Origin of the sequence: Methylomonas albis, assembly GCF_014850955.1 — a bacterium.
Classification (GTDB): domain Bacteria; phylum Pseudomonadota; class Gammaproteobacteria; order Methylococcales; family Methylomonadaceae; genus Methylomonas; species Methylomonas albis.
The window spans coordinates 2,647,784-2,704,065 of the sequence record NZ_JACXSS010000001.1 but is presented as its reverse complement, the minus strand read 5'-3'; the positions used below and the strand labels follow the sequence as shown (position 1 = coordinate 2,704,065).

Below are 56,282 nucleotides of genomic sequence, written 5' to 3'. Positions count from 1 at the left end.
TGGATGCTGCAGGCATTCCCGCCGAAAAGCCACAATCCATGGATGAAATGTGGAAGATCATCCAGGCTCAGCAACAGCAAATCGATAGCATGACCAAAAAGCTGGAGGCTGTGGCGCAAAAGCCAGCAACGGGAGAAGTTAGCAATTTGGAACGTAAAACCAATGTGCTGACGGAAGAAGTGGAAAAGCTTCGGACTGAATTGGTGGTGCCGGAGAAGGTCGAATACAAAAGCGCTTATGGTTTAGGTCCGGCGGCTTCGAAAGTTTATCAAGCAAGCAAGGGTTTATCTTTAGGCGGTTATGGCGAAGCCAATTACCAGGCTAGGGTAAACGACCAAGGTGGGCGAGATGAAGATGGTAATGTAAAAAATCCAAATAATGCCGATTTAGAGCGCTTGGTTATTTATGCCGGTTATAAATTTACCGACAGTATCCTTTTTAACAGTGAGATTGAGTTTGAGCACGGCACTACCGGTGAAGGCGGTGAGGAGAGAGGCGAAGTTTCTGTAGAATTTGCGTCTTTGGATTTTTTCATCAACAGAATGGCAAATGTGCGTGCTGGTATGGTGCTGATGCCAATGGGCTTCATTAACCAAATTCATGAGCCGCCATTCTACTTCGGTAACAATCGTCCAGAAGTTGAAAAACGTATTATTCCCAGCACTTGGCACGAAAATGGATTGGGTTTGTTTGGTGAATTGTTGCCAGGTTTAACGTATACGACCTATGTCGTGAATGGTATGAATGCCCGTGGTTTTGCGTCCAGCGGGATTGCTGAAGGCCGGCAAGGTGGCAGCCAAGCAATGGCCGAAGATTTGGCTTATGTAGGGCGAATGGACTATGCGCCGGCTTTTGTGCCTGGTTTGAGCGTAGGTGGCTCCGCTTATTTGGGTAAATCCGGTCAGAATCAGTTTTTCGGCGGTCAGAAAGCCGATGTGATGACGGAGTTGTACGAAGCCCATCTGCAATGGAAATATCGCGGCGTGGAATTTCGTACGCTGGGGTCTTTCGGGCATATTGGTAATGCGGCTTTGCTAAGCGCAAGCAATTTGGCAGCAGATAATGGTAACGGCGTCATTGGTTCCGAAAACTACGGTTGGTATAGCGAGCTTGGTTACGACATCCTGCCGCACTTCCTGCAAGATACCACCCAATATTTAGCGCCGTTTTTCCGCTACGAACGATTGGATACTCTTGCTAAAGTGCCGGTGGGACAACTTGACGACTTGACCAAAGATATCGAAATTTTCCAGATCGGTATGAACTACAAACCGATACCTAATGTGGTGATCAAGGCCGACTACCGCAATTTCAATCAGAAAGCCGGTACGTCACCCGATGATTTCAATCTCGGTGTAGGCTTTATTTTTTAACAACACTTTGTTATTGCCTGTTGGCCCCGTCGGCTTGATCGATGGGGCAATTCCCGGTTTTACAGGAAGAGCCAAACCCAGTTATCGAACGCTTCGGCTTGGCAAATCGATGGCCTCTCTCTATCATACGGCCGTCTCATATACTTATTGGGTTATTCCAAAGCATGCTTTTTTCAAAATATTTCCGGTTCTTTCTGATTTCGCTGGTTTTTTGCTTAACCACTCTGAATGCTTACGCCACGGTGTTTTACAGCAAAGAAGAAGCGATGAAGCTGGCGTTCGGTGACGACGCTACCGTAGAAATGCAATCGCTGTTTCCCACGCCTGAAGAAGTGGTGCAGATCGAACAACTAGCCAAGGTCAAGCTGGAATCCAATCTGTTCAGTTTCTATGTCGGCAAGAAGCAAGGTACTGTAATTGCTTATGCCGCCATCGAATCTCGTACCGTTAGAACCAAGCCGGAAACCTTGCTGGTCGTGTTAACGCCGGAAGGCAAATTGCGTAACGTTTATACCTTGGCGTTTCACGAGCCGCCTGAATATCTGCCGCCGGAGCGCTGGATGGACTTGCTGGCCAATCATTCCATCGAGGAGTTGAGTCTAAGCAAGGACATTCAAGGTGTGGCCGGCGCGACGCTCAGTACCCGTGCCGCGATCAATAGTGCCCGCAAAGTGTTGGCGATTTATCAAGTTCTTATCCAAAACAAGTCACACTGATGCGTTTTTTTGTTACCGGCGAACAGAATCGCCAGCTGTTGATCAATTCTTTGATTTTGATGTTCCTGGCCTATGTGGCCTTATTGTGGATCAGCAATGGCTTGATGTATTTCCATAAAATGAATCTTACCCCGGAGTCCGTGGTTTCTTATTATTTGGGGAGCGAGCAAGAGTTTAACGAGCCGAAAAGCTATCAAAGTCTGCTGGAAGTCAGTCATTTTCATTTGTTCGCAATGGGCATGCTGGTATTGACGCTGACGCATCTAATGTTGATGACCTCATTGCCGACCCTGATGAAAGTCTGGATCAGCGCCATAGTTTACGCAGCAGCGATAGCCGATGAAGCGGGCGGTTGGTTGGTGCGCTATGTCGATCCATCTTTCGCCTATTTCAAAATAGCTGCGTTTTTGTTACTGGAAACTTCCTTGTTCTTGCTGATCGTGATAGTCAGTTTGTCGCTGATTGAATCGCGTCGGCAATTGCGTTAACGCATTTAACAAATGATGCACTCTCCGTGTTCTGCGGTGTCACACTCCTGCGATATTTAGCGGGGAAGCGCGATAGCCCGATTTCTATGTCTGATCGCGCATGTTAGCCCTCGAATTCTTGAATTAAACTCAGAGCAAAGCCATGAACAAACATTTACAACAAGTTAGAGATTTTCATCGGAAATTCGGTATTAATCAGCCAGATGACGGCGAATCTGGGCATTTATCCAATATGGATATTGTCATGCGTCAGGCCTTACTATTGGATTGCGGTAGCGAGACTTTTAGAGCGATTGCCAGTGGCGACTTAACCAAAATTTTAGCCGGTTTAGTGGATTTATCCTTTAATGCGCTGGCGGCTATTGCCAGTCGCGGTGACGACGTTATCGCGGTATCCGCCAATTGGCGGCAGGATGGTTCGGTGTTATCGGTTATGCGCGTGCTATCCGAAAAAATCAACCAATGCACCTCCGGCGAGACCGTACATTATTCAGGGTTGTATGCTATTTGCGCGCATTTATCGCAACGTTTTGTAAATGCCGATTTCGACGAAGCGTTCCAAATTGTCCATCAGCACTTGATGAGTGGTCGGGGCGATACCGAACGTTTGGATTTAAGCCCGGCACTATTCGAATAAAGGCGAGCTCCAATATGGTAGAACAAAGCTACACGCTCGGTTTTGTCGGTATAGGCCTGATGGGCCAGCCGCTAACCCTGCGGCTTCTGGCGGCCGGTTTTCAAGTCAATGTCTGGAATCGTACGGCCGCCAAGCTAGATCTAGTTAACAGTGCGGGGGCTAAAGCCTGTGGCAGTGTTTGTGAGCTGGTAAAAGCCTCCGATGTGGTGATTTTGTGCTTGGCCGATACCGAGGCCGTGGAAGCGGTGGTGAAGGAACAGGTCATCGCTAACGGCAGCTCTGATAAATTGCTCATAGATTTGTCCAGCATCCATCCGGAAGTGACCCGGCGCATGGCATCTCAATTGCAAGCTGCTTGCGGCATGCGCTGGGTAGACGCGCCGGTATCCGGCGGTACGGCCGGCGCAGAGCAGGGTAGTCTGGCGATCATGGCTGGCGGCGCAGTACAAGATATTGAAATTGCCAGGGAAGTGTTGCAGCCGTTGTATAGCCGCTTGACCCACATGGGCACGGTCGGCAGCGGTCAGGCTACCAAAATCTGCAATCAGATGATCGTCAGTTGCAATGTGCTGGTAATCGCAGAAATGATGGCGCTGGCCAAGTCGGTCGGCGTCGATGTGGCAAAAATTCCCGAAGCGCTGGCGGGCGGCTTTGCCGATTCTAAACCCTTGCAAATCGTCGGCCCGGAAATGGCCGCAAAGCGCTTCGAGCCTGTGAAATGGCGCGTGAAAACCTTATTGAAAGATTTAAATATGGCCGTTGACTTGGCTGGCACACAAGGCAGCGCAGTGCCGATGTCCGGTTTGGCCGCGCAACTGATGCAATTACATGGTAGTGGCGGCTTTCTGGAACAAGATCCCGCGACGCTAATCAAGCTTTACACCCAAGACTAATGCTGCGTTTTACCGCCAATCTGAGCTTATTGTTTACCGAACTGCCGTTGCCTGAGCGATTCCAGGTTGCTAAACAGCATGGTTTCGATGCGCTGGAAATCCAGTTTCCTTACTCGCTGCCAGCCGAACAAATCGCCGATCTATTGGATCAGCAGGATTTACAGTTGGTGTTGTTCAATGTCGATGCCGAGACTTTGCTGCAGGGCGGCGAGGGTTTGGCGGCGGCTCCGGAAAAACGCGATCAATTTAAAGCGGCTGTAGAGCAGACGCTGTCTTATGCCGCACGTTTGAAGCCAAGCGTTATTAACGTGCTGCCTGGTTGCTGCCTTAACTCACAACGCTTGAGTGAATATCAAGCAACCTTGTTGGAAAATCTGGCGTACGCCGCAGCGGCTTTTGCCGAATTGGGTATCAAAACCGTATTCGAAGCGGTCAATAGCCACGACATGCCAGGCTTTATCGTCGACAACGGCGACAAAATGCTGAATGTGCTAAAGCAAATCGACCATCCGAATTTATTCATGCAATACGACATTTATCACATGAGCCGGATGGGCGAAGATTGTGCCGGATTTTTGAGCCAACATCTGGACAAAATAGGTCATATTCAGTTTGCCGATTGTCCTGGGCGCTGCCAGCCGGGTAGCGGTGTTGTGGATTTCGCTAGCCTGTTCGATATTATCGCTTCGTCTAACTATCAAGGTTGGGTTGGGGCCGAGTATCGGCCGACAGCCGACACCGCAGCCAGTCTGGATTGGTTGAAAACCTACGCTGTAAAGTATCGGGCGGTATAATCGCCTGGCCTCAAATCAACTGTTGATTGCCATGTCCAAACATAATTTTACTATTCATCACGCCAGTTTGATCGTTTCAGATACCGAGCAGTCGCTGCTTTTTTACCGCGATGTGTTGGGAATGGAGCAGACCGAGCGGCCGAATCTGCCGTTTCCCGGCGCTTGGTTGCAAATCGGTGCGCAACAGATTCATTTGCTGGAATTGGATAATCCCGATCCCACCACCGGTAGGCCAACGCATGGTGGTCGCGATAGGCATGTGGCGATGCATATCGATTCGATCGATGTCTTGCTCGAGGATCTGGAGCGAACCGGTACGGCTTACACTGTGAGTATTTCCGGACGCAAGGCGCTGTTTTGCCGTGACCGTGACGGTAACGCGCTGGAGTTCATCGAACGGCCCTGATTACTCATGTTCGGACGACTTTTCTATAGCGGACTATTAATAGGCAGCTTGGCAATGCTGCTATTTCTGTTGGGTTTTGTCTGTTTGCAGTTTGGCATGGCCTTGTTGATGGGTTTGTTTTATTTGATAGCGAGCAAAGTGATGTTACTGGCTTTGGCGTTGTTGGCTTTGCTTGGAATACTGAGCTTATTCAAGGCGATTTGCCACGAACTGTGTGTATATTTCAATCAAGAGTCCTCTGCGTTGCGGCATCTATGGTTTTTGCAAGTTAGGCGGCAAGACGTGGAGCGGCGTCAGGCTGCTGAATGGCGGCAGTTGAGCTATTTGCATAGATTCAAGCGGCAACGCCTGCTTGCTGCCGATAACCGAAAACAGCTCGGAGCGTTATCCGATTCGGTTAGCCAAGAATTGCAGGTGGCGCGGGCGCAACTGCCGGCTACCCGATATAAAAATCTGCGCAAAGCCTTGCGCCAGTATCGTAAACAAGCCAATGCCGCGGCAATGTTGACTTTGCGTCAACAGCTCCATGTTACCGATTAGTCGCTGGCTGGGCGAAGCGCTGGCGTTTTTACGGCGCAGTCGCGACGATAATTTGCAATGGCATTTGTCCAGGCATGAAGATGTCGCCGATTTGCGGCAAGTCAAGGCGCTGGCAGAACAGGCCTTGGTGGCGCAACTGAAAAAACAGTCGCAGCAACTAGCTCACGAGCTGGCTGTCAACAAGGCCCGCAACAGCAACGAGCTGGCGATGGTGAAAACCCAGTGCAAGCAGGATTTAAAAGACTATCAGCAATATCTGCAGTCGCTGGATAAGCTGAAGGATTCGTTGCGTAGCAGTTACGCGCATTTACCCGAAGCCGTGGCTTTTACGATTCATCATCACGCTAAACAATTATTGAACCGGATGTGGGATGCGCAAGAGCCGCAGGAAAAACTGAAAATCGAAATGCAGCTGTTGCAGTTGATGACAGCGGTGCACGAGGACAGTCAGGCTTCATTGCTATGTGAGGGCAGCGACGGTTTGCCGCAGCGGGCTTTGGCGTTTATCGATGCGGATTTGGCGGGTTAGATAGGCTGGAAATACCCTTCGATGTCTTTAACCATTTTTTTGTTCAGCGCAAACATCACCACATGGTCGCCTTCCGCGAATACTGTGTCGTGATGCACCGGAATGACCTCTTTCTCGCGAATCAGCGCACCCAAGATTACGCCGTCCGGTAAATTCACTTGATCCACGCGTAAGCCGACCACGGAGCCGGCGTTCTTGCTGCGGTGAGCGATGGCTTCGATCGCTTCGGCGCTGCCGCCGCACACAGAGCTAACGCCGACCACGTCGCCTTTTCTGACGTGTTTTAGAATGCCGCCCAAGGTTTCCAGTTTCGGCTGAATCGCCAGGTCGATCTCGGTGCCATCCAATAGCTTGAGGTAGGAATTATTGTTGATCAGGCAGATAGCCTTTTTGGCGCCGAGTTTTTTCGCCAGTCCGGCGGAAATCAAGTTAATGCCGTCGTTATTGGTGATCGCGCAGAACAAATCGATGTCTTCGATCATTTCTTCTTGTAGCAGCGATTCGTCCGTGCAGTCGCCATGCAGAATTAAGGTGTGGCGTAAGTCGTTGGAGATTTCTCGGGCACGTTCGATGTCTTGTTCGATGACTTTGACTTGGTAGTTTTTTTCCAATGCAATCGCCAGACGCTTGCCGACATGGCCGCCGCCGGCCAGCATAATGGTTTTGATCGGCGATTCCAGTTTATGTAAATCCACCAGGGTTTTACGCACTTTGTCGCGCGGGCAGACGAAGAATACTTCGTCGCCGGTGGCAATCACCGCTTCGCCGTTCACCGCAATGGCTTTGCCGTCGCGGAAAATCGCCGCGACCCGGATCATGCTGTCGGCAAGCTTTTCTTTCACAGCGTGAATGCGTTTGCCGGTCAGAAAACCGGTCGGCACTACCCGAATCGAAAACAGCCTGACCAAGCCGTCGGCAAACTCGGAAACATGCAGTGCGCCCGGATATTTGATTAGATTATGGATGGATTCGGTCACCACCTGTTCCGGGCTGATGACGATGTCAATGCCACCCGGTTCAAACAGTTCGGGATGGTTCAAAAAGTCGATGGCGCGGACGCGGGCGATGGTTTTGGGCTTGCTATAAAGGGTGTTGATCACCTGGCAGGCCAACATATTGGTCTCGTCGCGGTCGGTAACAGCAATCACCATGTCAGCGTCTTGAATCCCGGCTTGCTCGAGAACACTGGGATGGGCGGCGTTGCCTTCGACCGTGGCTATGTCCAGGCGGCCTTTTAATGCGGTGAGCAAATGCGCGTTTTTGTCGATAACGACAATATCGTTTTCTTCACTGGCCAATGCGCCGGCAACCGAAGAGCCGGTAACGCCGGCACCGAGAATGACTATTTTCATAAGTTCTTAAAGCCAGAAGAATGATGTCTAATGCTTGTTGCCGCAATGGCCGAAGCCGGCGAATTATACGCTGATCGATTGGCTTGTCCACGTCTGTGCTGCCCCTGATTTGCCGCGATGGAAATAGCGAATTTTTGGCACTAGACTGCAGCTGTATGCAAAAAAATCGCGTTTCACATCGCTGATAGCCCCGTTTAAATACCCGATATAGGCAAACCGACTGGCTAGTCGTCCGACTTTATCAGGCTTGTTTTCTGGTCACAGCCGCCCCATACCGTTTATAATCGCAAACTTTGGTTCACTCTCACTCTGGAAATATCATGCTGGGTAAGCTGGTTAAATTGGTAGTTGGCAGCCGTAACGACAGGCTGGTCAAGAAGAAACGCAAGCTAGTCAAGAAAGTAAATGTCCTGGCCACCGAATACGAAAAATTATCCGACGCGGCCTTGCAAGGGAAAACACAGGAATTTCGCGACCGACTTGCCCAAGGCGAAAAGCTAGACAATTTACTCCCAGAAGCCTTTGCTACCGTGCGGGAAGCATCGACCCGTGTGTTTGGCATGCGTCATTTCGACGTGCAGTTGATCGGCGGTATGGTGTTGCATAACGGCAAGATTGCCGAGATGAAAACCGGTGAGGGTAAAACCCTGATGGCAACCCTGGCCGCCTATTTAAATGCCTTGCCGGGCAAAGGCGTGCATGTGGTGACTGTGAACGACTACTTGGCGCGCCGCGACGCGGAATGGATGGGTAAACTCTACGGTTTCCTGGGCTTGACCACCGGTGTAATCGTCAGTGATTTGAACCATGAGGAACGGCAAGTCGCCTATGCCGCAGACATCACTTACGGCACCAACAATGAATTTGGTTTCGACTATCTGCGCGACAACATGGCCTTCAGTTTGGAACAAAAAGTTCAGCGCGAACTGAATTTTGCCATCGTCGACGAGGTTGACTCGATTTTGATCGACGAAGCCAGAACGCCGTTGATCATCTCCGGTCAGGCGGAGGGCAGTACCGATGTTTACCTGAAAACCAATCAAATCATCCCGTATCTGACTAAACAGGAAAAGTCCGACGATCCGGAAAAACAGGAGCAAATGCCTGGCGATTATGCTGTAGACGAAAAATCTCGGCAGATCCATTTGACCGAGGCCGGTTACGAGCATGTCGAGAAACTATTGGCGGAGCACGGCTTGATAGCTGATGGTTCGACATTATACGAGGCTGCCAATATCCGCTTGATGCACTATCTGAATGCGTCGTTGCGGGCTCATGTGCTATTCCAAAAAGATGTGGATTACGTGGTTAAGGACGGTCAGGTCATTATCGTCGACGAATTCACCGGTCGGATGATGAGTGGACGGCGTTGGTCTGAGGGTTTGCATCAAGCGATGGAAGCGAAAGAAAGCGTGTCTATCCAGAATGAAAACCAAACGTTGGCCTCCATCACCTTCCAGAATTATTTCCGTCTGTACACCAAGTTGTCCGGTATGACCGGCACCGCCGACACCGAAGCGTTCGAGTTGAATAAAATCTACGGTCTGGAAGTGGTGGTGATTCCTACCCATAGACCGATGATTCGCAAAGACAAAGGCGATTTGGTTTATCTGTCGGCGCGGGAAAAATACAATGCAGTGATCGAAGACATTAAAGATTGCGTAGAGCGTGGCCAGCCAGTGTTGGTCGGTACTACTTCGATCGAGAACTCCGAGCTGATCTCAGCCATGTTGCAAAAGCAAAACATCCGCCATGAAGTGTTGAATGCCAAGCAGCACGAGCGCGAAGCGCACATCATCGAAAATGCCGGTATGCCAGGCGCTGTCACTATCGCCACCAATATGGCCGGTCGCGGTACCGACATCGTGTTGGGAGGCAATATGAATGCCGAACTGGCTGCCTTGGGTCCGGATGCCAGTGAAGCCGATAAAGAAAAAGCGCGCGGTGCTTGGATGGATAGACATCAGACAGTATTAGCCAGCGGTGGTCTGCATGTGATCGGTTCGGAACGTCATGAGTCGCGGCGGATCGACAACCAGCTGCGTGGCCGTTCCGGCCGGCAGGGTGATCCCGGTTCCACCCGTTTTTATCTGTCTCTCGAAGACGACTTGATGCGGATTTTTGCGTCCGAGCGGGTAGCCGGTTTGATGCAAAAACTGGGTATGGAAGAAGGCGAAGCCATCGAGCATCCTTGGGTGACGCGTTCCATCGAAAGCGCGCAACGCAAAGTAGAGAATCGCAACTTCGATATTCGAAAAGAAATTCTGGCTTACGACGATGTGGCCAACGATCAGCGCAAGGTTATTTACGCGCAACGTAATGAGTTGATGGCGGCCGAGGATATTAACGACATCGTCAACGCGATTCGTGCCGACGTCCTGAACGATGTAATCACCGAATACATTCCGCCGAAAACCATGGAAGAACAGTGGAATGTGCGCGGCTTGGAAAGTCATTTGCAGCAAGAGTTTAATCTGCAGATGCCGTTGGTGGACATGCTGGACAATGACCGCACGTTGAACGAACCGAAATTGCGCCAGTTAATTATTGAAAAAGCCGAGCAGGAAAGTCACGCCCGCGAAGAAGCTGTAGGCGTTCAAGTATTGCGCCATTTTGAAAAATCGGTAATGTTGCAAGTGCTGGATAATAGCTGGAAAGAACATTTGGCGGCGATGGATCAGTTGCGCCAAGGCATCCATTTCAGAGGCTATGCGCAGAAAGATCCCAAGCAGGAATACAAGCGCGAGTCCTTCCAAATGTTTACCAGCCTGTTGACTCATATCAAGGAGGAAGTGGTAGGAATACTCGCCAAAGTGCAAGTGGCGCGCGAAGAAGATGTGCAAGCGATTGATGAACAACGCCAGGCGCCGCTGGAAATGCATTACGAACATGCGGAAGCCCATTCGATTTTTGAAGACGAGCCGATGGTACAAACAGCCCAGCCCGATTCAGAATCGGAGAGTGCGGAGCAACCTTTTGTCAGGCTCGGCAACAAAGTGGGCCGTAATGATCCTTGCCCTTGCGGTTCCGGCAAAAAGTACAAGCAATGCCACGGCAAATTAAACTGATGTTAAACCGCGACACCTTACACGGGGTGTCGCGGGTGCCCGACAAACCTATTTGAGGTCCTTTCTGCATGGCTTACAGTCTTGCAATATCAGCGGCCCAGAGTACTTAATTTTCATTGTCTTCAAGGGTAACCACTATGCCGCATAGAGTCTTTCATAAAAGTAACCCCGCCGCCGATATTACCAGGCTCCCCAAGTTGGGCATGGATAAAAAGCATTTCATTGCCGATTTCAAACATTATTACAGTCATCGGCTCGGACGCGACCAAAATTGCCGTTCCCCTCATTACGCTTACGAGGCCTTATCTTTGGCGATCAGCGACCGCTTGGTCGAGCGCTGGAAGAAAACCTATAACGTCTATCGTGACTCCGATTGTAAAAAAGCCTTCTATCTGTCAATGGAGTTTTTGATGGGGCGCTCGCTGAGCAATGCGATGTTGAATTTGGGTGTGGACGACATCATTACGCAAGCCTTGTATGATCTGGGGCTGGAAGCCGAGGAACTGATAGAAAGCGAACCCGATGCCGGCTTGGGTAACGGTGGTTTGGGGCGTTTAGCGGCTTGCTTCATTGACAGTTGTGCGACCTTGCAATTACCGGTCACCGGCTACGGTTTGCGTTACGAATACGGTATGTTTTCTCAACAAATCGTCAACGGCGAGCAAATTGAAAGACCGGATCATTGGTTGCGGATGGGCAATGTATGGGAAATCGAACGGCCGGAATACATGCATCGCATCAAATTCGGCGGCCACACGCAAATGCATATCGATGAAAAAGGCAACAAGCGCAGTAGTTGGCTGGATACGCACGATGTAATTGCAATGCCTTACGATACGCCGGTACCAGGTTATAAAAACGGCACGGTGAACACCTTGCGTTTGTGGAAAGCCATCGCCACCGAGGAATTTAATTTAGAGGAATTCAATGCCGGCGATTACGCCGAAGCGGTAGCCGAGAAAAACACCGCAGAGAACATCACGATGGTGCTGTATCCCAACGATGCCAACGAAAACGGCAAAGCCTTGCGCCTGCAACAGCAATATTTGTTAGCCTCGGCCAGCTTGCAGGACGTGATCGCTAATTGGGTAGGTCGCCATGGCAACAATTTCAGTAAATTCGCAGAGAAAAACTGCTTCCAGCTCAATGATACTCACCCCAGCATCGCAGTCGCCGAACTGATGCGTTTGTTGATGGATATTCACGGTTTGTCTTGGAAAGAAGCCTGGAATATCACCCGCAATACCATGGCTTATACGAATCACACCTTGTTGCCGGAAGCGCTGGAAAAATGGTCGGTTAATCTGATGCAGAATTTGTTGCCGCGCTTGATGGAAATCATTTTTGAGATCAACGCGCACTTCATGGCTGAAGTCTCGGCGCATTGGCCCGGCGATAACCCACGCATGGCGCGGATGTCCATTATCGAAGAAGGCCATCAAAAGCAGGTGCGGATGGCCTTTTTGGCACTCGTTGGCAGCTTCTCGGTTAACGGCGTTGCCGAGCTACATTCCAAATTACTGCAGGAAGGGCTGTTTAGAGACTTTTACGAACTCTGGCCGCAGAAGTTTAACAACAAAACTAATGGTGTTACCCCTCGGCGCTGGCTGGCCGGCTGTAATCCGGAATTGGCGGAATTCATTACCGCAACCATCGGTAATAGCTGGCTTACCGATCTCTCGCAATTGTCTAAATTAGCACCGTACGCGGAGGACACCACGTTCAGACAAAAATGGTACGACTTAAATCGTGCCAGCAAACAGCGCCTGGTCGATTACAAAAAAGAAGAGCACGACATCGAGATCAATGTCGATGCTTTGTTTGATGTGCAAGTCAAACGTATCCACGAATACAAGCGGCAGATTCTGAATGTGCTGCATGTGATCCATCTTTACGATCGTATCAAGCGCGGCGATACCCAAAACTGGGTGGATCGCTGCGTCCTGATCGGCGGCAAGGCTGCGCCAGGTTATGTGATGGCGAAAAAAATCATCAAGCTGATCAACAATGTCGGTAACGTCATCAATGGCGATCCCGACGTTGGCGAAAAACTTAGATTGGTATTTATGCCCAATTATTGCGTGTCGGCGATGGAGAAAATCTGTCCTGGTGCGGATTTGTCGGAGCAAATCTCGACCGCTGGTAAGGAAGCGTCCGGCACCGGCAACATGAAATTCATGATGAACGGGGCGCTGACTATCGGTACTTTGGACGGCGCCAATATCGAAATTCGCGAAGAGGTTGGTGCCGAGAATTTCTTCTTGTTCGGTTTAACCGAAACCGAAGTCGAGGCCCTCCGGCCGCATTACGACCCTAGCTGGTTTATCAATCAGGACGGCGATTTGCAAGGCGTCATGCGTTTGTTGGAATGCGGGCATTTCAATCAATTCGAGCCGGGCATTTTCGATGACATCATTGCTTCGATTAAAAGTCCGCATGATCCCTGGATGACTATTGCCGATTTTCGCAGTTATCTGGATGCGCAAAAACGTGTCGAGGAAACTTGGCGTGACCAGGATCGCTGGACCAAAATGAGCATTCTCAACACAGCGGCCAGCGGCAAGTTTTCCACTGATAGGACCATTAGCGAATACAATCGCGAAATCTGGAAACTGTCGCCGGTGGACGTGGAAAAATACTAAAACGATGATCGATATTGTCTTGTTCGAGCCGGAAATACCGGCCAATACCGGCAATATAATCCGTTTATGTGCGAACACCGGTGCGCATCTGCATTTAATCCAGCCTTTGGGCTTTGATTTGGACGACAAACGTTTGCGTCGCGCCGGGCTGGATTATCATGAATGGGTGAGCATTCGCCAGTACGGTTCGTTGCACGATTACGTCGAAAAAGCCCAGCCCCCACGTTTATTTGCGTTAACTACCAAAGGCAACACCGGTTATAGCGAGGTGCGCTATCAAACCGGAGATGCCTTGTTATTCGGCCCGGAAACGCGGGGCTTGCCAGCTGCATTTCTGAGTCAGCATCCGGCTGAACGGCAGCTTTATTTGCCGATGCGTAAGGAAAGTCGCAGCCTCAATCTCTCCAATACCGTCGCGATAGTGCTTTATGAAGCCTGGAAACAATTGGGTTTTCAGGATGCGTTACGCTGATCGGGTTTGGTTGAAAGACGGTTTTTAGCGCCCGCAGCAACGTTTAAATTTCTTGCCGCTGCCGCAGGAACAAGGCGCATTCTTGCCAGTGTCAGTCATCGCTGCGACTTTACCGGCTGCCTTGATCACGCCATCCAGATAGAGCCAACGCGAATGGGTTTTAACGAAACGACTGATTTCGTGCATGAAATAGTCTTCGCCGTCTTGTTGGTAGAATGCCTTAAACTCGACAATGCCTTTGTTGTCATGCGCAGTGCCTTTTTTTGTGCCGACTATGGTCAATTTTTGCCATTGCGCGGTTTCCTTGGAAAAGTCGATAGCTGCCGGCCGTTTGCCGGTGTCCCAAGTGTTTAATAAATAGTCCACGTCGCGCCGGGCATAAGCGCTAAAGCGCGAGCGCATCAAGGCTTCCGCCGTTGACGGGTAGTGTTTGCCGCCGTGATAACGGCCACAGCATTCCGGATAATGCAGGCCGGAGCCGCATAAACATGTTTCGGTGGTGTTTGTGGTTGTCGTCATAGCGGGTGATTTTACCGAAATAGCTAACCTTAAAGCTAATCTTCGCCGGTATCATGGGGACACCGTCCCTTTGTAGCGTTTCGAAACTGGTGGTTAGGTTTACGTTTCATCAATCCCAATATTTTTGGCTTTTAACGATAGCCGCGTTTTCAGGAGGCCGTATTGAAAGTCGCATTAAACACACAAATTTTTCTTGGCACTCTAGTTGGTATAGCGCTGGGATTAGGCTTTGCCAAGCTTGGACCGGAAGCTGCTGTTACCAAACAAGGTCTCTACTTTTGCGGTCTATTGAGTACTTTATTCATAGACTTGTTGAAAATGGTGTTGGTGCCCTTGGTGTTTACCTCCATCGCGGTGGGAGTCGCCAATTTGCGCATGCACAGCCAATTGCATCGGGTCTGGATGTCCACGCTGGGCTTTTTCGCACTGTCTATGGTCTTGGCTATTCTGTTGGGCCTAGGCGCAGCCAATTGTTTCGAGCCGGGAAAGGGCTTGAATTTGGACCTGTTCCAGAACGCTGGTCAGGATTTTGCAGCCAAGCAAATGACGTTTGCCGAATTCATCGCCAGCTTTCTGCACGGTCTATTTATCAATCCGTTCGCTGCTCTGGCGCAAGCCAATGTGCTGGCCATTGTGATGTTTGCGTTGTTGTTAGGTATCGCCTTAGTGGTGGGTGGCGACCGTTACCGTAATATATTGCTGTTGATGCAGGAAGGCTTGGAGTTGATGCTACGCTTGGTAGGCTGGATCATGCGGCTGGCGCCGTTCGGCATTATGGCCTTGCTGGCAAAGTTGCTGGCGACACAGAACATGGCATTGTTGAGCAGCCTGGCCGAGTTTATAGCGGTGGTGGTGGGGTCGACATTGCTGCATGGTTTCGTCGTGTTGCCCCTATTATTGTTTCTTGTCACCAAGCTTACGCCGTTAACGTTTTTTCGCGGTTCACGCGAAGCGTTGATAACCGCGTTTGCTACCAGTTCCAGCTCCGCGACATTGCCGGTAACCTTGCGCTGCGCTGAGCGGTATCTGCACGTTAAACCCAGTATCGCCGGTTTTGTGGTGCCGCTGGGCGCTACAATGAATATGGACGGCACCGCACTATACGAAGCTGCCGCAGCGCTATTTGTCGCTAATTTAGCAGGTATTGAGCTAGATTTAGCTCAACAATTGATCGTGTGTTTTACCACGATGATTGCCGCTATCGGCGCGCCGGGTATTCCTAGCGCCGGCATGGTGACCATGATGATGGTGTTGCAATCAGTAGGTTTGCCGCCCGAGGCCATTGCCATATTGTTACCAATAGACCGTATCCTGGATACCGTAAGGACCATGGTCAACGTCGAGGGTGATATGGTGGGCAGTTTGGTGGTGCAGCACCTGACTGAGCGCTAATGCCTGGCTTGCCTATGAATGTATTACCCGATTTCGGCCACTCTGCTTGGCTTTATACAGGGCGTTATCGGCTCGGACGATAAAGCTTTCCGGGTTGTCGCCTACTTGTAATCTGGCAACGCCGATCGACAGGGTGATGGTGCCTAGCGATTGATTATCATTTTTGCGCTGCAAGCGGCTGGCTTCCATCGCGTTGCGAATATTTTCGGATATTTGTATCGCCTTTTCTTGGCTGGTGTTGGGCATGATGATAGCCAATTCCTCGCCGCCGTAACGCGCCACGTGATGATGATCTTCTGCATGTTTCCTCATCAAAGACGCTACATATTTGATGACATTGTCACCGACGGTATGGCCGTAAGTATCGTTAACGCGTTTGAAATGATCTATATCCAGCATGGTCAGGCAGGCGGTATCGGGTTGGGATTGATCGATGATTTCGACTAAGGTCATGTCGAACGCACGTCTATTCAACAAGCCGGTTAAGCCGTCAGTAGTGGCGATTTGCCTGACTTCAGCCAGTTCGGTGCGTAATTGCTCCATTTCGTGATTAGCTTCAGTCAGCTTGGCTTGCATGGCTTGACTGGTCATTGCCAACGATTTGGTTTCCTGGATGATTTCCTGAAAGATAATTTTCAACCCGTCGGATATGGTGGAATTCTCCAAAATGACCGATTTTTTCTGAAAGCTGTCGTTGGTTTCTTCGGCTTTGTTATAGGTGTCGTTGATCGCGCTGGTGGCTTGTTCGATAGCCTTGTGCAACTGCTTGTTGATGTGCTCAAAAGATTCCAAAGACGCATTACAAATATGAGATCTGTAAAGCTCTACGCTGTTGTCGCAATCGAAGGACTTGTGTTCTTCGAGTAACAAATTCACGGCTTTGGTTAAGGCCGGGTTGCCACCGGCCACATAATCGTACCAAATCGCGTAATTGATAGGATTGGCCGCAACGTTATGACTCACCAGGAGTGGCAGGATTTGTTTGAGGTAGCCGGCGTTAAGGCTGGGCGAGAAATCGTAAAACGGTATGTAAGTGGTGCCTTTACTCATGTGGTTTTCATCGATAAACGTATAACGGTTTAAGTGTTGCTCGTGCTCGTATTATTAACCCTGTCACTGCTTTCGGCTTCCGGTTTGGCTTATCCGGCTTGTGATCTAAAAAACACTTCATTTTGCGTAGTCACTCGCCTACATAAAGGTAACTTAAAGCCGGGATTTTTCAACATGTCTGAAAAATAAGCTTGGGCAGACAGCTTTTGCTGTTTGCCTGAAGCTGGCATTAGGGCAGGGCTTCTGGGGGCCTAAGCCGTGTTTTTCGATGCCTACAACAACCCGGCGTGGTCTTCATAGAATATCAAAGCCCTGGAAGGAAAAGAAGGCGTCGGCGCAGGAGGGTCGCTGCAATTCAAACAGAGAGTGCCATGTAATCTATTGCGTACAGATTGTTTGAAACGCCAAGTTCGACAATTCCTGTTTCGATTGCCGCGTTTTTATGATTAGTTCGCCCACGGTTATCGGCCACTTAAAGCGGCCCGGACGTCCGCGCTTGCAGATCGGTAGGTAGTTCAGCCAAATTGTGGATCACGACAATTGATAGCCTTAGCTAATATGTCGCCGACTGGTTAAAAAAGGCGAAACAGGTTTTTAAGCTCTGCGTGGTTTCGGGTGGCAGGAATTCGTTGAATTTGACGCCGTAATGGTGCTCGCCGTCGACAGTTTTGTACCAAACTATGCTGCACGCCAGCTCCAGCGGTGGTTGAGTTTCATATTGCTGAATATTGTCATAAGGAATACGTAGCTGAATAGCGATGGCGCTGTTTACCGGCCGGGGTAGTGCTATGGGCATACGCAGACAGGCGCCGGACATGCTGAAATCAGCAGTGACCCCGTCAAGCACCAAGTCGTCGATTTCAATATGTGCTAGTAAATAATGGTCGCTGCGCGGGAATTTGCGATTTTCGTTGGCCGATGGCTTGGTCGTCCATTGCGAGTTGAAACTGAAGTGTTCGAGCATGGTGCGCATTTTTTCCGTGACCACATAAAGATCGTCGCTGATAGTCTGGGTAATATTCACTTTTGATTCGTTCTGGCCCAGCGCCTCAAATAGGGCTTGGACTCTGGTCTGCAACTGGTTGACGTTATCCAGTTGGTATTGGGTGATTTTGGAGATTTGTTGGGCGGTACCGGCGTTTTCTTCTATCTGGCCGACAATTTCATTAATCACCAGGCTGGTCATTTCAGCTTTTTCCATGCCTTGTTTAGTGGTTCGGATGATGGAACCCATCGCGAGTGTGTTATCTTCAATGATGTCGGTTAACTCGGCAATAATGCTGGCAATTTCGGCAGTAGCACCGGACGCGTTTTGTGCCAGTTTTCGCACTTCATCGGCTACCACTGCAAAGCCTCTGCCGTATTCACCAGCTCTGGCCGCTTCAATGGCGGCGTTTAACGCCAATAAATTGGTTTGTTCGGTGATGTTACGGATGGTGACGGTAATATCCTGAATTTGCCGATTGGCTTGGCGCAGGGCTAGGGTTTTAGCTTCCGCATTTTCCACTTCATTGACTACTCGATGCATTTCTTCAAGATTTTCGTTAACAGCGATAATACCTCTCTGCGCGGTGTTTTGCGTTTCTTGGGTGCGCTGGCGGATCTCGACCGAAAAGCGTTCGACTTCTTCGGTAGTGGCGCGTAATTCTTCGGTAGCTGCTTTTACATCAGAAGATTGGGCCTGTTCCGAACGGTTGGCATTGGAAATGCCCCCGGAAATATTGGATATTTGGTAGGAAGATTGGCCTATTTGCTTACTTACTGCGTTGATCTGGCGCATATGGGCGGTCAGTTCCTGGCCCATAAGTTTCATAATTGCCAGCAAACTGGTGGTGTCGTTTTTCTCGGTGGCGACATCAATGTCCAATTGGCCCTTGGCGATACTGCCGGCAATTTTAGATGCGTAGCTCGGCTCGCCGCCCAACACTGTAAATAGCTTTCGGGTTAGCCAGATATTAGTGGACACTATCAATAGCAAAGCCAAGCCGGCAACCGTGGCGCTGACGGCAAACATTTGGCTTTGCATCTGGTTTTGTTGTTGCGAGGCAGTGCTCACTTGACGTTCCAATTTGCTGGCAAGCTGATTCAGTTTATTGGCCAGGATTTCCGAGGCAGCGTCGAACCCATCCTCCGGGGTTTTCATAATAAGGTTGCCGGCTTCACGGCCGTGGTGAAAATAGGCATTCGCCATGAGTTCGCCGGTGGCATAAAGCGCGCCCACGGACTGATCGGCTTGGTTAATCTCTAAAGTTAATTCCGGCATCATCGCCAATAAACTCGCCAATTTGGCATGAGCGGCATTTTTTTCCGTCAAGGCTTCGTTGTAATCGTCTTCGCCAACCACGGAGGCATCGGTAAGAAACTGCTGGATTTGCACGACATGATAACGAACATCTTTAAACGCCAACGAAGCGTTTACCAGTCGCTGCTTTTCGGTCTCCGCTGTTTGTAGATGACTGTGGGTAATCCAGACAAAGACATTGCCAACTACCAGCAACGCAGCCACTGTCACCGTTAATACGGTTAGCAGTTTGCGTAAGGAGAAATCCTGGGATCCGGTTTGATTGCCATGGGGATCAAGCATTTTTGGTGTCCATTTTCAAAAGTACGTAAATGTAAGTTCGTACAAGTCTAGCTCGATAAGGCAGACGCATAGCTCTTTCGAGGGCATGCGAAATAATCAGCGATTCGGGAGGATTTTAATGAAGCCGGAATTGCCAAGGGTTTTCGTAGGTACTTACCGGTTTGTTGCCGCAAGTTTTGCCATTTTATCGAATGGCTTTTTAAGTGACGCCTGCAATTACGTCGGGGAATAATAAAACTAGCTAGTGCGAGGGATTTTTATAATAATTGCTTAGGACAGAGCTGAGCTGCGGCTGAACCGGTCCGTCGTATTACTGTCCGAGAATAGAATAAAAAATAATAATAGGAGGTACACCATGCTAGCCAAAATAGCTGTAGTCGATTACATGTCGACCAAAGTCGTTACCGTTACCCCCGATACCGAAATTTCTAAGGCGGTTAAGACTTTATTGGATAACAAGATCACCAGCGTGCCGGTTGTTGACGAGTACGGTAAGCTGGTGGGGATTTTTTCCGAAAAAGATGGTATGAAAGTATTCGTCGAATCCGCTTACAACCAAAGTATGGCCGGAACAGTGGGGGAGTTCATGACCAAAGACCCGCAAGTTGTTAATGCCGATGCCAGTCTGGTGGATGTTGCCAGTAAGTTTCAGGAAACGCCGACCAGGAGTTTTCCGGTTTTTCAAAACGGCGAGTTTGTCGGAATGATTAGCCGGGTTGATGTATTAAGAGCGTTGTTGGCCATTCGCTAGATGCTTTAATCACAGACAGCCATTCGCACACAATGTGCTGTTTGTGTATTCCGCCTCATTGCCGCACACCGGCAGATATATAAGTACCCATAATAGTGTCGGTGCAGGTCGCGGTAATTCTGGCGCCGTTTGTATAGCCTACGCCTTGCGCCAGCATTCCCCAAGCCTGGAATTGAAAACTATCGTTTTGCTGATCGATGTGGGTGCCGCCTGCAGTGGGAGCAGCTGAGTTATACCAATCACCGCTGATGTCGATTACCTGAGGAGGCAAAACTATTGCAGGTTTTTCCTTCTTTAGCGGCGCGTAAGGCGGCGTCGCAATCGCTTGAGTCAGAGTCGTTTCCGTAGCCTTCTGTTGTCCGGTCAATTTATCCCAGTTACTGATGATAGCCATGCTAATCGAGCCGTTGACACCAAAGATCGCAGCAACAATGGTGGGGTTGTGATTGGATTCGGCCATGACGTCCTCTATGGCAAAACAATAAGGTCTTTGGCCTAGTTGGCCGGATTCGAGAATTTAGCGCAGTTGTAAGCTATTCGGCAACGAAACAGATCAAGCTGATCAGGCGTCGAATAAGTCGGAGTGTAGGCGAGTATGGATGTAAATCTATTGCCGACACATGTCAGGCATTAGTTTTTTGAGAGGGGTAAGGGCTGGTGTACTAAGCCGGATTTGTATGGTGGGCTTAACTGCGGGTGGAGTAGCGGCCGCAGTTAAGCCCGATCCGATAGGCGATTACAAACTATTTATCGCATTTATGCGCGGAACCGCAGCAATCGGCCATGTCACCGCCGTGTTTTTTGCAATGATCGGCACTGCAATCATGCGCTGCGCCACCTTGATGATGGGCGCAATGTTGGCTGCTGCAATTGGCGGCGGCGGCTGCTTCGTGATGGGCACAATGTTCGGTGCCGCATTGGTGTGCGCTGGCATTGCTGTCTTGCGCGCAATGTTGTGCGCAGACTTTGTCTTTAGCGCCTGGGTGATCGGCGCAATGTTTTGCGCAATCGTGTTCGGCTGCGGCTTTATCAGCGCAATGCTTCAGACAGGCTTTGCCTTTTTTACCTTTGTGTTTGGCGCAATGCTCGACACAATTGTGTGCTGCGGCATCGGCTTTGTGTTTTGCGCAGTGTTCCGGGTTCATGGCCGGTGCTGCGGGTGCCGCATTAGCGGGGGCGGCGGTTTCAGCTGGTGCTGGTGCCACTACCGCGGGCTCAGCAGTTGCTTCGACCGGTTTTGCCGATTCGCAGCCCGTTAGGGTTAGCAGTGCAGGCAAGGCTAAGGCGATTAGCAAATGTTGAATTTTCATATGTATTTCTCGTGTGGTAATTAAGGTGGGGTAATTGTAGGGAGATGACGCGCGTTAGGCAAATTAAATTATGTTATTTAACACAGATCAGATGGGCTTTACCCTTGCTATCGGTTCCGCTGAGTACCGATTGTGTTACAAGGTTGCTCTAACTCCCTGTCTGATTTCCGATGTTGATGCCATGCTACTTTTCCACACATCGCAGCGTAAAAGTCACCGGACCATTGTTGATCAATGCCACTTTCATGTCCGCGCCGAACTCGCCGAACTGGCTGGAGGGGTATACTTCCAACGCCCGCTGCTGCAAGTAAGCGAATAACTCTCGACCCATTTCCGGCGCGGCAGCCGAGGCGAAACTGGGCCGGTTGCCGCTGTCGGTGTTGGCTGCCAAGGTAAATTGCGGTACCAGCAGCAGGCCGCCCTTAATATCGCGCAAGCTCAGATTCATTTTGTCGTCAGCGTCCGCAAAGATTCGGTAATTCAATATCCGTTCCAGCAGGCGGTCGGCTTGCTTGGGAGTATCAGTTTTCTCGACCGCCACCAAGGCCATGATGCCGGTGCCGATCACACCAATGTCGATGGTACTTACGGTGACTTTGGCTTGGGTCACGCGCTGGATGATGCTGATCATGATTTGTCCTGCAGATAGTTAAGGTAGTCGCCGCAATCGATGCGTTTTAGGCCAGTGAGAGGCCGATTGTAAAGATAGGTCCAGGCCGAAATAGTTTGTCCGTCCGGTAGGCTTACCGCCAATTCGCGGCGCATGTATTCATGAGGCTCCGGAAATTGCGCGGTGCATTCTTCGTAAATATCCAATGCCGACAATGTCTGTTCGGGGTCTTGCATTAAGTACAGCTCGCCTTTGACCAGAGTGGTACCAGCAGCAATAGCACCAGGATAGGCATCTATTGCAAATAGTTCGCCGCGCATCGATGCATCATTGATGTAAAGGCAAGTGCTCAGGAATGGGTGTTGGATTTGATTTTGGTGGTCTCTACGGAGTGTGCCGTAGACAAACAGGTAGTGCGGTTTATTCATGAATAAATGCGGTCGACCAATTCCTTGAACCAGCGTGGGCGGAAAGCCAGGATATAAAGTAGCGGCAAACCCATTAGCGGTATTGGGCCGAAGTCAAGAATGGTTAGCAGCAAAACGATGCAGAACCATTTGCAGCGGGTCAATGACGCATGTGAGTTCATAGTGCTTCAATAGCGGATTGCGGTGATGTAATAGCGCGTTTCCTGGTCAGCGTGGCGTATCGCCACTTCATCGTCCAGCATTTTTTTCAATAAGCCTTTGGCCAGCGGCGAATCCAAACTGATCAAGCCGCCCGTGGTATCGATTTCGTCGGCGCCAACTATGCGATACGTTATTTCCGTGCCATCCATGGTTTCCAGCGTCACCCACGCGCCGAAAAAAACCTGATCTTGTTTGGCCGGTTTTTCGGAAACCACGGTCAACGAGGGCAGGCGTTTTTGCAGATAATGAATCCGGCGGTCGATTTCCCGCAATTCTTTTTTCCGATATTGATACTCGGCATTCTCAGAGCGATCGCCTTCTGCGGCGGCGGCCGACAGGGCAATGGTTACGTCCTTACGTCGCTCCCAAAGCTGCTTCAGTTCTGTTTCCAGGGTGCGATAGCTTTCGGCGGTGACGTAAGGCGACGATTTAGGACCGGGCGGGCGCCAGCGTGACATGTTTTTTCGGGGAAAAGGTTATATGATGTCGGCTTTTTTTCATCCAGCGAAGACGCTTATGCAAATCACAGACAAAACAGCGGTTACTATCCATTATACCTTAACCAACCAAGACGGTGAGCAGCTGGATAGTTCCAGAGGCGAAGAGCCCTTGTTGTATTTGCACGGTGCAGGCAACATTATTGCCGGATTGGAAGCGGCGTTAAACGGCAAGCAAGCTGGCGATAAATTCAACGTGACCATCGCTGCCGATCAGGCTTACGGCGACGTGTCAGAGGAAATGGTCCAGGTCGTATCCAAAAAAATGTTCGACGGTATGGATATCGAAATAGGCATGCAGTTTCACGCGGATGTCAGCCATGGTCCAGGCATCATCACCATCGTTGAGATCGACGGCGACGACGTCACCATCGATGGCAATCACCCATTGGCAGGCGAAGATTTGACCTTTGACGTTGAAGTCATCGAAGTCAGACCGGCCACCGCCGATGAGGTTTCCCATGGGCATGTCCACGGCGCAGGCTGCCATCATTAATACCCTCCGTCCTTAATAGACAAACCAAGGACGGTTTGCAGGAGATGAATACGCCGGGTTTATGGGTAAATCTTGGCAAATGACAGGTTTGGGACGCAGAGGTGCAAGACTTTTGCGCCTCTTTAAATTCAATTGTTTTGCCATCCCAAATCCACCCGGCTATGTCCCAGCAAAGTTCCGGTAGCAAATGCCAGGTCTATCATCGACACTTGATAATCGCCGATGGCGCGCACCTCGCGCAGTTGCGCTTCGCCGAGACGAGTCAGGGTTTCCAGTACTTCGGTCATCGTCCGCAAGCCTTCCTTAAATTGTTTGAGTTCGGCATCGTAATTCAGGCCGGCCAGCACCACGTTTTGGCGGGTGGCTAGAATGCGTTGCCAGTTTTGGTTCATTTGATCCAACGCATCGTAGATTTCTCGGCGCACGCTCAATTCGCGTAGCTGTTGGCTGGTCAGGCGTTGCATGCGTTCTTGCACGGCGCGGTCCAGGCGAGCCCGGCGCAGTTCGTTGCTCAGCGGAATTTCCATGCGTAAGCCCACCGACCAGTCCGAGTAATTGCCGCTTAAGGTCTGGTCGAAAGCGCCGCTGTAGGACGAGGTATCGCGGCCCAAGGCAGCGTAGTTGTAATCCAGCATGAACATCGGCAGGGTTTGATTGCTGAGGTAGTCGATTTTGGTTAAGTCAGCCGCCAGTTTCAACTCCAATTCCAGCAATTCCAAGCGGCCGTCCAGCGCGCGTTGCGCCAGTTGCTCGCGGTCCAGATTAAACTCCAGCAGGGTCGGCGAGGTTTCGGGAATCAGCAGCGTTTGCGAATCCAGGTCCAGGCCGGGCGCGTTTAATAACAACTTCAACTGACGTTGGCGGGTTTTTAGGCTGGTTTCGGCAATAATCAAGGACTCCAGGCGTTCGGCCACGCCGATTTCTGCCCGGTTGATTTCGATGCTCGCTGTCAAGCCTTCCGCCACGCGTTTTCTGACCATGCTTAGATTATTGGAGGCGTTTTCGTACTGCTGGCGGCGCACGTCCAATTCGCCCCAAGCCACATACAGGCTCCAATAAGCCCGCTCGACCATGGCCAATACCCGAATCGCCTGCAAGCGGGTTTTGACGTCGACGGCTTGTTGCTCGTAGCGGGCGATACGGATGCCGGCGACGTTATTGGAAATCCCGGCGTCGCGCAGTAAGGGCTGGCTGATGGAAAACCGCAGCGCGTTTTGATACTGGTCGGAAGCGACGCCACGAAATTGCCGTTTGCCGTCGAACGGTGAACTGACGGTCACTTTGGCGCCGGTACGCAACGGAATGACGATCCCGGCCTCCATATCCAGCATCTCGGTTTCCTGCGGCACGGCGGTGAGTTTGTCGATTTCGTTTTTCAGTGGCGAATTTGAATCAACCGGAGTGAAGCTAACGACATCCAGATTTTGCGCCGGGGTGTTTTTCTTACCGTATTTGGCCTTGGCAAAGATTAAATCGTCGAACTTGGCTTCTTCCTCGCTGACCGCGGTGGCGGCGATTTTCGGGTCGGCCTGGGCTATTTTTAAATCCAGGTTGTTTTCCAAAGCCATACTCCGCACCGCCGCGATGGACAACTGCTTGCTCGCTTCCGGTGCTGCCTTGGGTAATTCCGGTTTCGTCGCGCTGGGCGGTGGCAGAATAGTCGCCGACTTGGGCCGGCCTTCCTTAAACTTGGGCAAGGCCTGCTCGACGGTCTGCGGCGGCAGCTGCGAGATCGCCGGCAGCGGCAAGCCCTCATCGGGCTTCAAGCGTTCTTCCACGCGCTTGACCAATTTGCGGTCGGGGCTGGTGTCGAGATATTGTCCGCAACTGACCAGCAAAGGTATCAGCAAGATTGTGCCGATACGTCGCCCGTAGGCTTGTAAGTGTTTGGCCGTAGCCCCTGATTGGTGTTGACGGGATGCAAAACGATTCATAAGCGCTTATTTCAGTTTTTGCCTGACCAAATCGGTCGCCGGTGCTTCCATAGTCATTTGCGGCGGAAAGGCATTCAGTTGCCGCCACAGTTCGTAAGCCATCGTTACTCGGTTCAACAACACCCAGCCTTTGACACGCACGCCTTGGCGAGCGAAGCGTTCTGTCGGCCAGGGGCGGTCGTTGGGGTCGGGCACGATCAGTACCCGGAATTTACCCTTGCCGTCGTCGGTAGAGTCCACGAAGGCTACCAAGCCGCCGAAGGTGCCGACCGCCACTTCCGGCCAGCCGGCGAATTGCAAGGCAGGCCAGCCTTCGAATTGCAGACGCGCATGCCGGCCTGGGGTGATTAATACGGCATCGTTGCCGTCGACCCACAGTTCCACGGCTTTCACATCCATATCCGGCACCAATACAAGCAAGGGCTCGCCCTGTCTGACAATGTCGCTCTGCGGATTGGCCAGCAGCCTAAGAATGCTGCTGTCGCGTGGCGCTCTGATTTGTTGGGATTGTTGGCGTGACACATCCACTTCGCTTTTTAACAGGCTGCTGCGGCTGTCTTCCAGTTCGCTTTGAGTTTTGTTGGCCGAGGCCGTCGCCGAGTCGATACGCGCCTGGGCATCGGCGCGAATTCGGCCGATTTCCGCTTCGGCGGCGCGTTGTTCGGCCAAGGCGCCTTCCAGGCTGGCTTGCGCGCTGTTCAGACTGCGTTGCGCGACGATACCGTCGCGCTGAGCAACTTCGTAATCGCGTTGCGATACCAAGCCGTCGCCTATCAAGCGTTGCAGGCGCTGGGTTTGCACGCTGGCCGTTTCCAGCGTGGCACGGGCGGAGGCAATGGCTTCACTGGCGGAGCGCGCGCGTTGCCGTGCGACATCCAGCCGGTATTGCGCGGTAGCTACTTGTAAATCGCGGGTAGCAATCAAATTGTCGATTTGCAGGCGATACGCCTGCAGTTCGTCTTCTTTAGCCGCCAATTTTGCGGCGGCCGCCGCCCTTTGCTGCTGCAAGCGTGCCAGCAATTCCGGATCGACATCGGTAATTTCCATCAGCAAATCGCCGGCCTTCACTTTGGCGCCTTCTTTAGCATGCCAACTGACGATACGGCCGGAAACCGGGGCATCCAAGTTTTGTTGGCGTTCCAGTGGTGCAAACGCGGACACTCGGCCGTTACCGTTGATGTTTTGTTGCCAAGGTGTCATTAGCAGGGCTGGAGGTGTCAACAGAAATAGCCAGACGCAAGCGCGCGCTAAACTGCTGACTAGACGAGGGGTGTGAGCTGCCGATAGCGCCGACAGCCTAATCTGTAAATCAGTCATGGGCGGCTCCCGGCAAAGTGATCTCGCGCCCGCAAAGTGCGGCTAATTCTTTCGATCCTGTTAGTAGCAGTAACGTCCAGGGCGCGTCAGCGGCCAACAGTATTGATGCCAACTGCTGCTGTAATCCGCTATCCAAGCCATCGAGTATGCCATCCACGATCAACAAGGCAGGGTTGGCGATGATGGCTCTGGCCAGCATAACTTGTATGGCTTGGCTATGGGCAAGTGGGGAGCCGCCGGGACTCATGACGGTATCCAAATCCAAGTCGGTCAAGCCGACTTTGGCCAAGGCCCGCTGGACATCGGCAACGCTCAGGTTCGCATCGCCAAGCCTGACATTTTCCAGCAGGCTATCGTGAAAAGTCTCCAGTCGGCTGACTACTGCGATGTTCTGCCGCAAGGTACTCAAGCGAAGGTCTTCGAGTGCCTGGCCGTTGATTTGTATTTGGCCGGCTTGTGCTTGCCGCGTCCCGCTGATTAGCGAGACCAACGCGGTTTTACCGCTACCGGGGCCGCCGAAAATCGCGACTTTTTCGCCGGGTTGAATTTGCATCGCAAAACCCGAGAATAATGGCCGTTGAACACCGAAGCCGAATTTTAAGTCGCTGACTGTCAGCGACGCCGGACCGTTAAATTCTGCGTCTACTTCTGCTGACTCTTCCAAGGGCAAATCCAGCAAATGGCCGATCTTGTCCGTGCCGGCCATCAAATCGTAAAAGCCTTCCAGATGTTTGCCGAATTTGATCAAGGCCAGTAAAGCTGACGAGACGATCAGTTCCGCCGCCACCAATTGCCCCAAAGTTAAATGGCCGTCTATGACCAAGTAGCCACCGATAGCCAACAAGGCCGTGCTGGCGATGGCATACAGCGCTACTGAGGCGATGACTTGGCCCAGCAGCACGCGGTAATGCTGGCGTTTGGCGGTTAAATAGTCCAGCGACAGACGGTCGGTACGGTTGGCGGCCATCAGCGCACCGTTACCGAATTTAAAAGTTTGAATATTCCCGGCAACGCTTTCCAGCCAGGCGACCAAGGCATATTTGCTGATCGATTCCTGAATTGCCGTGGTGACCGCGCCGCGGCCCAATAAAAATACGATGGCAGTGATAGACAATAGCAACACCACATCGAAGGCCAGCAGGAAGGGGTGATAGAAGGCCAGCATGATTAGGCCGACGCAGGTTTGTACTACGGTACTCAAGCCGTCCAAGAGCAACGCAGAACCGGCTTTCTGCAAGGTCAATACATCGAAAAAGCGATTGACCAGTTCCGCGCCGTTTTGACTATCGTAGGCATCGCTGCGCACCCTGGGCAAGCGATAGGCCAGGTCGGCGGCCAGGCGCACGAAAATTCGCCGCTGCACGATTTCCACCAGATAAGATTCCAACACATAGACCGCGCCGCCGAAGCTTAGAAAGAAAAACAGTATGGTGGCCAATACGATTAAAGGCTGGCCCATGCCGCCCATCGCCACGGTATTAACCAGCGCTTGCACCGCCACCGGCGAAGCCAGCGCTAGCAATCCGGAGCCCAAAGCCAAGCCCAACAATAGCCAGAGATCGTGGCGATCAGCGCGTAACAGCTCCAGCAAGCGGCTAAATGGCGGCATGTGCGCATGGTGGTCTTGACTGACGGCATTCTCCAGTGGCGCCTGGGCTTGTACTAACAGCCACTTGCTGATGCCGGCATCGCTTCGGCCCAACAGTGCGGCGATGTCTGCCGGTTTGACGTGGCGCTCTTCGATAACCTCGCCCTGCGCAAGGGCCACTCTGACTTTGCCGCCGCGAAATCCGCACAATACCAGCCAGCCGCAGCCATCGGAGAGGCTGGTTAGCAGCGGCGTGTGCGGGGCTGAGGCGTTGGCCGCGGCAATGGGCGTAAGCAGCGCGCTCTCCATATTTAAACCCAAATGGTCACCGATGCTGCTCAGCGCTGCCTGGCTGTCGTCGCTGGCTGACTCCAGCAAACGCTCTCGGATTCCTTTGGCTTGACTGGGGATTTCCAGCAGGTCGAATAAGAATCCCAGCAAGGTTTGCGTTGACTGTTTTCGGTGCGGGTGTTCCTTGTTTCCAGCAGTGGTGCTCATACGTAACGAAATCCTATCGGTTTAAACGAATAACAGCATGGTCTTGCCGAGTATGCTCAGCAAAAGCGTCAGCTTAAGGGTTGCAAGTAATTTGGCCGGGCCGGCTTTTTCACACCAGTTCTGCCAAGCAGCTTCGCATGCTCGCACGATCACTAGATAAGCTTTATATGACAAGCGCCAAACCATAGTACCGAGCACACTCAGACCGGTCCAAAATACAATGAACTCGGCTTGACGCGGCGTTACCCCAAACACATGTTCCAAAAAATGCTCGAACAACATCTCGACCACCTCAATGGCCAGGTGCAGAATGTGCCATAGAAAGGGTAGCAAGGTGTCGCCAAATTTATACAAAAATATCAGGGTCAAGATTGCCATAGCAGGCTTGTTTTCAAACAGCCAGCGCCCCGTGTTGATGATGATTACTCTAAGCCAGTGTGCCAATGCGTAGGCGTTTTGCATGGTTCTCCTCCCTTTAGAGTCTGCCGAAAAGCCCTTTCCCCCTTTCAGGGGGGCGTCCTTCAACCAGTTCAGGACGGCCGGTATTTCAGGGCCGGGCCAATAACATCAACCGGTATTGCGCATGCCTGCGGCAATCGCGTTGATACTGCGCAATAGGGGTTTCATCCACGGACTTTCCGCAGCATTCTCTGCATTAATCTCCCGTAGCCGGCGTATCAAAAATACCTGCAGATAGTTCAGTGGCCCCAGATAGGCATCGCGGCGCTGCAAGGACGCTGCCAATGCCGGATTTTCGGCGAGCAAGTGGTCGGCGTTGGCTATTTCCAATATCCACTCCACGCAGCGCTGATGTTCGCCAGCTATCAGATTGTAAACACGTTTGCCGGTTTCCGGATCGTTACACAATTGCGCGTATTCGCGGGCGATGTTCATGTCCGACTTGCTCAGCGCCATTTGCGCGTTACTGAGCAAGTTGCGGAAAAACGGCCAGTCGCGATACATCCGCCGCAGTGTTTCCAGGCGTTCAGGTTTGCCGGCGCACCAGCTTGCCAAACTGAAACCGATGCCGTACCAAGCTGGAAAAGTCTGCCGCGACTGTGCCCAGGCGAATACCCAGGCTATCGCCCGCACCGAGTTTTTCGAGCGATCCAGTTTTTTGCGATGCGAAGGCCGCGAGCCGATGTTCAAGCCGCCGATCTCGCCCACTGGGGTAGCTTCGTAAAAATAGTCTAAAAAACCGGGCGTGCGTTCGGTTAATTCTCGGTAACTTTGTTCGCCGATCCGTGCCAATTCGTCCATCACCGCCAAGTCTTCCGGCCGATCCAACGGGATGGCTTGCACCAGGCTGACGCTGGCTTTTAGCAAGCCGGTAACGCCCATGGTCAATTCGTAGACCGCTGTTTCCATATTGTTATACCGATAAAACAACACTTCCCCTTGCTCGGTAAATTTGATCTGGCCGCGCACGGTATCCGGCGGCTGGGCCAGAATCGCTTCGTGCGTCGGGCCGCCGCCGCGACCAACGGTGCCGCCGCGGCCATGGAATAAGCGGCATTTCAAACCGTAACGCTCGCTGATCGCAATAATTTGTCGTTGCGCGCGCGACAAGCCCCAGGCCGACGCCAAGATGCCGCCGTCCTTGCAGGAATCGGAATAACCCAGCATGATTTCCTGACGGTCGCCGCTGACCCGCAACAATTCCCGATAGCAGGCGGTATCGAACAATTGCGTCAACACGTCGGAAACGCGGTTTAAGTCGTCTATGGTTTCGAACAAAGGGCTGACGCCGATATGGCAATGCCAATGTCCGCTGATTCTGCCGACCAAGCCGGTTTGTGCCGCCAGCAGCAAGACTTCCAAGACGTGGCTGGCCGAGTGGGTCATGGAAATCACGTATTTGCCAAAGCAATTCGGGCCTATTTCCCGGCGCATTTTCGCCATCACCGTAAACAACTCCAGCGTCTCGCGGTTGGCCGGCGTCAGCGCGGTGGCGTCAAACATCAAGCCACCCGGTGCGGCGATAGCCTCGGCTAATAATGCCATGCGTTGTGCTTCGTCTAGCGCCAGATAGTCAATGTTCAGCGCCGCCTTTAGAATCTCCGCGACTGTCTCGCTGTGGCGGGTCGATTCCTGCCGGACATCGAGTTGCATCAAGTGAAAGTCAAACACCTCGGTCAACCGCATCAGATCGGCTAGTTCCAGCTCCGCAATATTGGCGTCACCGTGGCTGCGCAAGGACGCATCGATCAAGCGCAGATCGAGTAAAAACTCGGCCACGCTGGCATACGCAAGGCGATTGGCTTGTTCCGGTTGGCCCTGCAGTTGTTGTTGCACGTGCTGTAAGGTAGATTGCATGCGATATTTCATTAATATCAGTTTGTGCCGGTAAGGTTCCTGTAAATAGGGCTTTTCCAAGTCTGTGACGACCGCGCCCAGCATGGCGCGGTCGGCGTGCAGGCTGTCGATAAATTCCGGCGTCAAGTCACAAAGTCCATAAGAATGCGACAACTGGCCGCGCAATTGATCCAGGCGGGCGAGATATTCCTGCATGATGGTTTGTGCCTGCATACGCAAGGCAAGCTCGGTGGTTTCCGGCTTCACATTCGGATTGCCGTCGCGGTCGCCGCCTATCCACGAACCAAAGCGCAGGAAGCTGGGGATGCGGATTTGGCTAGCCAAATCGCTGCCGAACACATCGCTAAGCGCACGTTGCAAGTTACGGTAAACCAAGGTGGTGGCCTGAAACAGCGACAGCGAAAAATAAAACAGGCCCGCATCGATTTCGTCGGCTACGCCCAGTTTACGGGCGCGCACTTCGTCGGTTTTTAACAGCAATTGAATCTGTGCTTGCAATTTGTCCAAGGCTTCGCTGCGCTGTTGGCTGCGTAAGCGCGGATCGTCCAAGGCTTCCTGGCTGAGGAACACGTTGCGCAAGGCGCTTTTTACCGTGCGGCGTTTGGCTTCGGTGGGATGAGCGGTCATCACCGGCAAATACAGCATCTCGTCCAGTAACACCTGCAATTTGTCGGCGCTGACGCCGCTGTCGCGCAATTTGATCAGCGTATCGTGAAACGAGCCGGGCCAATAACGGCCGGTCTGATTTTGTCGGCGCAAATTCAAATTGTGCGATTCTTCGGCGATATTGATCAGGCTGAAATAACCATTAAACACTCGCACCACTTCGCTTATTTCTTCCGGGTCCAGGCCATCGAGAATCTCCATGAATTGGCGGCGGCGATTGGCACCGCCTTCTCGCAGTAAGCTGGCAAACTTGCGTTGCAATTGTGCCACTGCGCCGGCGACTTCCGGTTTAGCCTGCGCAGCCAGGACTTTTGTTAATATCGAGCCAAGCAAGCGAATGGCGCTGCGCAGTTCTTTGTCGTCGCCGTGGCTGTCGAATAAGCGCTCGCTGAGAATTTGGCTGGCGCTGCTGTTATCCTGTTCGAACGTTGACTTGTCGTAATCCGCTAGTTCAGGTCCGGCATTTGGGGTCGAGTCGTCGGCGCATAGCGCCGTTAGTTTCTGCATGTTCAGTTCTCAAGATGATTTACGGTTGGCTGATAGCCTAACGCGGGATTTTGATATTGTTAAATAGAATGTTTAGAATAAATGCATCGTAAATTCCTATGGATTAAACGCTTGTGGAACGCATCAACTATCAGCATTTGTTTTATTTCTGGCATGTAGCGCGCGAAGAAAGCATTACCCGAGCCTGCGAGAAGCTGCATTTGGCGCAACCGACCATTAGCGGCCAATTAGCGGTGTTGGAACAGCAAATCGGCGAAAAACTGTTTTATAAACAAGGCCGTAAACTAGCGCTAACGGATACTGGTCGGGTGGTATTTCATTATGCGGAAGAGATATTTTCGCTGGGCAGAGAGCTAAGCAATACTTTGAAGGGGAGGCCGACGGGGCGGGCCTTGCGGCTGGTGGTCGGGGTCGCCGATGCGTTGCCGAAAATGGTGGTTTACCGCTTGATAGAACCGGCATTTCGTTTGCCGGAACCGGTGCAGATTCTGTGCTATGAGGACAAAACCGAGCGTTTGTTGAGTGAGATGGCCATGCAGGGTATGGATTTGGTGCTGTCCGATGCGCCGCTGACACCGACCAGCGGCGCCAAAGCATTTAATCATCTGCTGGGCGAATGCGGGGTTACCGTGTTCGGCGCGCCGGCATTAGCTGCGACTTATCGGCAAAATTTTCCGCGTTCCTTAAGCGGCGCGCCGTTCTTGCTGCCGACCGGCAATACCTCGTTGCGGCGCTCACTGGATCAATGGTTCGACGCCGAAAGCATTAGTCCGGTCATCCAGGCGGAGATTGAAGACAGCGCGCTAATCAAGACTTTTGGTAGCGGCGGTGCGGGTTTGTTTGTCGCGCCGAGCAATGTAGAAGCCGAAATCCACAGCCAATACGGTGTGGAAGCCATTGGCCGTATCGAATCGGTACATGAACGTGTTTATGCGATTACTATGCGTCGCAAACTCAAGCATCCGGCCGTGACCGCGATTCTGGAGAATGCGCGGGATAAGTTGTTTCCCGAATAGCACGCTGCCCGTGATGCTCTACTAATCGGCGCTAGCCGTATGGTCGCTTAGCCGATGTGTTACCCTGCGTAGATAGTTGTCCGTTTCCGGCAACTTCGCGAGCGCCTTTTCGGCCAGCATCTCCCTTTTCAATAAGCGTTGTGCCCTTCGATCAGAACCTTTCCTGATGCACAGCCTTGTGGCTGTAAACCTCAATGTCAGATTAGCGTGTCAAATTTGAGACCGTCACCGTTGCCGGTATCGATTACGTCATTCGCTCTTTAGCCGATTTGCAACAATATGCCGATCCGCACGGTGAGGCGAAATTGGCGGGAATTTCGTCCGTCAGTTGGTCGTTGTTTGGAAAAATCTGGCCGTCCGCATGGGTGCTGGCCTTGGCTATGCATAGCGTTGATTTGGTTGGGAAACGCATCCTGGAAATAGGCGCCGGTTTGGGTTTGGCCAGCTTGGTAATTCATCGCCGGGCCGGCAATATTGCGGTCGGCGACTGGCATCCCTTGAGCGAGGCTTCCCTGAACGAAAATGTGCTGTTGAATAAACTCGGGCCGCTGCAATATAAAACCGGCAATTGGGGCATCGGGAATCCGGGCTTGGGGCGCTTCGATTTGATTATCGGCAGCGATGTGCTTTACGAACGCCACAAGCCCGAGCAGTTGGCCAACTTCATCGTGCGCCACGCCGCACCAAACGCACAAGTCATTATTGTCGATCCGGACCGTGGCAATCGTGTGGGCTTTTGCCGAGAAATAACCGGCTTGGGATATCACTGTTCCAGTTGGACTGCTGAACGTATCGAGCTGACGGTAAGTTTATTTTTGTTCTTAAACGCAAGAACTCATATCACATGAGCAATCATTTTAGGGTTTTTTCCAACCTCTATTTTGCCGAACTAATACACTCGCGATTAGATTGTCCGACACCCTAAATTTCAATTCGACATCCAGCGCATCAGTATAGAGTCTTTCTTCCAGTGCAGCAGGCTTGTCTCTAGTGCCAAGGCGCCGAGAATGGCTGCGTGCTCAGGCTGTTTGTGAGCACGCTTTATGGCTTTGTTCAATACCATCGTTGAGCATCAGCACTCTCAAATGGCGCACTTGAGTATTATTAGAGCTTTGCTATATAAGGTCGATCTAATTAGCTTTGCTTTCGCCACTAATATTTTCTGGACACCAATGGCATACACAACCCTTTTTTATGGAGATCGATGAAAGCTTAAGCAAGCCAAGATTTGGGTAAACGTTTCCGTACTGACTTCGGTTTCAGTCCTGTTGGTGGGCATCGGTTTGACTTTTTGGAACCTGCGGAATATGAGCGAACTGATGTTGATGGTCGAACGCCAGGAGCTGCAAGGTTATCTGAATAATGTGACGACCCGGCTCAGCGAAGAAGCCTGGCTGGGTGAGGCCTTGAGCGCATTGGTCGCCAATTTTCCTCCCGCACAACAGGCATGCGCAGCGGGCGAAAGGGACACCCTGAAAAACCTGTTTATGCCTGCATTTCGGGGGTCTACTTTAACCGTGGGTTATAATTCTAGTACCCAATCGGCCTAAATTGACTTATTCTGCCGATATTTGGGCTGAAGCGATTGGCCGCCAGCCCAGTTTTTCCTGGCATTTGAACCGTAACGTGAAAATTTTGGCTTTATCCGGCAGCTTGCGGGCGGCTTCCATCAATTCCGCTTTGCTGCGTGTGACACGAGACTTGGCGCCGGCGGCTATCGAAGTCTGTCTGTTTACCCGGCTTGGCGACTTGCCTTTATACAATCCGGATTTGGAAAACGCGCCGCCGGCCGTCGCACAGCGATTGCGCGAGGAAGTCGCCTCGGCCGATGCCATGCTGATCGCCAGCCCGGAATATGCGCACGGCGTTTCCGGCACCATCAAAAACGCGCTGGATTGGCTGGTCGCATTCGAGGGCTTTGCCGACAAACCGGTGGCGATATTGAACGCCACGCCGCGTGCTCGTCATGCCGATGCCGCGCTCCGGGAAACCTTGATCACCATGTCGGCCACACTAATCGAAGCCGCATCGATCACCTTGTCGTTGCCGAGCGCGAACATCTCCGAAGCGGAGCTTTTGGCGATGCCGGAAATCGTTTCATTACTGACCGACGTATTAGCGAAAATCCAACGCACGGTAAAGCGGTTGCCGGACATGAAGCCTTTCCTGGGCAGCAGTCTTTATATCGACAGCCAACATCCGGCAATCGTCGCCCAAGCTGCGAAGTTGGCGGAGGGTTGCGCCGATGAGGAAGCAATCGCCAAACGCTGTTTCGAATTCGTCCGCGACGAAATCAAGCATAGCTGGGACTACCGGCTGACCCCCGTGACCTGCAAAGCCTCCGAGGTGTTGATCCACGGTACCGGCTACTGTTACGCCAAAAGCCATTTGCTGGCGGCTCTTTTGCGCGCCAACGCCATTCCAGCCGGACTGTGTTACCAGCGGCTGACGTTAGACGGCAACCAGCCGCCTTATTGCCTGCACGGTTTGAACGCGGTTTATCTGGTGCAATATGGTTGGTACCGAGTCGATGCGCGCGGCAATAAGCCCGGTGTGGCAGCGGATTTTTGCCCGCCGCTGGAAAAATTAGCGTTTTCGATTGTGAATCCCTTGGAGCAAGATTTACCCGACATCCATGCGGAACCTCTAACGGCAGTCATTAAAGCCTTAACCGAACACCAAACCGTCGAGCAGGTGTATGAGCACTTGCCGGACGTCGAAGAAACCAGCGAATAAACCCAGAGTGGTCAACACTATGAAAAGTATTTGCGTGTAGTGCGGCTCCAATCTCGGCCGGCAAGCAGCCTATTTCGACGCTGAACATTTATCTGAAAGAACCAAGCATGGACGTTTCCCAATTACCCTTTAATCAAATGATAGGTTAGAGCTAGCCAAGCCGGATAGCGGCTTTTTAGTTTGCTTACCGGAAAGCCCTCAATACGCCAATCATCTCGGCACCGTCCACGGCAGCGCCTTATTGTCGGTTGCCGCAGCGGGTTCCGGTGCGTTTCTTTCACAGCAGTTTTCCGATATTTCCGGCATTGTTCCTGTGGTCAGAAAGCTTGATGCCAAGTTTCGCAAGCCGGCATTGGGGCCGGTGTCGGCCAGATGCAATGTTCCCGTAGAAGAGACTGAACGCTGGTCTACTGAGCTGGCGTTGCGAGGGCGGGTAGTGGCCGTGGACGAAAGCGGTATTATTTATTGTGCCGCTTTTTGATTGCAGGCTGTCACGTTTATTTGCCTATTCTTGTCCTTTCAAATTTATCTTATTTGCAGTCTAGGAGATTGGCAGTAATTTTCTCAAGCCTGCCAAGTACTAATGTCGGTCAGTGATAGAGTCTGGGTAGTTGATATAAAAAAAGGCGGCTTTTAGCCACCTTCTTTGTGCTGTAACGTTTTTACTGTGCGCTGTAATGTGATTCGATATAACGCTCGACCAGTTCCTGGAACTCTTCAGCAATATGGTCGCCTTTGAGGGTGACGGTTTTGAAGCCGTCTTCAAATACCGGCGCAACAGGCGATTCACCCGTGCCGGGTAGGCTGATGCCGATGTTGGCGTTTTTGCTTTCGCCGGGGCCGTTCACTACGCAGCCCATCACCGCGACTTTCATGTCTTCCACGCCTTTGTATTTATCTTTCCAGATGGGCATTTGATCGCGTAAATAGCCTTGAATGTCTTGCGCCAGGCGTTGGAAATAATCGCTGGTGGTGCGGCCGCAACCGGGGCAGGCCACTACCATGGGGGTAAAAGAGCGGAAGTTCATGGTTTGCAGGATTTCCTGAGCCACGATCACTTCTTTGGTGCGTGCTGCGCCGGGTTCTGGCGTTAGTGATACGCGGATGGTGTCGCCTATGCCTTGTTGCATCAACACGCCAAGCGCAGCCGATGATGCGACGATGCCTTTGGAGCCCATGCCGGCTTCGGTAAGACCTAAGTGCAGGGCGTAATCGCAACGGCTGGACAGGTCTTGATAAATGCTGATCAACTCTTGAACATCGCTGATTTTGCACGATAGGATAATTTTGTCTTTGCCCAGTCCCAGTTCCTGGGCTTTTGCCGCGCTTTCCAGGGCGGAGAGTACGATGGCTTCTCGGGTGATCAGGGGCAATTCCTTCGGTTGCGCCAATTGTCTGTTCTCGTCGAGCAAGCGGGTTAGTACGGCTTGATCCAGACTTCCGCCGTTGACACCGATGCGCACGGGTTTGTTATATTGGATCGCAAACTCTATCATCTGCTGAAATTGCGGGTCCCGCGCCTTGCCTTTGCCAACATTGCCGGGGTTGATGCGGTATTTGGAAAGTGCTTGCGCGCAATCCGGATATTTTTCCAGTAACTTGTGGCCGTTGAAATGGAAGTCGCCGATAATGGGTACCGAAAAGCCTTTTTGTGCCAGCTGGTTGACGATTTCCGGTACGGCTTGCGCGGCTTCTTCACGGTCGACCGTGATGCGGACCATTTCCGAGCCGGCTGTCGCTAATTCCATAATCTGTTGAACGCTTCCTGCAACATCAGCTGTATCGGTGTTAGTCATGGATTGAACTACAATCGGAGCTTCACCGCCGATTTTTACGTTTCCTACCAAAACCTGTTGGGTGTGTTTTCTGGGGCTAATCGACATAGAGTTGTTGTGTGCAAAAAATCAAAGTTATCTAAAAAATACCAAGTAAATCACTTAGTATTAAATTATACCTCCTTAGTTATGAGACGAAAGAGCAAATTGTGCGGATAAATTACTTTTCTGATGTGCATTTAGAATTTGGCGAGCAGAGTTTGCCGGAAACCAATGCGGATATAGTCGTGGCGGCGGGTGATATTGGGATTTTCAAGCAAGGCGTCGAGTGGTTGAAGTCTATTGATAAGCCGGTGATTTACGTGGCCGGTAATCATGAGTTTTATGGTTACGAATATCAACAGACCATCAATATGCTGCGCAATGAATGCGCGGGCAGTCAAATTCAGTTTTTGGAAAAAGATCAGTTTATTTTCCAGGGTGTGCGTTTTTTAGGATGCACCTTGTGGACCAATTTATTTATCGAAGGTACTGAAAAGGCCGAAGTACTGGGTAAAACCTTGAACGATTTTCGCAAGGTGTCGTTTGCAGGCCAAGCTTTCGAACCTAAGCACTTCACTGAATTGCATCGTGAATCGAAATTCTGGCTGGAACAACAACTTGCATCACCTTTTGCCGGCAGGACCATAGTGGTTACGCATCATGCGCCCACGGAATGGAGTTGGATTGATTCACCTAATGTACTTAAAAAGCTGGCGTATTGTAACGACTTAAAGTCTTTGTTTCACGAGCATGAAATCGCCGCCTGGTTCCACGGTCATGTACATAATTTGGGCGATTACCGGATAGCCGATGCGCGCATTTTAAGCAATACCCGCGGGTATGTCGGGCGCAAGTATGTCAGCGGTTTCGATATAAATAAAGTAGTTGAAATTTGAGAGGCATTCCCACTTACGCCGGGCGTTATGGGGCGGGTTCTCGGCCTGCGAACCTAAGGATTTTCCGTTGAGAAAGCCGATAACTTGTGATGTAATGAACACGTTTTGTCTTGAAGTGCCCTTTGAGTTCGGTGTTTCTCAATGGGCTTTTTGCTGCAACTAGTCTGGGGAGCAGGCGTATTAACTATGCAATTTAATATAAAGAAAGGTTTGGATTTGCCTATAACAGGCGGCCCCGAACAAAAGATAAGCGATGGTAACAGCATCAAATCGGTCGCCCTGTTGGGTGCTGATTATATTGATCTGAAACCGAAAATGATGGTTGCCGAAGGGGATAAGGTCAAATTAGGACAGGCGCTTTTTTCCGACAAAAAAAATCCAGGTGTTAACTTTACCTCGCCCGGCGCAGGTGTAGTTAAAGCTATTAATCGCGGTGACAAACGGGCGTTGTTATCCGTGGTCATCGAATTGCAGGGTAATCAGCAAGAGTCTTTCACCAAGTACGGCGAAGCCGAGCTAGGCAACTTGACTCAAGAACAAGTCAAGGAAAGCTTGCTGGCATCGGGATTGTGGACTGCGTTCCTGACTCGTCCTTACGGCAAAATCCCAGCGGTTGATTCCGCCCCTAGTTCGATTTTTGTCACAGCGATAGATACTCGTCCGCTGGCGGCCGATCCAGCTGTCATTATCAAAGAACGCGCCGCCGACTTTGCTAATGGCTTGACTGTGATCTCCAAGTTGACAAGCGGTAAAACCTATCTTTGCAAGGCTGCAAGTACCGATGTGGTGGCCAACCAAGCGGTTCAAGTTGCCGAGTTTTCCGGTCCGCATCCAGCAGGATTGCCGAGTACCCACATCCATTTTATTGATCCGGTCAATATCCATAAATTTGTTTGGCATATCGATTATCAAGCGGTGATTGCTATCGGCGCGTTGTTTACCACCGGTAAACTGAATGTTGAGCGTGTGGTTTCTTTGGCTGGCCCAACCGTAAAAAATCCTAGATTGGTGCGCACACGAGTGGGCGCGAACTTGGATGAGTTGGTCGCTGGAGAATTGCAAGATGTTGAAAGCCGCGTGATTTCAGGTTCTGTTTTGTATGGCCATGAAGCAGCTGGATCTGCCGCATTTTTGAGTGTTTACAGTTTGCAGGTCTCGGCGATTAGAGAAGGTCGTGAGCGGGAATTCTTCGGTTGGATCGTGCCTGGCAAAGACAAGTATTCGGCTTTGAATGTCTACGTCTCCAGCAAAGATCGCAAAGATAATCGCCTGTTTCCGTTGACCACAGACAAGAATGGTAGCAACCGCGCCATAGTGCCTGTCGGCGTCTACGAGTCGGTTATGCCATTGGATATTTTGGCGACACCTTTATTGAAAGCGATCGTAGTCGGCGACACCGATACTGCCCAAGCTTTGGGCTGTCTGGAATTGAGTGAGGAAGACGTGTCCTTGTTCACTTTCGTCGATCCCGGTAAACACGACTTCGCGCCTGTGCTAAGAGCAAATTTAAATAAAATAGAGAAGGAAGGATAATGTCGGCTAGAGACTTATTAGATAGCATAGAGCCGCATTTTACAAAGGGCGGCAAATTCCAGAAGTATTATGGCCTGTATGAGATGGTCGATACTTTCATCTATACGCCATCCGATGTAACACGCGGTAAAACCCATGTTCGTGACGGTAATGACCTAAAACGGACCATGACTTTCGTGGTTATCGCCACAGCGTTTTGTATATTGATGGCCTGGTACAACACCGGTTATCAAGCCAATCTGGCTATGAAAGGCATGGGTTTGGAAGAGACTAATGGCTGGCGCAGTCTGATCATGGGCTTGTTTGGCTATAATCCCTACAATCCGTTTTCCTGCCTAGTGCATGGTATGTTGTATTTCTTCCCGATTTACATCACGACCTTAGCGGTCGGCGGTATTTGGGAAGTGTTGTTTGCTACCGTACGTAAGCACGAAGTCAACGAAGGCTTTTTGGTGTCTTCGATGCTGTATACCTTGATCCTGCCGCCTGACATACCTTTATGGCAAGTGGCGTTGGGTATCTCATTCGGTATCGTTCTAGGTAAAGAAGTGTTCGGTGGTACCGGCAAAAACTTCTTGAATCCTGCGCTTACCGGTCGTGCATTCCTGTTCTTCGCTTATCCGGCGTCAATTTCCGGCGATGCGGTCTGGGTTGCAGTGGATGGTTATAGCGGTGCTACAGCATTGTCCCTGGCTTCCGCAGGCGGCCTGGAAGCGATCAAAGAAAGCTTTAGCTGGATACAGGCATTTCTAGGTTTCATTCCTGGTTCCATGGGCGAAACATCGACTTTGGCTTGTCTGTTGGGTGCGGCTTTCCTGCTTTATACCCGCGTCGCTTCTTACCGCATTATGGGTGGCGTATTGATCGGCATGATCGCCATGTCTACTTTGCTGAATATTATCGGCAGCAACACGAATCCCATGTTTGCGATACCTTGGTATTGGCATATGGTTGTAGGCGGTTTTGCTTTTGGCACCGTGTTTATGGCAACCGATCCTGTATCTGCTGCTGTCACCGACACCGGTCGCTGGATTTACGGTGTGATGATCGGTGTGATGATTATCATCATTCGGGTGATTAACCCGGCTTTCCCCGAAGGTGTGATGCTTGCCATTCTTTTCTCAAACATGTTTGCACCATTGATTGATTACTTTGTTGTTCAAGCAAATATTAGAAGAAGGATCAAACGCCATGCTTAATGCCGAGAAAAAAACCTGCAAGTATAACGAGCAACTCTGCAAGTACTACGAACAGTTCAGAGTTTATGCCGATAGAATCCTGGCCCTAAGCAACGACAGCCTGGAAAAAACCGTTAACGTAGCCTTGGCCCTATGCTTGGTGTGCGCGGTATTGGTCTCTCTCGCGACTGTAGCCTTGCGTCCTTTGCAAGGCTACAACAAAGCCCTGGACATGAAGAAAAACATTCTTGATGTGGCTGGCTTGTTGGAAGAGGGCACGGATATCGACCAAGCCTTTGCCGATCGAATCGAAAGCAAGATTGTCGATCTGAAAACGGGCGATTACGTAGACAATATCAACGTCGACGAATACGACCAGCGTAAGGCAGCTAAAGATCCAGCGCAGAACGAATTGATTCCGGTCGAGAAAGATATTGCCAGCATTCGCCAAAAGGCCAAATACACCAAGGTGTTTTTGGTCAAAAAAGGCGATCAGTTGCAATCCATCATTCTGCCAATCAACGGTTATGGTTTGTGGTCTACCATGTACGGCTTTCTGGCTTTAGAGTCAGATGCACAAACCGTACAAAGCATTAATCTCTATGACCAAGGTGAAACACCGGGTCTGGGTGGTGAGGTGGTTAATCCTAATTGGCGCGCGTTGTGGAAAGGCAAAAAAGTCTATTCCGACAAAGGTGAAGTGGCTTTGACTTTGGTGAAAGGTGGTGTTGATTCCAGTCGTCCTGATTCAGTTTATAAAGTTGACGGTTTGGCCGGTGCGACACTGACCAGTCGGGGTGTCAGCAACCTGATCCAATACTGGATGGGCACGGAAGGTTTCGCTACTTATCTAAACAAGATTAGAACAAACGGTTAGGGCAGAACAATGGATAAAGAAACTAAAAAAGTATTATTCGAACCGTTGGTCGATAACAACCCTATCACCTTGCAGGTGCTCGGGGTTTGTTCGGCGCTGGCGGTAACTTCGCAAATGTCAACTTCGTTGATCATGGCTCTGGCCCTGACTTCGGTGACGGCATGTTCGAGTGCTGCTATCAGCGCTGTGCGTCAACACACGCCAAGTAGCATTCGTATTATTGTGCAGATGATCATCATTGCTTCACTGGTTATTGTGGTCGATCAATTGCTAAAAGCCTTCGCGTTTGATGTAAGCAAAAAGCTGTCGGTATTCGTTGGTTTGATCATCACCAACTGTATCGTGATGGGCCGTGCTGAAGCGTATGCAATGAAAAATCCGCCTATGCAAAGCTTTGTGGACGGTATCGGCAACGGTCTCGGTTACAGTCTGATTTTGATCATAGTAGCGCTGTTCAGAGAAACGCTTGGCTCAGGTAAGTTACTCGGCTTCGACGTATTGCCCTTAGTCAAAGATGGCGGTTGGTATGTGCCTAACGGCATGATGTTGCTGCCGCCTAGCGCATTTTTCATCATCGGCTTGATTATCTGGGCTTTCCGTACTTGGAAGCCTAAGCAGGTTGAACATAACGAGTTCAAAATTATGTCGATTGCTCACGGTGAAGGAGGGCACCACTAATGGAAGCTTATATCAGTCTATTTGTTAAAGCGGTTTTCATCGAAAACCTGGCGTTATCTTTCTTCCTGGGCATGTGTACCTTCTTGGCGGTTTCCAAGAAGATCTCCACTGCAATGGGCTTGGGTATCGCGGTGATGGTGGTGCAAACCCTGACCGTACCGGCGAATCAATTTATCTATCAAACCTTGTTGAAAGAAGATGCATTGGCCTGGATCGGTATTACCGGTGTCGACTTGAGCTTTTTAAGCTTGTTGAGTTGTATCGGCATGATCGCTGCGATCGTGCAGATTCTGGAAATGATTTTGGATAAATTCTTTCCGGCTCTGTATCAAGCCTTGGGTATTTTCCTGCCGTTGATTACCGTGAACTGCGCGATTCTGGCCGGTAGTTTGTTCATGATCGAACGCGACTACAATTTCGGCGAAAGCGTGGTATACGGTATTGGTAGTGGTTTCGGTTGGGCTCTGGCGATTACCGTCATGGCCGGTGTGCGTGAGAAATTGAAATACAGCGATATACCTGCTGCATTGCAAGGTCTGGGCATCACTTTTATCACCGCTGGCTTGATGTCTCTGGGCTTCATGGCTTTTTCTGGAATTCAATTATAAGGGTATCGTAATGCTGGAAATTGCATTAGGTGTTATTTTCTTCACGGTCATCGTGATAGCGCTGGTGTTTTTAATTATCGGCGCCAAGAGTAAATTGGTGGCCTCCGGAGACGTGGAAATTCTAATCAATCATGAGAAGAAAATCCGTGTACCGGTTGGGTCTAAGTTGTTAACAGCACTGGCGGATAACCAGTTGTTTGTCTCCTCCGCTTGCGGCGGCGGTGGCACTTGCGGTCAATGTAAAGTTAAAGTGCATAGCGGCGGCGGCGACATTCTGCCGACCGAGCAATCGCATATCACCAAGCGTGAAGCTGCGCACGGTGAACGTCTGGCTTGCCAGGTGTCCATTAAACAGAATATGGATATCGAAGTTGAAGACAGCGTATTCGGCGTAAAAAAATGGGAATGCACGGTTAAGTCCAATGACAACGTAGCCACTTTCATAAAAGAATTGGTGTTGGCGTTGCCCGAAGGCGAAGCTATCAACTATCGTGCGGGTGGTTATATTCAGATTGAATGTCCTCCACACATTTCAAAATATGCTGAGATGGAGGTTGCCGACGAATACAGGCCTGACTGGGATAAATTCAATCTGTGGCGTTATGTGTCCGATGTAAAAGAGCCTACTCTGCGTGCGTACTCAATGGCATCATATCCTGAAGAAAAGGAAATTATGCTGAACGTCAGGATCGCCACTCCGCCTCCAGGCGGTGCAGACGGCATTCCTCCGGGCATTATGTCGTCGTTTATCTTCAATCTGAAGCCAGGCGACAAAGTATTCGTTTCCGGTCCTTACGGCGAATTTTTCGCTAAAGAAACCGATGCGGAAATGGTCTTTATCGGTGGCGGTGCTGGTATGGCACCCATGCGTTCACATATCTTCGATCAATTGCGTAGACTGAAGTCCAAACGCAAAATGACCTTCTGGTATGGTGCCCGCAGCAAACGCGAAATGTTCTATGTAGAAGATTTTGATATGCTGGCCAAAGAAAACGATAATTTCGAATGGCATGTGGCATTGTCGGATGCGTTACCTGAAGATAACTGGAAAGGTTACACCGGCTTCATCCATAACGTGTTGTTCGAAGAGTTCATTAAGAACCATCCGAATCCGGAAGACTGTGAATATTACATGTGCGGACCACCAATCATGAACTCTTCAGTAATCAACATGTTGCTTGCTAACGGTGTTGACCCTGAAAATATTATGTTGGATGATTTCGGCGGTTAATTTATATTAATCTGACACGAATAACAGGGAGCGGTTTTCGGATCGCTCCTTTTTTCGTTTCAGCGATTAGAAAAACAGGAGAAAAAAATGGGTTATTTTTTAGTAACGTTTTTGTTTATGTTGATCGTTATTGCTGTAATGGCGGTCGGCGTGATTTTTGGTCGGCATGCAATCAAAGGTTCTTGCGGTGGTACCGGCAACTGTGTCTGCAGTGAGAAGTGCGACAAAAGAAAAAAATTTGAAGCTGAGCAATCTCAAGTATTGGAGCAACATTAATCGTTGTCGCTCTAAGAAGTTAAGTGACGTTAAACAAGCTAATTGGGAGCGATAACTTTCCGGAATGTTAAGTTTATGCGTCCTTGAGTCAGCTTCTTATCGATAGGAATACTATGCAGCCAGTGATGTTGAAAATCGGGCTGCATAATCAATAGCGTTCCGCTAGTGAGTAAAATACCGCCGCTTTCTGCGGTTTTTTTATGCCGGAATGCAAATTGCCGGGTTGCTCCCAGCGTCAATGACGCTATGAAGGGCCTTTCTCCCAACTCCGCTTCGTTATCCGCATGCCAACCTACATAATCCTCACCGTTTCGGTACAAGTTTACCAAAACGGAATTAAACGAAAAGTTTAAGAAGTGTTCGATTTTTTGCCGTATATCCGATAGCAACGGCGTCCAGGGCCTAGTTTTTAACAGATTGTTGCTGTAGCTATAAACTATTCCCGGATCGGCATGCCAGGTTTGCAGGCGAGGTAAGGTGAACTCCCGACCGGCAACGCTATAACAATTGTCTGGCCAATTCTGTTCCTGGAGTAAGCGCCTATAGAGAGTGCTGCTTTCGTCAGAGTCGTAAAAATCTTTTATTACTCTAAGGTCCTTATCAGGTTTCATTCGTCGGGTAATTCCTGCTGAGTTTTGATATGCGCGGCCAACGCGCTGTCCATTGTCGTAATGTGCAGCAAAAACCACTGCGGCAGACGCTCTTTTACAAATGCACGGCCAAAGGGGATTAACCCTTTGTCGATACGAGTTTTAAACTGTTTGAATTCTCCTAAAACCCGTTGATGTTCGCCTTTATGTTCGCTTTCTGCCGGAAATCTAAATTGTGCCATTAACCGATTTTCGGATTCAAAATGTTCTTCGGTGTGTTGATACAACTGCGTGAATAATCCGGGGAAGTCGGTGTTATTGGCATTATCCAATTGATTTATCAGATCGATAAATATGCTGTGATCATTATCGATGAGAGCGTAGCCAACACTCAGAGGAATAGTTGTTTCAAATATTGTCATATAAACACTCGCGCGATTCGTAAACTACTTAAATAAGCATGTTTTATGCCTGACAAATGTCGGCGATAAACTTGAGGGAAGAGCGATAGTTAATCATTAAATCAGAACAAGATTTAATCCGGGATTACCTCTTTAACCTCGCTAACGATGCGACCATCCGCTAATCGACTATCGATTAGCTCATGCTTGGTTAGCTGTGTAACCGACTTGATTAGCTGCGAACTGTCACATTTTTGCACAATAGCATAACCCCGCTCCAGCGTTGCCAGAGGACTGACTGCGTTTAAGGTTTGTGCAGCCGTGTGTTGTCGGCTTTGCAACGTTGTTAGTTTAACGTTCATGGAACGGCTTAAACGCTGTTGGAAATAATCAAGATGTTGCCGATAGCCTTGAATCGCAGCCAACGGCTGGTGAAGGTGTAAGCGTCGCTCGTTTAACGCTAATTGTTGTCGATTGTGCTGCAGACTGCCTTGTATTGCTCTATTCAAGCGTTGTTCCCATTCGTCGAGGCGCTGGGCATTGCGTTGCAGTTTTTCGCCGGGATGTTGGGTTTGCAAGGCTTTGTTCAACCAGTTCAATCGCACTTGCTGCTGCTGTAATTTGCCTTGTATCTGCCGAGCCAATCGGCGCTCGATATTAGTAACGCGGTTCAGCCACGCGGATTGATCCGGCACGGCATGTTCGGCGGCTGCCGATGGCGTTGGTGCGCGCAAGTCTGCAACGAAATCGGCGATGCTGAAATCCACTTCATGGCCAATCGCGGAAATGACCGGAATCCGGCTGGCGGCTACCGCTCGGGCCACGATTTCTTCGTTAAAGGCCCATAAATCTTCCAGCGAACCACCGCCGCGTGCCAGTATGATCACGTCCACTAGGTCTTGTTTGTTTGCAGTTTCCAGTGCCGTGCTAATTTCGAATTTGGCACTATCACCTTGAACCGCTACCGGGTAGATCAGAACTGGGATTGCCGGGAAGCGTCTTTTCAATACACTAAGGATGTCGTGTATGGCTGCGCCGCGGGCCGAGGTGATGACGCCGATTTGCTTAGGCAGTTGCGGTATCGGTTTCTTACGGCTTTGCTCGAATAGGCCTTCCAGCAATAGTTTTTGCTTTAGGCGTTCGTAAGCCAGCCGTAATGCGCCATCGCCGGCTTCTTCCAGTTGTTCCACCACCAACTGGTAGTCGCCGCGTGGTTCGTACAAGCTGACTTGAGCAGTGGCGACGACCAAATTACCGTTGGCCGGTTTGAAAAGCAGCCGTTGCTGTTGGCCCTTGAACATCGCACAGCGGATCTGGGCTTGGGCGTCTTTTAGCGTGAAGTAGTAATGGCCGGAAGAAGGCAGGCTGAGATTGGAAATCTCACCTTGCACTTGGACGGTGAGGAAGTGGCTGGCCAGCAAACGTTTGGCTTCACGGTTGAGCTGGGATACGCTGAATATATGCGCGGAATTACTCATCGGATGGTTGAAAGTCGATGGCGAAGAAGTTCAAAATCGTATTTTACGGTGGTTCGCCGTAAATAACAGATGCTTTTGCTTTGCGGAGGGTGTTTCCAGTTAAGCTGCGCTAGAATGGTGCTTCGATGAACGTGGAGAACAAGGAACTACAGATGCATGAACATCAATTGAGTAACTGGCAACATTCGCATAATTTCGCGCGGATCAATCGCAAAGGCGAGCGGCGTACCAAATGGGTGCTGTTGCTGACGTTTGCGACGATGATTGTGGAAATTGTCGCCGGCATGCAGTTTCATTCCATGGCTTTGTTAGCCGACGGTTGGCACATGGCCACGCATGTGGTGGCTTTTATGATTGCTATCTTCGCTTATCGGTACACTCGCATCCACCAAGATGACCAAACTTTTGCTTTTAGCCCGGCCAAGGTGGGGATACTGGGCGGTTTTGCCAGTTCTATTGCCTTGGCAATGGTGGCATTGGTGATGACTGCCGATTCGGTGGAACGCTTGCTGATGCCTGAAATCATTCGCTTCGATGAGGCTATTTTGGTGGCACAAGTGGGTTTGCTGATCAATTTGTTAAGTGCGCTGTTGTTGCGAGACCATCACGATCATCACCATGGGCACAATCATAACCACCACCATGAGCATGGCCATCACGATGACGATGAGCATGACCATCATCCCCATCATCAGGATCATAATCTCCGGGCAGCGTATATACATGTAATGGCCGATGCGCTAACCTCGGTATTAGCTATTGTCGCATTGGTTGCCGGTAAATATTATGGATGGGTTTGGCTGGACACCGTGATGGGTTTTGTCGGCGCTACGGTGATTCTGGTTTGGGCATATGGCTTAATCAAAGAAACCAGTCCGGTATTGCTGGACCAAAGCCTCGATCAGCGTTATACACAGGCGATGCAAGCCGCGTTGGAGGAAGATGGCGAATGCCGGGTCAGCGACCTGCATGTTTGGCCAGTCAGCGCCAATCATTATTCGGCAATCGTGGTGTTGGTCACGCAGGAGCCTAAGTCACCTAATTATTACAAGACCCTGCTAGCCAAATTCGCGCGGCTCGACCATATCACCGTAGAGGTTAATCGCTGCAACGGTCTGGACTGCGTTGCAGAATAATCACGTCGTTGCCGATGAATTCGATTTGACAGTTGTAACGCGCCGCCAGCCAGTAAAAAGTGGGCCGGGAAAAAAAACTGATGTGGGTCTGATCGTTTTTGTAATGCCATTTGGCAAACGCTTCAGCATCGACAACCAATTTGGTCATAATGCCCAGCCAACCGCCGGGTTTCAATAAATCAAACAGCGTGTCGAATTCACTTTTTGGCGCACGGAAATGCTCTACTACTTCAGTGCAGACGATAAAGTCGTATGCTTGTTGCAGATGCTCAGGAAAGTCCGCATAGAATGGGTCATAGAGTTTCATGCGGTGTCCTTGGGCTTTTAACAGGTCCGCCAGCGCCGGACCGGGACCGCAGCCGTAATCCAGGCCTTCGGAATTGTTCGGTAATCTTTCGAGCAAAGGCTTTGCCAATCGGCATAGAAACTTAATGTAGCCGGGGTCGTCAACATCATTTTGATGCAGATCGTAAATGGCTTGTTCTTGGCTTGGCGGTAAGTGCTGCGCACAGTCAACGTACACCAATAAGCAGTGCCGGCAACGGCTGTATACGCGTTTCGAGTCGCTATGAAAATGGCGGGTATCGGCACTGGTACAGAGTGGGCAGGGTGGTGCCGGCATATTTAATTTAGGCTTTTGCTTGACGCGAGGTTGATATGCTGTAGAATGCGCCGCTCTCTACTGCGGAGCGGTAGTTCAGTTGGTTAGAATACCGGCCTGTCACGCCGGGGGTCGCGGGTTCGAGTCCCGTCCGCTCCGCCACTTTTTTGGTTTACCCGCAGTTTTCATCTCAGCGTTTTACTTATCTTCAGAATAAGGCCCGCGCATCCATATGGTTTGGGAATTTCCTGAACCGTTGCCAGATAATTTTGAAGGTAAGCGTCAACGTCGGATCGTTACTAGCGACGCGCTCATCGACACTGGGCCGATTCAACCAGCAGCCTTCATCAATTTCCTCAGCCGCCAAGCTAAACGGTCCGTTATGCCGGCAGCGGTAGACCTGAATAAATTCCATGCCTAGTTCCGGGCTGGGTTCTAATTTGAATAAGGCCTCTAGGCTGTCTACAGACACACCCAATTCTTCTTGTAACTCACGCGGTGCACATCTGATGTAGCTTTCGCCGGCGTCGACATGGCCGGCCGCCGAGCTGTCCCATAAGCCTTTATTCAGGTCTTTTTTCATCGAGCGTTTTTGCAGAAATAACTGGTCGTGATCGTTGAATACCAGAATATGCACGGCCCGATGTCGCAGACCTTTGGCGTGAATTTCAGATCTTGGTTGTTGTGCAATAACGGCATCGTCTATATCGACGACATCGAGAAGCTCGTTGTGCATGTAAACTATCGATTCCTGGGGCAAGGTCGTGTATGGTAGCCGTTTTTAGTGCATGTCGCAGAGAACATATGGCAAGAAGAAGCGAACATAGTCAGGAACAAATCAAAGAAATGGTAATGGTTGCAGCGGAAACCATTGTCATCGAGGAAGGGGTTAGCGCATTAACAGTGCGCAAAATCGCCATGGAAATTGGCTATACCGTGGGTAGCATTTACATGGTGTTTGCCAATATGGACGATTTGTTTACCCACGTCAAAGGCCGGACACTGGATGAGTTGGCAAAGCAATTGACCGACTGCGTGCCGCCCGCCAGCGTAGAGCAGCATATTCTGACGTTGGCTGAAACCTATTTGAATTTTGCGGCCCAGCATTTCAATCGCTGGCGGATGATTTTCGATATTCAGAGCGCGGAACCTCAGCCCGAGTGGTATCAGCAAAAAACCGCACAGATGTTTGCGATTGTGGAAGTGTTGTTTATCCAACTGACACCCGGCAGTTCGCACGAGCAAAGCCGCCTTGCTGCTAGAACCTTGTGGAGTGGCGTACATGGAATCTGTATTTTGTCGCTGACCGCCAAACCGCAAGTCAGCGATATTGAAGCGTCCAAACTCAGCGTGGATTTATTGGTACAGACCTTTATTCAAGGCTGGAAGACGCTGGCTCCACTTCAGGTAAATGCCAAACCACCAGAAAAGTAGCCACCAGTAGTAACACGCCCAAACCGATTAGCGCGGAAATTGGCGTTACTTGTTCGGCAGCAGCCAGGGTATAGCCGCCTACCGACAATAACATAGCTACGTTCTGGAAAAAGTTCTGCATCGCCACAGCGCCGCCACTGCCAATACTTTGTTGACCAAGATCCTGAAGCGCGGCGTTGACCGGTACGATAAATATGCCGCCGGCCATACCCATAAAAAACAACACAAAACGCGCCGGCCAGACTGCCTCGGTAAAACTCAGGGCGATGATGAATATGCTCATCAAATACGCCGGGATGCGCGCGCGGCGCAAATGTTCCAGCGGAATCAAGCGCGGCACCATTACCGAACCGGCGATGATGCCTATAGCCAAAAACAGCGTCAGGTTGGCAATGTCGCTGGCGTTATGCGTCATTAATACCAAGGGCGCCCAAGCGATGATAATTACCCGCACACAGGCTGCTGCGGCCCAAAATAAAGAGGCGCCCAACACCGCGAACCTGGCGCGCGGCATGAGCAAAAAAGTTTTCACTTCCCGGTAAAACAGTAAGATTTTCGAGCCGGATGGCGGCGCTTTGCGCAAACCAACCGGTAAGAACAGGGTAGTGGCCGCCGAGATCAAATATAGCGCGATTGTTGCTATTAGTGCCCAGCTGGTCGAATAGTCGGCAAGCTGGGCGCCAACTACCATGCCGGTCAATATCGCCAATATCGTCGAACCTTCGATCCAGCTATTGGCTTTAACCAAGCCGTTATGTCCGGCCAGTTCCGGCAAAATGCCATATTTAGCTGGGCTGTAAAGCGCCGCGCCGACGCCGACGATGCAGTAAGCCAACAATGGCTCTACTTTAAATAGCAACAAGCCGGCGCCGCAGGCCTTGATTAGATTGGCGACAATCAATACCCGCGATTTGGCATGACTGTCCGCAAAGCCGCCCACCCAGGGTGCCAGGACCACGAATGCCACTAGAAATACGCTTTGCAGCGCAGGCACATACCAACTGACCGGGTGCGCGTCTTGCATCACCATCGCGATGACCGTAAACAATATGGCGTTGTCGGCAAATGCCGAGAGGAATTGGGCGAGAAGGAGAGGGTAGAGGTGTTTGCTCATGGGTTGGCTCGGTTGGCAAAAAACGTTTCTTTTAAAAAAATCGGGAAGTATCGCGATGACTGTTGGCCTAGGTTTTTGTAGCAGGGGCGGTGATGTAGGAGGCGCATCGGTCGCGATTGATGTGCTTCACTTTGTTCAGTTATATGGGCCTTCATAGCGCACTCCCAGCGTTAAATTAGGAGCGAGCGAGAATTGTTTGTTAACTAGTGACTTCCAGAACCGACTCAACATTCGCAATAATCTGTTTTGTTAATGGGTATTTCTCCTTAAGCTCACGAAAGGTAAGATTAAGACTGCCCTTCTTATGTACCACTGCATGCCTAGCTTTCAACAATGAATCCCATGCAGCATGTTCTGGAGAGTTTTCAATGTTATCCATAAAAGATGATTTGTAACTTCCGTCAAACCTATTTAAAGTTTCGTTTATTTTTGATAAATCTGGGCTTCTGAATTTCTGTGACAAAGTTTTCTTTATGTAGTTTGCAGCATGAGTGTCACCGCACTTATCAGCCCTTTTAAAAAATATAGACTCTAAATGATCCTCATATTCAGATACAATTAATACGATTAAACCGGACACTAAAAACGACTCTATTTCTTTGTCTTTAACGTTTGTAGGGTCAAGGTTGGAAATATGTGCGGCACATATTTCTAACGCATTCTCTATTCTTTGGTAAAGCATTAATCCACCAAGTAATGCTTAGCTAGTACCATTCTTAGCTCAACTACAGAATCATCTGCCGTCGCACCGCGAACGCCTTTAACAAAACTTTCATCTTGCTTAAGGGATTCAAATCGTTTTTTTAAATCATCTTTAAATCCATGTTTTGCTAGGACTGTAAATGTAGAGTCGAAAACAGCGACGTTAAGTCCTGACCAAATATGGAATGGTTTTTCTCCTAGAAAAGCTACAACATTGTCGCAAGTGCCTTTGAAAATCTGCTCGAAAGTCCGAGCTTTTTCAAGGTTAATATGTTGATTATCGCGCATAAAATTTGACATAAAATCTTTGATTGGTCGTTCATAATTATGGCCGTTTTCATAGAATGAAAAAAAACGTAGAATTAATTCAACATCCTTCTGGCGTTTATGATTAGGAATGCTGCCAAATATTTTTCTCCAATTATCGTATTTGTTTAACTCGCATAATAAGTTATTGAATGATCCATGGTAGACGCAGTTACGTATTTCCTGGCCTACCAGCTGGGTGCCTCCTGTGTTTAATCTCTCAAATATATGATAAACACTTGTGTTTCCATTAGGAGTAATCTGCTTGATTACGAATGCCCGTAAAACGCTATCATTTAGTTTGTTGAATGCAGCCTGATCAGAGTCTTCAAGATCCGCATAACTTTTATTGTAATAGGGGCTATTCTCGTTTAGGCCTGTAAGTTTAAACACCTTGCGACGACCGTTGCTATCTTGTTCACCGAAGTAACCGTCAAAAAAATATACAACCGAAATTAGTCGCTGTTGCCCATCAATAACTAATTGTTCATTATTAATGTCATCTGTAAATAAAAATATCGCAGGCACAGGAAGCCCCAGTAAAAAAGACTCAATTAAACGGCTTGCTTGTTTGATATTCCATACATAGTTTCTTTGAAATCCAGGTACAGTCATAGTGCCCTTCTTAAATTTAGAAACTAAACCTTCCAAAGTGAAATCGGCAGGATAAGTAATAACTTCATAAGTCGCTGGAGTTGATTCTAAGTCGTTATTTTCGCTTTGAATGTCTTCCAAGCCTTCGTTGTAATCTGATGCCATTTTCTCTCTCTTTTTGATCTATATTTATTCTAGGACCGTAGGTTGGGCAGAGCAACGCGAAGCTCAACACGTCAGTTATTCAAGGTGTGATAATCTTAATTGTTGGGCTTCATTGCATTCAGCCCAACCTACAGAATTACCTCGCCGTCAGTTTTTGGTTGATCCCTTGTTTACGCTAATTATGCCGAATAACTCGGTAATTAACGACCGCTCGATGTTATTCAATAAATCGGCCATTGTTATATTCGATAAAATCAGACGTCATTATTATCCGGCATCCACCAAGCTGGCGGCCAGCTTGGTGGATGCCGGATAATCGACCTTACCGGTCGCCAGAACCGTAGGTGCGGAACGCGTAATCGTACAAATGGTTGTCTCCTATTACGCTACGCTAATCGGAGCTACTACTCTGTAAACGTTCTATAAGGTGTTGAGCCGCCAATAACAACTGCCCGGCAGCCGATAGCAGCGACGGCACAAAGCGATGGCCGCTATTCAGCGCGTTTGCTAGTACCGTGAGGTCCTCAATGTATTCATGCACCATTTGATTTCGCAAGCGTCGCATGGTCAGCCAGTCATCGGTCGATGCTATCCAGTCCAATCGTTCGGCGCGGTCCAGATTATCGATTGCCGCGCCGACTTGTTCGCCCGAGACCGACAGCAATACCGGCAATAATTTATCGGCCAGGGTGTCTTGCAGTCGTCCGAAACGGCCGACAAATGCCTCGACTCGTTCGGCCAATTCGATGTCGGCCGTTAAGCGCCCGGCCAGTTCTTCATCAAAGGGGATGGTGAAAAGCCGTTGGTCCGTAGTTCGCAAATAATCGGCTTCTTTTTGCACGACACGCCGTAAAAACAGCAAACGCTCCAGATTGACGTCAGGCTTGTTCATAACAATATACCTGCTTGGCGAGCGATTTTATGTAATGGGGTTTGTTGCAAATTGGGTGCAGCTACCACCACATCGACCTTACGCCCACCCATCTGCCTGGATACCTTGCCGGCCAATTGAGCCGCCAGCAATGCCGGTTCAATTATGGGGTCATCGCTTTCGACCAATAAGTCCACATCCCCGCCGCGCGCAGTATCGTCCAGTCGCGAACCAAACAGGCGTAATCGGGTATTGACGCCAAAGACTTGCTTAGCGGTATACGCCATCAATCGTGCTTGCTCTGTCGATATTCGCATATCGTGCCTCCTGCAAGGATGCCTGTTTTGTGTTATGAATTACCCAGCAATTCCGCCGCCAGCTTGGTCGCGCCCGGATAATCTGTTTTTCCGGTCGCCAATACCGGCAGTTTATCCAGCACAAACACTTTCTTGGGTAGATTGATGGTGGCGACACCCGTTGAGGCCTCACCTAATTGTTTGGCGTTGGCGTCGCGGCGGGTGGTCAACAATACGAGTTGTTCGCCCTTTTTAGGGTCGGGTAAGCTCACGACAATATGTTGCGCTTCCGGCCAAGCGTGGATGGCCAACTGCTCGACGGCAGTCAGCGACACCATTTCCCCGCCTATTTTTGCGAAACGTTTGCTACGGCCTTGAATATGGATGAATCCCTCGTCGTCGACATGAACGATGTCGCCGGTATCGTACCAGCCTTCGCCGTAGGCGGCGGAGCAGGGAGGCACCAATACGCCGGGATTATCCGGCAATAAATAACCTTTCATGATGTTCGGGCCGGCGACATGCAATTTGCCGGCATTTTCTATGCCGGGCACGGGTTCCAGCTTATGCAACATGTCCGGCATGAAGCGGCCTACGCTGCCGGCTTTATAGTCCATTGGCGTATTTACCGAGGTTACCGGGGATGTTTCGGTTGCGCCGTAGCCTTCCAAGATGCGAATGCCAAATTTATCCAGCCAAGTGGTGCGCGTGGTTTCTTGTAACTTTTCCGCACCGGCTACCACGTATCGCAGAGAGTAAAAGTCGTAAGGATGGGCTTTTTTTGCATAAGCAGCCAAGAAAGTGTTGGTGCCGAACATGATGGTTGCACCCACTTCGTAAGCCATTTCTGGGATTACTGCATAATGCAGTGGCGACGGGTAGAAGAAGCTGGTCATGCCGTTCAAGATGGGCATCATCGTACCGACCGTGAAGCCGAAGGAATGGAACATCGGTAGAAAATTTAGTACGACGTCGCCTGGGCCGAAATCGATGCGCGACCTGATTTGTTTATGATTGGCCAGAATGTTGGCGTGCGACAACACTACGCCTTTCGGCAAGCCTTCCGAGCCAGAGGTAAACAACACCACCGCCGCATCGTCGGCATCGTAATCGTGGCTTTTGTACCAAAGTCTCGCAGTTTTAGCTTGTAGCAAGCCGGTCAATTTGTCGAAAC

56 protein-coding genes, 1 tRNA gene and 1 pseudogene (2 of these 58 running past the window's edge) are annotated in these 56,282 nt (G+C 50.4%); 32 read left to right on the top strand and 26 right to left on the bottom strand.

Annotation, left to right across the window (positions count from 1 at the left end):
* The 9 genes from EBA_RS12430 to EBA_RS12390 form a co-directional block, all read left to right on the top strand.
* Positions 1-1,373 carry the 3' portion of a hypothetical protein gene (locus tag EBA_RS12430; RefSeq protein ID WP_192375005.1) on the top strand. The gene continues 61 nt to the left of window position 1, outside the view, so 1,373 of the gene's 1,434 nt are visible here — the last part of the coding sequence; its start codon lies beyond the left edge, outside the window; its stop codon occupies positions 1,371-1,373.
* 164 nt (positions 1,374-1,537) lie between these two features.
* Positions 1,538-2,089, top strand: coding sequence for an FMN-binding protein (locus tag EBA_RS12425; protein ID WP_192375004.1), 552 nt, complete (start codon positions 1,538-1,540; stop codon positions 2,087-2,089).
* Positions 2,089-2,577 carry a hypothetical protein gene (locus EBA_RS12420; protein WP_192375003.1) on the top strand — a complete coding sequence of 163 codons (489 nt, stop codon included), beginning with the start codon at positions 2,089-2,091 and terminating at the stop codon, positions 2,575-2,577. The genes EBA_RS12425 and EBA_RS12420 overlap by 1 nt, the downstream gene beginning before the upstream one ends.
* Positions 2,578-2,719: 142 nt before the next feature.
* Entirely contained in the window at positions 2,720-3,214 is a 495-nt protein-coding gene (locus tag EBA_RS12415; RefSeq protein ID WP_192375002.1) for a nucleoside triphosphate pyrophosphohydrolase family protein, read from the top strand.
* A gap of 14 nt (positions 3,215-3,228) precedes the next feature.
* Positions 3,229-4,107 carry an NAD(P)-dependent oxidoreductase gene (locus EBA_RS12410; protein ID WP_192375001.1) on the top strand — a complete coding sequence of 293 codons (879 nt, stop codon included), beginning with the start codon at positions 3,229-3,231 and terminating at the stop codon, positions 4,105-4,107.
* A complete protein-coding gene (locus EBA_RS12405) occupies positions 4,107-4,901 on the top strand; it encodes a hydroxypyruvate isomerase family protein (RefSeq protein ID WP_192375000.1) in 795 nt (264 codons plus the stop codon). The genes EBA_RS12410 and EBA_RS12405 overlap by 1 nt, the downstream gene beginning before the upstream one ends.
* 31 nt (positions 4,902-4,932) lie before the next feature.
* Positions 4,933-5,307, top strand: coding sequence for a VOC family protein (locus tag EBA_RS12400; RefSeq protein WP_192374999.1), 375 nt, complete (start codon positions 4,933-4,935; stop codon positions 5,305-5,307).
* 54 nt (positions 5,308-5,361) lie between these two features.
* Entirely contained in the window at positions 5,362-5,847 is a 486-nt protein-coding gene (locus EBA_RS12395; RefSeq protein WP_192374998.1) for a hypothetical protein, read from the top strand.
* On the top strand, positions 5,834-6,376 hold the full coding sequence (locus EBA_RS12390) for a hypothetical protein (RefSeq protein WP_192374997.1): 543 nt from the start codon (positions 5,834-5,836) through the stop codon (positions 6,374-6,376). Before EBA_RS12395 ends, EBA_RS12390 begins: the two co-directional genes overlap by 14 nt.
* Here the strand turns inward: EBA_RS12390 and trkA are convergent.
* Positions 6,373-7,728, bottom strand: a complete 1,356-nt coding sequence (gene trkA, locus EBA_RS12385; RefSeq protein WP_192374996.1) for a Trk system potassium transporter TrkA — start codon at positions 7,726-7,728, stop codon at positions 6,373-6,375. The genes EBA_RS12390 and trkA overlap by 4 nt on opposite strands.
* 320 nt (positions 7,729-8,048) lie before the next feature.
* Here trkA and secA point away from each other — a divergent pair, with 320 nt between their 5' ends.
* The 3 genes from secA to trmL all read left to right on the top strand — a co-directional run bounded on the left by secA (position 8,049) and on the right by trmL (position 13,910).
* Positions 8,049-10,796 carry a preprotein translocase subunit SecA gene (gene secA / locus EBA_RS12380; protein ID WP_192374995.1) on the top strand — a complete coding sequence of 916 codons (2,748 nt, stop codon included), beginning with the start codon at positions 8,049-8,051 and terminating at the stop codon, positions 10,794-10,796.
* Positions 10,797-10,933: 137 nt separating this feature from the next.
* Positions 10,934-13,438 (top strand): glycogen/starch/alpha-glucan phosphorylase, encoded by a 2,505-nt coding sequence (locus EBA_RS12375; RefSeq protein ID WP_192374994.1) that lies wholly within the window; start codon positions 10,934-10,936, stop codon positions 13,436-13,438.
* 4 nt (positions 13,439-13,442) lie between these two features.
* The gene (gene trmL, locus EBA_RS12370) at positions 13,443-13,910 is read left to right on the top strand and encodes a tRNA (uridine(34)/cytosine(34)/5-carboxymethylaminomethyluridine(34)-2'-O)-methyltransferase TrmL (RefSeq protein WP_192374993.1); all 468 of its coding nucleotides are present in this window, start codon (positions 13,443-13,445) and stop codon (positions 13,908-13,910) included.
* Positions 13,911-13,934: 24 nt separating this feature from the next.
* On the opposite strand, the gene EBA_RS12365 is transcribed toward trmL, so the two are convergent.
* Positions 13,935-14,429, bottom strand: a complete 495-nt coding sequence (locus EBA_RS12365; RefSeq protein ID WP_192374992.1) for a YchJ family protein — start codon at positions 14,427-14,429, stop codon at positions 13,935-13,937.
* Positions 14,430-14,591: 162 nt separating this feature from the next.
* On the opposite strand from EBA_RS12365, the gene EBA_RS12360 reads away from it, so the two are divergent.
* Entirely contained in the window at positions 14,592-15,821 is a 1,230-nt protein-coding gene (locus EBA_RS12360; RefSeq protein ID WP_192374991.1) for a dicarboxylate/amino acid:cation symporter, read from the top strand.
* 12 nt (positions 15,822-15,833) lie between these two features.
* Here EBA_RS12360 and EBA_RS12355 read toward each other — a convergent pair whose 3' ends face one another.
* Both EBA_RS12355 and EBA_RS12350 read right to left on the bottom strand, forming a co-directional pair.
* Positions 15,834-16,871: a GGDEF domain-containing protein gene (locus tag EBA_RS12355; protein ID WP_192374990.1), complete on the bottom strand. Its 1,038-nt coding sequence runs from the start codon at positions 16,869-16,871 to the stop codon at positions 15,834-15,836.
* 553 nt (positions 16,872-17,424) lie between these two features.
* The gene (locus EBA_RS12350; RefSeq protein WP_192374989.1) at positions 17,425-19,455 is read right to left on the bottom strand and encodes a methyl-accepting chemotaxis protein; all 2,031 of its coding nucleotides are present in this window, start codon (positions 19,453-19,455) and stop codon (positions 17,425-17,427) included.
* Between the two features lie 355 nt (positions 19,456-19,810).
* Between EBA_RS12350 and EBA_RS12345 the strand changes: the two genes are divergently transcribed.
* Positions 19,811-20,206, top strand: coding sequence for a CBS domain-containing protein (locus tag EBA_RS12345; protein ID WP_192374988.1), 396 nt, complete (start codon positions 19,811-19,813; stop codon positions 20,204-20,206).
* 55 nt (positions 20,207-20,261) lie between these two features.
* On the opposite strand, the gene EBA_RS12340 is transcribed toward EBA_RS12345, so the two are convergent.
* From EBA_RS12340 to greB, 5 genes are all read right to left on the bottom strand, one after another.
* Positions 20,262-20,666, bottom strand: coding sequence for a hypothetical protein (locus EBA_RS12340; RefSeq protein ID WP_192374987.1), 405 nt, complete (start codon positions 20,664-20,666; stop codon positions 20,262-20,264).
* Positions 20,667-20,949: 283 nt separating this feature from the next.
* Positions 20,950-21,516: a hypothetical protein gene (locus EBA_RS12335; RefSeq protein WP_192374986.1), complete on the bottom strand. Its 567-nt coding sequence runs from the start codon at positions 21,514-21,516 to the stop codon at positions 20,950-20,952.
* Between the two features lie 184 nt (positions 21,517-21,700).
* Positions 21,701-22,147 carry a D-aminoacyl-tRNA deacylase gene (gene dtd, locus EBA_RS12330; protein WP_192374985.1) on the bottom strand — a complete coding sequence of 149 codons (447 nt, stop codon included), beginning with the start codon at positions 22,145-22,147 and terminating at the stop codon, positions 21,701-21,703.
* Entirely contained in the window at positions 22,144-22,554 is a 411-nt protein-coding gene (locus tag EBA_RS12325) for a gamma-glutamylcyclotransferase family protein (protein ID WP_192374984.1), read from the bottom strand. Before EBA_RS12325 ends, dtd begins: the two co-directional genes overlap by 4 nt.
* A 167-nt stretch (positions 22,555-22,721) precedes the next feature.
* Positions 22,722-23,213 carry a transcription elongation factor GreB gene (gene greB, locus EBA_RS12320; RefSeq protein ID WP_192374983.1) on the bottom strand — a complete coding sequence of 164 codons (492 nt, stop codon included), beginning with the start codon at positions 23,211-23,213 and terminating at the stop codon, positions 22,722-22,724.
* Between the two features lie 58 nt (positions 23,214-23,271).
* On the opposite strand from greB, the gene EBA_RS12315 reads away from it, so the two are divergent.
* Positions 23,272-23,748, top strand: a complete 477-nt coding sequence (locus tag EBA_RS12315; protein WP_192374982.1) for an FKBP-type peptidyl-prolyl cis-trans isomerase — start codon at positions 23,272-23,274, stop codon at positions 23,746-23,748.
* Between the two features lie 128 nt (positions 23,749-23,876).
* Here EBA_RS12315 and EBA_RS12310 read toward each other — a convergent pair whose 3' ends face one another.
* From EBA_RS12310 to ppc, 5 genes are all read right to left on the bottom strand, one after another.
* A complete protein-coding gene (locus EBA_RS12310) occupies positions 23,877-25,682 on the bottom strand; it encodes a TolC family protein (protein WP_225616220.1) in 1,806 nt (601 codons plus the stop codon).
* 6 nt (positions 25,683-25,688) lie between these two features.
* Positions 25,689-26,999 (bottom strand): HlyD family secretion protein, encoded by a 1,311-nt coding sequence (locus EBA_RS12305; protein ID WP_192374981.1) that lies wholly within the window; start codon positions 26,997-26,999, stop codon positions 25,689-25,691.
* The gene (locus EBA_RS12300) at positions 26,992-29,085 is read right to left on the bottom strand and encodes a peptidase domain-containing ABC transporter (protein WP_192374980.1); all 2,094 of its coding nucleotides are present in this window, start codon (positions 29,083-29,085) and stop codon (positions 26,992-26,994) included. Before EBA_RS12300 ends, EBA_RS12305 begins: the two co-directional genes overlap by 8 nt.
* 21 nt (positions 29,086-29,106) lie before the next feature.
* A complete protein-coding gene (locus tag EBA_RS12295; RefSeq protein WP_192374979.1) occupies positions 29,107-29,547 on the bottom strand; it encodes a hypothetical protein in 441 nt (146 codons plus the stop codon).
* Between the two features lie 105 nt (positions 29,548-29,652).
* Positions 29,653-32,574: a phosphoenolpyruvate carboxylase gene (gene ppc, locus EBA_RS12290; protein WP_223146675.1), complete on the bottom strand. Its 2,922-nt coding sequence runs from the start codon at positions 32,572-32,574 to the stop codon at positions 29,653-29,655.
* A gap of 113 nt (positions 32,575-32,687) precedes the next feature.
* Between ppc and nhaR the strand changes: the two genes are divergently transcribed.
* The 5 genes and pseudogenes from nhaR to EBA_RS12265 form a co-directional block, all read left to right on the top strand.
* On the top strand, positions 32,688-33,590 hold the full coding sequence (nhaR, locus tag EBA_RS12285) for a transcriptional activator NhaR (RefSeq protein ID WP_192374978.1): 903 nt from the start codon (positions 32,688-32,690) through the stop codon (positions 33,588-33,590).
* Positions 33,591-33,859: 269 nt separating this feature from the next.
* A complete protein-coding gene (locus tag EBA_RS12280) occupies positions 33,860-34,438 on the top strand; it encodes a class I SAM-dependent methyltransferase (protein ID WP_225616218.1) in 579 nt (192 codons plus the stop codon).
* Between the two features lie 459 nt (positions 34,439-34,897).
* Positions 34,898-35,140, top strand: a complete 243-nt coding sequence (locus EBA_RS12275; RefSeq protein ID WP_192374977.1) for a hypothetical protein — start codon at positions 34,898-34,900, stop codon at positions 35,138-35,140.
* Between the two features lies 1 nt (position 35,141).
* Positions 35,142-36,326, top strand: coding sequence for an NAD(P)H-dependent oxidoreductase (locus EBA_RS12270; RefSeq protein WP_225616215.1), 1,185 nt, complete (start codon positions 35,142-35,144; stop codon positions 36,324-36,326).
* Positions 36,327-36,564: 238 nt separating this feature from the next.
* Positions 36,565-36,807, top strand: a pseudogene (locus EBA_RS12265) (thioesterase); the annotation flags it as partial.
* A gap of 181 nt (positions 36,808-36,988) precedes the next feature.
* Here the strand turns inward: EBA_RS12265 and ispG are convergent.
* The gene (ispG, locus tag EBA_RS12260) at positions 36,989-38,209 is read right to left on the bottom strand and encodes a flavodoxin-dependent (E)-4-hydroxy-3-methylbut-2-enyl-diphosphate synthase (RefSeq protein ID WP_192374976.1); all 1,221 of its coding nucleotides are present in this window, start codon (positions 38,207-38,209) and stop codon (positions 36,989-36,991) included.
* Positions 38,210-38,310: 101 nt separating this feature from the next.
* On the opposite strand from ispG, the gene EBA_RS12255 reads away from it, so the two are divergent.
* The 8 genes from EBA_RS12255 to nqrM all read left to right on the top strand — a co-directional run bounded on the left by EBA_RS12255 (position 38,311) and on the right by nqrM (position 45,420).
* Complete coding sequence (locus tag EBA_RS12255; RefSeq protein ID WP_192374975.1) at positions 38,311-39,039, top strand: metallophosphoesterase; 729 nt, start codon at positions 38,311-38,313, stop codon at positions 39,037-39,039.
* A 186-nt stretch (positions 39,040-39,225) separates the two neighbouring features.
* The gene (locus EBA_RS12250) at positions 39,226-40,572 is read left to right on the top strand and encodes a Na(+)-translocating NADH-quinone reductase subunit A (RefSeq protein WP_192374974.1); all 1,347 of its coding nucleotides are present in this window, start codon (positions 39,226-39,228) and stop codon (positions 40,570-40,572) included.
* A complete protein-coding gene (locus EBA_RS12245; RefSeq protein WP_192374973.1) occupies positions 40,572-41,771 on the top strand; it encodes an NADH:ubiquinone reductase (Na(+)-transporting) subunit B in 1,200 nt (399 codons plus the stop codon). The genes EBA_RS12250 and EBA_RS12245 overlap by 1 nt, the downstream gene beginning before the upstream one ends.
* The gene (locus EBA_RS12240) at positions 41,764-42,627 is read left to right on the top strand and encodes a Na(+)-translocating NADH-quinone reductase subunit C (protein WP_192374972.1); all 864 of its coding nucleotides are present in this window, start codon (positions 41,764-41,766) and stop codon (positions 42,625-42,627) included. The genes EBA_RS12245 and EBA_RS12240 overlap by 8 nt, the downstream gene beginning before the upstream one ends.
* Positions 42,628-42,636: 9 nt before the next feature.
* Complete coding sequence (locus tag EBA_RS12235) at positions 42,637-43,305, top strand: NADH:ubiquinone reductase (Na(+)-transporting) subunit D (RefSeq protein ID WP_192374971.1); 669 nt, start codon at positions 42,637-42,639, stop codon at positions 43,303-43,305.
* Positions 43,305-43,913 (top strand): NADH:ubiquinone reductase (Na(+)-transporting) subunit E, encoded by a 609-nt coding sequence (nqrE, locus tag EBA_RS12230; RefSeq protein WP_192374970.1) that lies wholly within the window; start codon positions 43,305-43,307, stop codon positions 43,911-43,913. Before EBA_RS12235 ends, nqrE begins: the two co-directional genes overlap by 1 nt.
* A 10-nt stretch (positions 43,914-43,923) precedes the next feature.
* Positions 43,924-45,144 (top strand): NADH:ubiquinone reductase (Na(+)-transporting) subunit F, encoded by a 1,221-nt coding sequence (gene nqrF, locus EBA_RS12225; protein WP_192374969.1) that lies wholly within the window; start codon positions 43,924-43,926, stop codon positions 45,142-45,144.
* Positions 45,145-45,231: 87 nt separating this feature from the next.
* Complete coding sequence (gene nqrM, locus EBA_RS12220) at positions 45,232-45,420, top strand: (Na+)-NQR maturation NqrM (RefSeq protein WP_192374968.1); 189 nt, start codon at positions 45,232-45,234, stop codon at positions 45,418-45,420.
* A 38-nt stretch (positions 45,421-45,458) separates the two neighbouring features.
* Here the strand turns inward: nqrM and EBA_RS12215 are convergent, their stop codons facing one another.
* From EBA_RS12215 to xseA, 3 genes are all read right to left on the bottom strand, one after another.
* Positions 45,459-46,031 carry an alpha-ketoglutarate-dependent dioxygenase AlkB family protein gene (locus EBA_RS12215; RefSeq protein WP_192374967.1) on the bottom strand — a complete coding sequence of 191 codons (573 nt, stop codon included), beginning with the start codon at positions 46,029-46,031 and terminating at the stop codon, positions 45,459-45,461.
* The gene (locus tag EBA_RS12210) at positions 46,028-46,432 is read right to left on the bottom strand and encodes a bacteriohemerythrin (RefSeq protein ID WP_192374966.1); all 405 of its coding nucleotides are present in this window, start codon (positions 46,430-46,432) and stop codon (positions 46,028-46,030) included. Before EBA_RS12210 ends, EBA_RS12215 begins: the two co-directional genes overlap by 4 nt.
* A 113-nt stretch (positions 46,433-46,545) precedes the next feature.
* Complete coding sequence (gene xseA, locus EBA_RS12205) at positions 46,546-47,889, bottom strand: exodeoxyribonuclease VII large subunit (RefSeq protein ID WP_192374965.1); 1,344 nt, start codon at positions 47,887-47,889, stop codon at positions 46,546-46,548.
* 152 nt (positions 47,890-48,041) lie between these two features.
* Here xseA and dmeF point away from each other — a divergent pair, with 152 nt between their 5' ends.
* A complete protein-coding gene (dmeF, locus tag EBA_RS12200) occupies positions 48,042-49,025 on the top strand; it encodes a CDF family Co(II)/Ni(II) efflux transporter DmeF (RefSeq protein WP_192374964.1) in 984 nt (327 codons plus the stop codon).
* Here dmeF and EBA_RS12195 read toward each other — a convergent pair.
* A complete protein-coding gene (locus EBA_RS12195) occupies positions 48,988-49,647 on the bottom strand; it encodes a class I SAM-dependent methyltransferase (RefSeq protein ID WP_192374963.1) in 660 nt (219 codons plus the stop codon). The genes dmeF and EBA_RS12195 overlap by 38 nt on opposite strands.
* A gap of 64 nt (positions 49,648-49,711) precedes the next feature.
* On the opposite strand from EBA_RS12195, the gene EBA_RS12190 reads away from it, so the two are divergent.
* Positions 49,712-49,788, top strand: a tRNA-Asp gene (locus EBA_RS12190).
* 46 nt (positions 49,789-49,834) lie between these two features.
* Here EBA_RS12190 and EBA_RS12185 read toward each other — a convergent pair.
* Positions 49,835-50,362, bottom strand: a complete 528-nt coding sequence (locus EBA_RS12185) for an NUDIX hydrolase (protein ID WP_192374962.1) — start codon at positions 50,360-50,362, stop codon at positions 49,835-49,837.
* Between the two features lie 68 nt (positions 50,363-50,430).
* Here EBA_RS12185 and EBA_RS12180 point away from each other — a divergent pair, with 68 nt between their 5' ends.
* On the top strand, positions 50,431-51,060 hold the full coding sequence (locus EBA_RS12180) for a TetR/AcrR family transcriptional regulator (protein WP_192374961.1): 630 nt from the start codon (positions 50,431-50,433) through the stop codon (positions 51,058-51,060).
* Here EBA_RS12180 and lplT read toward each other — a convergent pair.
* The 3 genes from lplT to EBA_RS12165 form a co-directional block, all read right to left on the bottom strand.
* Positions 50,999-52,174 carry a lysophospholipid transporter LplT gene (gene lplT / locus EBA_RS12175; protein WP_192374960.1) on the bottom strand — a complete coding sequence of 392 codons (1,176 nt, stop codon included), beginning with the start codon at positions 52,172-52,174 and terminating at the stop codon, positions 50,999-51,001. The genes EBA_RS12180 and lplT overlap by 62 nt on opposite strands.
* Positions 52,175-52,373: 199 nt before the next feature.
* Entirely contained in the window at positions 52,374-52,856 is a 483-nt protein-coding gene (locus EBA_RS12170) for a HEPN domain-containing protein (protein ID WP_192374959.1), read from the bottom strand.
* Positions 52,856-53,941 carry a DUF262 domain-containing protein gene (locus EBA_RS12165; RefSeq protein ID WP_192374958.1) on the bottom strand — a complete coding sequence of 362 codons (1,086 nt, stop codon included), beginning with the start codon at positions 53,939-53,941 and terminating at the stop codon, positions 52,856-52,858. Before EBA_RS12165 ends, EBA_RS12170 begins: the two co-directional genes overlap by 1 nt.
* 166 nt (positions 53,942-54,107) lie before the next feature.
* Here EBA_RS12165 and EBA_RS12160 point away from each other — a divergent pair, with 166 nt between their 5' ends.
* Positions 54,108-54,257, top strand: coding sequence for a hypothetical protein (locus tag EBA_RS12160; RefSeq protein ID WP_192374957.1), 150 nt, complete (start codon positions 54,108-54,110; stop codon positions 54,255-54,257).
* Between the two features lie 75 nt (positions 54,258-54,332).
* Here the strand turns inward: EBA_RS12160 and EBA_RS12155 are convergent, their stop codons facing one another.
* The 3 genes in view from EBA_RS12155 to EBA_RS12145 are tightly spaced (at most 32 nt apart) and all read right to left on the bottom strand, a layout consistent with a single transcriptional unit that may run on beyond the window.
* On the bottom strand, positions 54,333-54,833 hold the full coding sequence (locus tag EBA_RS12155) for a hypothetical protein (protein ID WP_192374956.1): 501 nt from the start codon (positions 54,831-54,833) through the stop codon (positions 54,333-54,335).
* Complete coding sequence (locus tag EBA_RS12150; protein ID WP_223146674.1) at positions 54,830-55,129, bottom strand: nucleotidyltransferase domain-containing protein; 300 nt, start codon at positions 55,127-55,129, stop codon at positions 54,830-54,832. The genes EBA_RS12155 and EBA_RS12150 overlap by 4 nt, the downstream gene beginning before the upstream one ends.
* A 32-nt stretch (positions 55,130-55,161) precedes the next feature.
* Positions 55,162-56,282, bottom strand: partial view of an AMP-binding protein gene (locus EBA_RS12145; RefSeq protein WP_192374955.1) — the 3' portion only. The gene runs 1,030 nt beyond the window's last position; only the last 1,121 of its 2,151 coding nucleotides appear in the window; its start codon lies beyond the right edge, outside the window — the gene reads right to left on this strand; it ends in the stop codon at positions 55,162-55,164.

Excerpts from the sequence above, each read along its gene's own strand:
- EBA_RS12395 (WP_192374998.1), top strand. The coding sequence starts at position 5,362 with ATGCTGCTATTTCTGTTGGGTTTTGTCTGTTTGCAGTTTGGCATGGCC.
- secA (WP_192374995.1), top strand. The coding sequence starts at position 8,049 with ATGCTGGGTAAGCTGGTTAAATTGGTAGTTGGCAGCCGTAACGACAGG.
- EBA_RS12245 (WP_192374973.1), top strand. The coding sequence starts at position 40,572 with ATGTCGGCTAGAGACTTATTAGATAGCATAGAGCCGCATTTTACAAAG.
- dmeF (WP_192374964.1), top strand. The coding sequence starts at position 48,042 with ATGCATGAACATCAATTGAGTAACTGGCAACATTCGCATAATTTCGCG.
- EBA_RS12425 (WP_192375004.1), top strand. The coding sequence starts at position 1,538 with ATGCTTTTTTCAAAATATTTCCGGTTCTTTCTGATTTCGCTGGTTTTT.
- ppc (WP_223146675.1), bottom strand. The coding sequence starts at position 32,574 with ATGCAGAAACTAACGGCGCTATGCGCCGACGACTCGACCCCAAATGCC.
- EBA_RS12375 (WP_192374994.1), top strand. The coding sequence starts at position 10,934 with ATGCCGCATAGAGTCTTTCATAAAAGTAACCCCGCCGCCGATATTACC.
- EBA_RS12350 (WP_192374989.1), bottom strand. The coding sequence starts at position 19,455 with ATGCTTGATCCCCATGGCAATCAAACCGGATCCCAGGATTTCTCCTTA.
- EBA_RS12390 (WP_192374997.1), top strand. The coding sequence starts at position 5,834 with ATGTTACCGATTAGTCGCTGGCTGGGCGAAGCGCTGGCGTTTTTACGG.
- lplT (WP_192374960.1), bottom strand. The coding sequence starts at position 52,174 with ATGAGCAAACACCTCTACCCTCTCCTTCTCGCCCAATTCCTCTCGGCA.
- nqrF (WP_192374969.1), top strand. The coding sequence starts at position 43,924 with ATGCTGGAAATTGCATTAGGTGTTATTTTCTTCACGGTCATCGTGATA.
- EBA_RS12240 (WP_192374972.1), top strand. The coding sequence starts at position 41,764 with ATGCTTAATGCCGAGAAAAAAACCTGCAAGTATAACGAGCAACTCTGC.
- ispG (WP_192374976.1), bottom strand. The coding sequence starts at position 38,209 with ATGTCGATTAGCCCCAGAAAACACACCCAACAGGTTTTGGTAGGAAAC.
- EBA_RS12400 (WP_192374999.1), top strand. The coding sequence starts at position 4,933 with ATGTCCAAACATAATTTTACTATTCATCACGCCAGTTTGATCGTTTCA.
- EBA_RS12150 (WP_223146674.1), bottom strand. The coding sequence starts at position 55,129 with ATGCGAATATCGACAGAGCAAGCACGATTGATGGCGTATACCGCTAAG.
- EBA_RS12405 (WP_192375000.1), top strand. The coding sequence starts at position 4,107 with ATGCTGCGTTTTACCGCCAATCTGAGCTTATTGTTTACCGAACTGCCG.
- EBA_RS12180 (WP_192374961.1), top strand. The coding sequence starts at position 50,431 with ATGGCAAGAAGAAGCGAACATAGTCAGGAACAAATCAAAGAAATGGTA.
- EBA_RS12365 (WP_192374992.1), bottom strand. The coding sequence starts at position 14,429 with ATGACGACAACCACAAACACCACCGAAACATGTTTATGCGGCTCCGGC.
- EBA_RS12215 (WP_192374967.1), bottom strand. The coding sequence starts at position 46,031 with ATGAAACCTGATAAGGACCTTAGAGTAATAAAAGATTTTTACGACTCT.
- EBA_RS12345 (WP_192374988.1), top strand. The coding sequence starts at position 19,811 with ATGCTAGCCAAAATAGCTGTAGTCGATTACATGTCGACCAAAGTCGTT.
- EBA_RS12315 (WP_192374982.1), top strand. The coding sequence starts at position 23,272 with ATGCAAATCACAGACAAAACAGCGGTTACTATCCATTATACCTTAACC.
- greB (WP_192374983.1), bottom strand. The coding sequence starts at position 23,213 with ATGTCACGCTGGCGCCCGCCCGGTCCTAAATCGTCGCCTTACGTCACC.
- dtd (WP_192374985.1), bottom strand. The coding sequence starts at position 22,147 with ATGATCAGCATCATCCAGCGCGTGACCCAAGCCAAAGTCACCGTAAGT.
- trkA (WP_192374996.1), bottom strand. The coding sequence starts at position 7,728 with ATGAAAATAGTCATTCTCGGTGCCGGCGTTACCGGCTCTTCGGTTGCC.
- EBA_RS12325 (WP_192374984.1), bottom strand. The coding sequence starts at position 22,554 with ATGAATAAACCGCACTACCTGTTTGTCTACGGCACACTCCGTAGAGAC.
- EBA_RS12195 (WP_192374963.1), bottom strand. The coding sequence starts at position 49,647 with ATGCCGGCACCACCCTGCCCACTCTGTACCAGTGCCGATACCCGCCAT.
- EBA_RS12415 (WP_192375002.1), top strand. The coding sequence starts at position 2,720 with ATGAACAAACATTTACAACAAGTTAGAGATTTTCATCGGAAATTCGGT.
- EBA_RS12185 (WP_192374962.1), bottom strand. The coding sequence starts at position 50,362 with ATGCACAACGAGCTTCTCGATGTCGTCGATATAGACGATGCCGTTATT.
- EBA_RS12420 (WP_192375003.1), top strand. The coding sequence starts at position 2,089 with ATGCGTTTTTTTGTTACCGGCGAACAGAATCGCCAGCTGTTGATCAAT.
- EBA_RS12165 (WP_192374958.1), bottom strand. The coding sequence starts at position 53,941 with ATGGCATCAGATTACAACGAAGGCTTGGAAGACATTCAAAGCGAAAAT.
- EBA_RS12340 (WP_192374987.1), bottom strand. The coding sequence starts at position 20,666 with ATGGCCGAATCCAATCACAACCCCACCATTGTTGCTGCGATCTTTGGT.
- nqrM (WP_192374968.1), top strand. The coding sequence starts at position 45,232 with ATGGGTTATTTTTTAGTAACGTTTTTGTTTATGTTGATCGTTATTGCT.
- EBA_RS12155 (WP_192374956.1), bottom strand. The coding sequence starts at position 54,833 with ATGAACAAGCCTGACGTCAATCTGGAGCGTTTGCTGTTTTTACGGCGT.
- EBA_RS12355 (WP_192374990.1), bottom strand. The coding sequence starts at position 16,871 with ATGAGTAAAGGCACCACTTACATACCGTTTTACGATTTCTCGCCCAGC.
- EBA_RS12235 (WP_192374971.1), top strand. The coding sequence starts at position 42,637 with ATGGATAAAGAAACTAAAAAAGTATTATTCGAACCGTTGGTCGATAAC.
- EBA_RS12305 (WP_192374981.1), bottom strand. The coding sequence starts at position 26,999 with ATGACTGATTTACAGATTAGGCTGTCGGCGCTATCGGCAGCTCACACC.
- nqrE (WP_192374970.1), top strand. The coding sequence starts at position 43,305 with ATGGAAGCTTATATCAGTCTATTTGTTAAAGCGGTTTTCATCGAAAAC.
- xseA (WP_192374965.1), bottom strand. The coding sequence starts at position 47,889 with ATGAGTAATTCCGCGCATATATTCAGCGTATCCCAGCTCAACCGTGAA.
- EBA_RS12410 (WP_192375001.1), top strand. The coding sequence starts at position 3,229 with ATGGTAGAACAAAGCTACACGCTCGGTTTTGTCGGTATAGGCCTGATG.
- EBA_RS12300 (WP_192374980.1), bottom strand. The coding sequence starts at position 29,085 with ATGAGCACCACTGCTGGAAACAAGGAACACCCGCACCGAAAACAGTCA.
- EBA_RS12295 (WP_192374979.1), bottom strand. The coding sequence starts at position 29,547 with ATGCAAAACGCCTACGCATTGGCACACTGGCTTAGAGTAATCATCATC.
- EBA_RS12210 (WP_192374966.1), bottom strand. The coding sequence starts at position 46,432 with ATGACAATATTTGAAACAACTATTCCTCTGAGTGTTGGCTACGCTCTC.
- EBA_RS12310 (WP_225616220.1), bottom strand. The coding sequence starts at position 25,682 with ATGAATCGTTTTGCATCCCGTCAACACCAATCAGGGGCTACGGCCAAA.
- trmL (WP_192374993.1), top strand. The coding sequence starts at position 13,443 with ATGATCGATATTGTCTTGTTCGAGCCGGAAATACCGGCCAATACCGGC.
- EBA_RS12335 (WP_192374986.1), bottom strand. The coding sequence starts at position 21,516 with ATGAAAATTCAACATTTGCTAATCGCCTTAGCCTTGCCTGCACTGCTA.
- EBA_RS12275 (WP_192374977.1), top strand. The coding sequence starts at position 34,898 with ATGAGCGAACTGATGTTGATGGTCGAACGCCAGGAGCTGCAAGGTTAT.
- EBA_RS12170 (WP_192374959.1), bottom strand. The coding sequence starts at position 52,856 with ATGCTTTACCAAAGAATAGAGAATGCGTTAGAAATATGTGCCGCACAT.
- EBA_RS12250 (WP_192374974.1), top strand. The coding sequence starts at position 39,226 with ATGCAATTTAATATAAAGAAAGGTTTGGATTTGCCTATAACAGGCGGC.